Raw genomic sequence first — 57,671 nt, 5'->3', positions numbered from 1 at the left:
GCTTGTGCCTGCTTTTCGGACAAGCCGAGTTGCTGCCAGCTTTCCTGTCCGATTAAATTCGGGTCAAAATAAAACAAGGAAGGTTTTCTATAGGCTGAAACACGGGGATACTCCCTTTGATTTCCGGACCGACGCTCATTTCCATACCTGCTTTGGGGAGTTTTCGGCGCATTGGCCAGTTCCAGTTTAAGCATGGCCAGCTGCTCTTCGTCCGTTGGCAGCTGCAAAGGAACCAAAGCCCGGTAAACCGGAGGAAATACCGCAATCAAACAAATCAGTGTAATTAACACCAACAGTCCGTTAAACTGACTTTTAGAAAATTCAAAGTAGTTATTTCGCCATTTTCTGATCACCTGCACAAGGTAGGTACTGTTATTTAAAAATATAAATCTTATTTTTGAAATTGCTTTATTATTCACATACAAAATTAGATGAAGATCATAACCACCAAAGAGTTTGCAGAGGCCACAAAAATAGATAAGCTGGGCGTGCCTGGCCTGGCAGCCTTGCTTATGGAGATGATGAAACTGAATGACATCAACAAGGTTTTTTCCCAGAACAAACATTATAACGGATTAGAATTTGTTGACAAAATATTAGAGACCATCGGCGTTACGATAGACTTTGACGAAGACGACCTGAAAAGCATTCCTAAAACCGGAGGTTTTATTGCGATCGCCAATCATCCTTATGGTGGTATTGAAGGTTTAGCGCTTGTAAAACTCTTATGTACAGTCAGACCGGAAGCTAAAGTCATGGTCAACTTTATTCTTAAAAAGATCCCTAACCTGAGCGAGTTTTTTGTTGCCGTAAACCCATTCGAGAACGTACAACATACTTCCAGCATCAGCGGTCTTAAAGCCACCTTCGACTTATTGCAAAGTGGAACACCAATAGGGATTTTCCCTGCCGGTGAGGTATCCACCTTTAGTCTGGATAAGCAGGAAATTACCGATCGCCTATGGCACCCGGTAGTAGGTAAATTAATTGCCCGTGCAAAAGTACCCGTAGTGCCAATTTATTTCCATGGCAACAATGGCGTCCTGTTTAACATTTTAAGTTTCATTCACCCCACACTAAGAACTGCCAAACTTCCTTCAGAATTCCTGAATAAGCAAGGCCTAAAGATAAAAGTAAGAATAGGAAAGCCGATTCATATCGAAGACATCTCTTACAGAAACAATACCAATAAGCTTCTTGATTTCTTACGTGCCCGTACCTATGCTTTAGGAACAGGACTGGAACAAGAGAAAAAACTATTCAATCCGATCAATCTTTTCAAGATCAAAAAGAAACCGGAGCCTATAATCGAGGAAACTGAGCGTTCACTGATTGTATCCGAGATTGAGGAACTGGAAACCTTCAGGGTATGGCAGGAGAAAAACTACGAAGTTTACATCACGCCAACCTCCAGCATTCCAAACATCCTGAAAGAGATCGGACGCTTACGCGAGATTACTTTCAGAGAAGTTGGCGAAGGAACGAACAAAAAGATCGACCTGGACAATTACGATATCTATTACCACCACTTGTTTATCTGGGATAAAGAAAAGCAAAACATCGTGGGTGCTTACCGGATTGGTAAAGGCGATGAGATTTTGGATACCATGGGCAGAAGAGGTTTTTACCTTTCTGAACTTTTCAAAATTAAAGAGCCATTTTACCCCATCCTGAGAAAAGGAATAGAGCTTGGCCGTTCATGGATCCGCAAGGAATACCAGCTAAAACCATTACCCCTGTTCTTACTGTGGAAAGGGATTTTAAAATACCTGCTGGACAACCCGCAATACCGTTATATGTTTGGTCCGGTAAGCATCAGTAATAACTTCTCTAAGTTCTCCAAATCACTGATTGTGGATTACATCACGAAGAACCATTTTGATTACGAACTGGCGGCTTTCGTGAAGCCTAAGAACAAATTTAAAGCAGACTTATCTGCCATTGATAAAAACCTGCTGGTTGAAAGCAGTGAATCTTTAAAAGACCTGGATAGTCTGATCTCAGATATTGAGAATACCCACATTAAGATTCCGGTATTGTTAAGGCAATACATGAACCTGAATGCGAAGATTATCTGTTTCAATATTGATCCTAAATTCTCCGACTGCCTCGATGGATTCCTTCTGGTAGATATGCAGAACATTCCTGCAGAAATGCTGGAGAAGGTTGGCAAGAACTTCTAAATTTAAAGAGCCACGATATTCACCGTGGCTCTTTAAATTTAATTCAAAAGTATAAGAGATCAATTAATCTAAATAATGATGAAATACTTCGGAAAAACCATACTCTGATGGATTCTCGATAGAAGTTATTTTAAACTGATAGAAGGGACCCAATGGTACATTATTCGTTTTGGGTAGCATGAAATTTCCAGTATTAGGCGTTGAGCTAATCAAATTTCGATTAAAGGTTCCATCTTCATTATATAAATCTATAGAGACATTTGAAGCATTTATCCTGTCAACTAACCACTTCACCTTAAGCTCTCCGTAGCCAGACCCAGAACTATCTGGCCTAAATATCCAAAAAGCATGGGGGTAACTATTTGGCACGTCATCTGGCCAAAGGCCTGGATGTTCATTGACAAAACAAAACAATCCGCTCTTTCCATTCATCCCCTCTAAGGTCTCAATTACTACATAATAGCTAAAATGGTAATCAAAAGAAAGCTTGACCTTTAAAGCTTGTAATGCTGCTGCATCAAGCTTCAATGAGCCCGTATTAGGCACTTGCTGTTTAGAAATTATGATTGAAGAGGGATTACCCGGATAGGTCGTCTCAATTTCATAAATCGTAATATTAACAGTACTTGCTCCTCCTAATTCAGATTTTCTCCATTTTAATTCTATCTCTTCATTTGGCAACTTAACTCCTACTTCAAATTGATTAAGTGCAGGATAAGTAAAAAGATCTGATATAGGAGCTCTTGGGCCAGTATACTTAAGGGGTATGGATTCATTATTCCTTTCCTGAGTTAATAATTTTTGCTGGGGAGTATCAAAATAAGTAAACCGCAGATACAGCCCCCCATTAACTATACCAGCAGCTAACTCAGCATCCATTCCAATGGTAAGAAAACCTGTCCCATTAAAGTCAGCACTAGTTACATCTCTTGTTCCGAGTTCAGTTGTTCCATTATAACCAGCGTAAACGAGTGTAACCTTACAGGCACCGGATTCATACGCGCCGTTCGAAAACATGGATCTACTCAATGATACCGCAATTTTAAAAGGAGTTTTTGCATTTAGTTTCGGTACATTTAACCCTCCACCAGGAGCTAAATATGAAGGTTGAATCTTGAATGAATACACTCTTACATCTGCCTTTAACACAAAAACATTGGCCAAAAACACCAATAAAAGAAGGAAAATATTTTTATAATTTTTCATATCTCTATTTGCCGTATTCTTTATGGTAAATATTTGCATCCAGATAGATTTTTTCCATCTCTGTCTTATTGAACTTGTTCCCTCTTATGATGTATTCGTTATTAGATTTATCATAATTGATCTCCTCTATATCTACATCTAAACTAATAGACAAAAATTTCAATAAGGATGCTTCAGATACTGCATCAATCTTTTCTATAGCAATTTCTTTGGAATCCTTTTTAATAGATTCATCTTTTTCACAAGCACTTAAGGCTATTGTTGCCAATGCCATAAATGACGCTGTTTTTCCAAAAAACAGCAAATAATTTTTCATATTCATAATTAATTTTTCAACAATTAACACAATTAAAATTAACGGACTATAAACAAATGATTAATTAAAAAAATATCAAATAATTAACTTAAAAGATACGAAAAATCATATTACACATAGGTTTATAAGAGGTCAAATAGGATAGTTGTTGCCACCATAAGCTTTGCCGTTAGTGACCTGTGTTAGAAATACTAGACCCTGGGACTAAATGGGCATGATGGTTTATTTTAACCAATTTATTCCAATATCAAAAACCGCCTTATAAACTAGTTATAAGACGGTCTGTATGATTAAATTGTATTTTGTTGATTAGAATGTTGCGCCAGCGCTAGCTGATGATCCTGCTTTCAATAAGAAGTTAGGAGCAGTTAAACTAAATGGATTTTCCAATAAAGTAGCTGCAGCAGTTGCATCCGAAAAGGTATTTCCTTTTGAGGTCAGGTAAGTTTTAAACTCAGCAGCAGTTGCAAACGAAGCAGCACCAGCAGTAAAGCCTCCGGCTACAACTTCTCTATCAGCAGTAAAAGCTTGATAGATATTATTTTTAATTAATGAAGAACCATCAACTAAAGCATTACTTGTTTCAACATTTCTAACATCGATACCATATTTGAAGCCGATAAAAATAGAGTTTGCAAGTATCATTTTCGATCCTTTCCTCCATAGGTTAGCATATTCATGTTTTGCATCAGCTGTAACACCGGGACCTATAATTGTAACATTTGAAAGTACAGGTCTGGTTCGAGGATTCGAATCGAAAACTTTATCTGAGTTATCAGATTCAATGCCATTAGACTGACCAGCCTGATCGGCCAATTCCGGATTCCTTTGTGCTACCAAGTACTGTAGTCTACCAGAAAAACCGTTATCAAAATCAAACACATCATCAACGTTTGCAATAGAAACAAGGTGTTTTGCATTTACAGTACCACCAAACCATTCGAATGAATCATCACCGGAGTAAGAAACCTGAACGTAATCAACTACCGTTTTAGAACCTACAGAACCAAAAGTAATCCCGTTGATCTCATTGTTAGTTGTATAAGCAATACCAGGGAATTCAACACGTACATATTTAAGCACACCAGAATTATCATCAGGAATAGTACCACCGTGATTTCCTTCAGGAAGAGTTAAACCACCTTCGATCAAACCTTCACCACCAGGGATGTTGTTGGTCGATTTACCAAGGATGATAATCCCACCCCAATCACCAGGAGCTCTTGAGCCTGCTGCTTCGTTTGAAGTGAACACGATTGGTTTTGCGGCAGTTCCTTCCGCATTCACCTTACCGCCACGTGTAACTACTAAGGTACCTTTAGAAACTTTATCACCACGGATTACCGTTCCCGCAGGAATCGTTAAAGTAGCGCCACTTTTAACATATACAAATCCCTTTAACAAATAAACTACCGAAGCATCTAAGGTCATGTTAGCAGAAATATCACCTGATAAGGTCACTGTAGTTGCACCATAGACTGTTGTTTTTGGTGTGAAGTTGGTCCAGCTGGCGGTCCAGTCTGTAGTACCGAAAGCACCTCTGTAACTTACTTTATCAAAAAACGCATCCGCTAATGTTGCAGGAACAGCTGGGTCTACAATAGGATCAATAATTGAGTCACCACCACCTTTTTTACAACCGGTTATTGCTGTAGCTCCTGTAACTAATAATGCTAACAGGCTTAAGTTTAATCTATTTTTCATGTCTGTTTATTGTTTAGTCAAATCTACAGCGGCTACATTAATCCAATATTAATTATGGATTAAGAATAGCCGCTATAGGTGTTAAGTTATCGTTAAGACTATTTGATTTTATAAGAGAAGCCGATAGAGATCGAAGATCCAAAACGGTCTGCAATGTTAATATTATCTGTTCTCTTGTCGAAAGACGCATTTGGGTCAGAACCTTTTACTTTCTGGTAGTAATAACCTGTGTTATTCAAAATATCACTATAGTTCAGTTTTACTTCTGCTCTGGACTTCGCAAACTTTTTGGAAACCTGAAGATCCAGGATGTTTCTTGAATATTCATAAATATCAGGATCTTCTACGTTACCGATTGCCCAGATACGTGGACCTACCCTGTTGAACAATAAAGTCACGCCCAAAGTATTTGCAGAAGTACTGCTATAAGTAAGGCCTGCATTAACCAGGTATGGAGACTGTCCTTGCATTGGTCTTACGCCATTTGCGTTCACCAATTTTGAAACAACCACTTCCGACTTGATATAAGAAGCATTGGTATTGAAGGTAAAGTTGTTGAATTGCTCACCCAGGAATTTCAGTGATTTTCTGAATTCCAGTTCAATTCCATATACTGTTGCTGATTCAGAGTTCGCATAGCTCAATGACCTTCCTCCTCCAAGTTGTAAAGTCTGCTCTATTGGCGAATCGAAGTACTTATAGAAAGTAGACACCGAGAACGTTTCTCCTGAAGAAGGGTAAAAAGCATAACCTAAATCCAGGTTGGTTGTTTTTGATTGTTTCAACGCTGCATTACCCCTGATGTTCATGTTTTTATTGAAGTCATAAAAAGGGAAAGGTGCAAGCTCTCTGAATTCTGCACGTCCAACCGTTTGGGAGGCAGAAACACGGATATCCGCTTTATTTGTTAAGTTATAGATCAGGTTGGCAGATGGCAATAGGTTTGTTGCGGTTGAATCAATGTTCACGGGTTTACCATTGTCTACGCTATTTAATTTTAACTGGTAAGACTCTAATCTCGCACCAACACTAAATCTTATTCTATCGGTCAGGTAACCATCAAACATGGCGTAACCAGCATTAAGGAAGGCACTCGCATCATAATGGTCGCTACCGTTGGTAATCTCATCCAATACAAATCCATTCGGACGGATATTTTCCGAAGCAAAGATCTGATCCTGAGGTAAAGTCAATAAAGAATTATCAAAATCACCGTTTCTGATGAAACCTAAAATCCTTGCATTGAAATCACGCTTTCTGTACTGACCAAAATATCCGAACTTAATTTTATTCTTATCCTGGAACCAGGAAACCGGAATGGTAAAGTTTAAGGCGCCACCATAAGCATCCTCATTCAGCTTAGAGTTGAAATTACCAGCAAGTTTGGCATCAGCTGAAGCCGGTTGAATCGCAGCTATCCCATCTTTGGAATATTCCATACGCTTATAACCCGGCTCTTTTCTATCCGTATTCGCATAGTTCAGGTTCCAGTCCATTTTGATTTTACTGTCTTCGGTTAATAAATGCTCACCGGATAACTGGTTGCTCAATAAAGAACGTTGCAATAAATAATCACCGGTTCTGATAAATTCACCACCTGAATCGTCTTTACCTTCACGTAGGGTAAACTGGTTTTCAAGCACCCTGTTGTAGATGTTTTTAAAGGTGATTTTATTGGTACCCCAGGAGTAAGCGAAGTTGGCTAAAGCACCGATACTGGTGTTGAAATTATACTGGTTGTCATGAAACTGATCACCCAATGCCTGTCCGCTATAAGCCTTCTGATCTGAAGTTTTCAGTTTCTCATCATATCGGTAAGTTAATGACAATACGGTTCCGAATTTAGAATCGTCTTTAAACACTTTACTTGTACCATAATTCAATTGAAAGATCGGCCCCAGTTTAGCGGTTACTTTGTTATATCCCCAGTTGTTTTTGAATTGTCTGGAAAAATCAAACCTTTCTGCTGAATTTGGAGACAAGGCTCTATACACATCTGTAGATGGAAAACCTTTTGGAATATCTCTTCCTTTATCATAAATCCCTAAAGCTTCCAGACCACCTCTTGGTGCTACATAAAAGTCTTTAAAGGCCGATTGCATATTGATAGACGTACCTAAAGATAAATTTAGAAAAGGATTATCAGGAAAGTCTTTAGTCGTGATCTGTACCACACCACCCGAAAAATCGGCAGGAATATCTGCCGAAGCAGTTTTGTTAATTACAATGGCATCAATCAGGTTGGAAGGAAGAATGTCAAAAGAAAATGCTCTTTTATCTACTTCTGTATTTGGAAGCATTGAGTTGTTCAGCATGGCTGAGTTGTAGCGATCAGATAATCCACGAACAATCACAAACTTGTTGTCCTGTATACTGGCACCACTCACACGTTTCAGAACTTCCGAAGTATTTTTATCCGGGCTCTTCCTGATCAGCTCTGCGGAGATACCACTTGAAATACTGATGCTGGCTTTCTGATTGGCAAAAAGCGTATTCACCGATTCCTTACTTGCTGTGGCGGTGATCACCACCTCATTCAGTTTTTGTGAATTCGACTCTTCCATCACGATGTCAATCGGAGTAGCAGCACCCGCTTTCACCTGAACATCGGTGATCAGCTTAGTGGCATAACCAATATAAGAAGCTTCGATCGTATACTTCCCTGCTGCCATTGCGGCAATCACATAACGACCTTCCACATCAGTGGAGGTACCTTTAGTGGTACCCGCTATTTTAACAGTTACACCGATTAGTGTTTCCCCTGTCTTTTTATCAGATACTTTACCAGAAATTTTGCCGTTTTGAGCAAACACTGTGCTGCCAATAATTACGAATAAAACGGTAATTAATGCCTTTTTAAGATTTAGTTGTGATTTCAATTTTCCCTGTTATTTATTTCAGGCAAAGCTATTACCACAATGTTAGGTCTATATTAGCTGGAAATTACCATTTCTTTATCACAGTGTTAATTTCATGTTAAATGGGGTTTGGCTCAATATTTTAACCCTATTTTTTTGCATATAAAGTGCAATAACCAAATTGGGCCAATTAACAAAAACTTAACATCTTCTAAAAATGAAGGTTTCTTTCCTTCGATCTTATGGCCGATAAACTGGCCGATCCAGGCAGCTACAAAGATCACTGCACAAACCAGCCATACTGCCGGTCCGCCTGCTAGTTCCCACTTCTCCAGCATCACGATAAAGAACGACATCAGGCAGATGAATAACAGCATCAGGTAAGACATGATTGGGGAAAGCTTATAGTAATAATACACCGAGAAAGCGATCAGGAAGGATGCCCAGTTCACAAAACCATTGTACTTCCCGAGGAAGGCAAGGTGTGGAAAAGGAATCGCCCATACTAAACCCAACAAGCTAAAAACAATTAATGGTACACATATCCAATGGATCAATTCATTGGTATGATTTTGATGGCTTTCTGCGTATTTATCAAAAAGAACATCCACTTTGCTTTTCTCTACTGCTTTCGTCTTCATGTGATTCTTCATCTTTTGTGGCTATCCGATATTGGATTTTTTTAAAAATAAAGAAAGCGATGGATAATTCCACCGCTTTCGCTTTAAATATTCGTGTGCTTAATTACTTAAGCGCTGATTGTCAATTATTTCGCAAAAGAAACAGATCTGGTTTCCCTGATTACTGTGACTTTAATCTGACCCGGGTACGTCATTTCTGTTTGAATGCGGTTAGAGATATCGGCTGCTAACAATTCTGCCTGCTGATCCGTTACTCTTTCACTTTCTACAACTACCCTAAGTTCTCTACCTGCCTGGATGGCAAAAGTTTTCTCTACACCAGGGTAAGAAAGGGCTAGTTCTTCCAGTTCTTTCAGACGCTTGATATAGCTTTCTACTACCTCACGACGGGCACCAGGACGCGCACCAGAGATGGCATCACAGGCCTGAACGATTGGTGAAATCATAGAAGTCATCTCGATCTCGTCATGGTGAGCACCAATGGCATTACAAATTTCAGGATGTTCCTTATATTTTTCTGCCAGTTGCATACCTAAGATTGCGTGAGGCAATTCAGGGTTATCATCAGGTACTTTACCTATATCGTGTAATAATCCGGCACGTTTCGCCATTTTAGCGTTTAAGCCTAATTCAGCAGCCATCGTTGCACAGAAATTAGCTACTTCACGGGAGTGATGTAATAAATTCTGTCCATAAGAAGAACGGTAACGCATACGTCCCACCATTCTGATCAGCTCCGGGTGTAAACCATGAATCTGTAAGTCGATCACGGTACGTTCACCGATCTCCACGATCTCATCTTCAATTTGTTTCTTAGTTTTTGCTACGACCTCTTCGATACGTGCAGGGTGAATCCTGCCATCCGTTACCAAACGGTGTAGTGCCAAACGGGCAATCTCTCTTCTTACCGGGTCAAAACCAGATAAGATGATTGCTTCCGGTGTATCATCAACGATGATTTCAATTCCTGTAGCCGCTTCTAAAGCACGGATATTACGTCCTTCTCTACCAATTACACGACCTTTAATCTCATCACTTTCAATATGGAAGATAGAAACTGTGTTTTCAATCGCTGCTTCTACTGCGGTACGCTGAATCGTTTGAATCACCACCTTTTTCGCTTCTTTCGTTGCAGTTAGTTTGGCTTCATCAACAATATCCTTCACCTGAATCATCGCCTGTGTACGGGCTTCCTGCTTCATGTTTTCTACCAATTGGTTTTTCGCTTCTTCAGCGCTAAGACCAGCAATGGTTTCCAACTGTTTCACATGCTGATTTTTCAACACGTCTACTTCTTCCTGTTTTTTAAGCGCAACTTCTGTTTGCTTTTCCAGGTTCTTTTTATGGTTATCCAGCTCCTGTTCCTTACGGTTCATGTTTTCCAAACGCTGATTTACAGATTGTTCTTTCTGTTTCATCGCGTTTTCACGCTGATTAATCTGGTTGTTTTTTGTGTTTATTTCCTGATCATGCTCAGTTTTCAACTTTAAAAAATTCTCTTTTGTTTCCAGAGCTTTGTCTTTCCTTAGAATTTCAGCTTTAAGTTCTGCATCCTTAAGAATCTTTTTTACTTTGGTCTGTGCTGCTATCTCCTGGTTTTTAAGCAAGGTACGCAGCAGGTATCTACCCACTATTACACCAACAACTAAGCCGGCCAGTACATATCCAATTATTCCTGTTATTTCCATTTTAATTCATCTGTATTTATATATTTCCCTTGCCGCGAGGGCTGAACAGCTATTGGTGTTCCTTTCCCGTTACGGCAACGTAAATTTTGCCTGTAAAAAAAACCGCAACCAATTTTAAGAGTCCCACGTATTAAAAACCTCAACGAGTTATAATTAGAATTTAAGTCATTTTCAGGTACATAAATGCAGATGAAATACACCCTCTTAATTCTATAAATATTGAAGTGTTAAGTTTTTAAAATTGTGAAACTCAAAAATCTAGCTGCGGCTATATCGTTGTGCTAATCTTAACTCATATAAAGAACGATCCTATTTGGAGAAAAAATCATTTAATAAACTATCCAGTTCCTCTACCTTTTCGGCGACTACAGTATCCTGATCCTGAACTTTGTTTTCTACCCTCAGTACTGCTGTTGCATAATGCAGCACTGCCATAGAAAGCAAATCCTGTTTATCTCTAACCGCATAATTTTCCTGATAGTCTTTTATGCGCTCATTGATAATCTTTGCTGCCCGCCTCACAATTTCTTCCTCTTCCGTATTTACCTTTAAAGGATAGATACGATCGGAAATAGTTATTTTTATAGAGATTTCTCCCATTTCTTAGCTTTGTTTCACTTTTTCTGTTTTCCTTACTTCTTCAGTAAGACCACGCACTTATCTATTTCACGCACAAAATCGTTAATTTTTTGCTTTATATCAAGTGTCTTTTCACTTGTACCCTCAATACTCTTCGCCAACTTCAGTACCCGGAGCTTTTCTTCCAGGTCTGCACGTTGAATTTTGGAGCTATCGAGTGCTACTTTTACAGATTGATTTTCTTGCTTTAATAAATCGTTTTCTTCCTGTAAGGCATTACAGAGCTCTATTACACGAGCTGTTTTTTGCAATACGGAGTTTAATTGATCGGCAACCGAAGACATGTTATTAAAGTTTTTGTACTAATCTAAAAAATATATAAAAGCAATAAATTATTTTCTTATTTCCGCTTTTGCTGTTTGCGCTAAGTTAGAAATAATCTTTTGCATCACCGCATCAATTTGCTTGTCGGTTAGGGTCTGCTCCTCGTCTTGCAAAGTGAAGTTCAAGGCATAAGATTTCTTTCCTTCCGGCAAACGGTCTCCAACGTAAACGTCGAACACCTGTACGCTCTTAATCAGCTTCTTCTCTGTTTTAAAAGCAATAGTTTTCAATTGATCAAAGGTCACATCTAAGTCTACCAACATCGATAAATCTCTTCTTACCGCTGGGTATTTAGACACTTCCCTGTTCACAATTTTATTCTTTCTGATGATGTCAAGCATCAATGCCCAGTCGAAATCTGCGTAAAATACATCTTTCTCCACATCCGCAGTTTTTTGATCAGCCGCAGTCACCGCACCAAAAGTAACAATCGCTTTGTCGCCTCTGAAATACTTCAGCCCATAAGCGAAATTCTCATCATTAACTTCTTCAGACTGGTAATTGGTAATTCCCATACGTCCGATTATGGCATCTACAGCTGCTTTCAGGTGATAGAAAGTTACCGGTGATGGCTTATGATTCCATTGCTCCGATTGATTAGATCCAGACAATACAATCAGTAAACGCGGACGTTCTACGTATTTTTCATTGATCAAATGATAAGTCTTACCGAATTCATAAAACTTAATATCGGTTGTTTTCCTGTTCAGGTTATACGCTACACTTTCTAAAGCAGGCATTAACAAGCCCTGACGCATTACGTTCAGGTCTGAACTTAATGGATTCAGAATCTGAACTGCTTCTTCCGGTACTTTAGAATAAGCACCTTTAGTCAGCGAGTTACACCAGATCTCCAAATAACCGTTTGCAGTTAACATATCCGCAATCACGTGTTGTGTTTGCTCTTTATCCGGCTTGGTACCGTAAGATAAAGAGGCATTCACCTTACTTGGAATCTCAATATTATTGTAACCGTAAATTCTCAATACCTCTTCCGTAACATCACATTCGCGGGTTACATCTACTTTGTAAGTGGGTACTTTTAAAGAAAGACCTTCAGCAGTTTCCGCAACCACTTCCATGCTCAATGCCGTGATGATTGCTTTAATCTCTTCATGAGGGATCTCCACACCAATCAGTTTATTGATATTGTTGTAGTTTACTTCTACATCAAATGCCGCTACCGGAGTTGGATAAATATCAGAAACAGCAGAAGAGATTTCTCCACCAGCCAGCTTCTGAATTAATAAGGCTGCACGCTTCAAAGCGAAAACCGTCATATCCGGATCAGTACCACGCTCAAATCTGAAAGAAGCATCAGTCTTTAGGTTATGTCTTTTTGAAGTCTTACGCACCGATTTAGCATCGAAATAAGCACTTTCAAGGAAGATGCTAGTCGTAGTTTCGCTTACACCTGAGTTTTTACCCCCAAATACACCGGCAATACACATAGGCGCTTCTGCATTACAGATCATCAGATCTTCTGCTGAAAGCTTGCGTTCAATTCCCTCAAGCGTTACAAAAGGAGTACCTTCCGCACATTTCTTCACGATAACTTTTCCGCCTGTTAACTGGTCGGCATCGAAAGCGTGTAAAGGTTGTCCCAATTCATGCAATACATAATTGGTGATGTCTACGATATTATTGATCGGACGAATGCCGATAATTTTCAATTTATCCTGTAACCAGTCCGGAGAAGTTTTTACCGTTACACCCGAAATAGAAACACTGCTGTATCTTGGGCAGGCTTCTGTATCTTCAACGGTCACCGGAATCGTCAGACTTTCATTAGCTGTTTTAAAAGCAGCAACATCAGGCATCGTTAAGGGAGTACGTAAGTAAGCCGCTAAATCTCTTGCCACACCTAAATGGGAAGCCGCATCAGCCCTGTTAGGCGTCAATCCGATTTCATACAAATAATCGTCTTCCAGATTGAAATAGCTCTTAGCAGTGATGCCCAGCACTGTATCTGCCGGAAGCACCATAATCCCGTCATGAGAAACACCCAATCCGATTTCATCTTCTGCACAGATCATACCTTCTGAAACTTCGCCTCTGATCTTTGATTTGTTGATCTTGAAAGGCTCCCCGTCATTTGGGTAAACGGTAGTTCCTACGGTAGCCACAACCACCTTCTGCCCTTCAGCAACATTTGGCGCACCACAAACCACCTGGATATTTGTTCCGGTACCTACATCTACTGTAGTTACACGTAAACGATCCGCATTAGGATGTTGCACACAACTGATGACGTGTCCAATCACCAAACCTTCTAAACCACCTGCAATCGGTTGTACGGTTTCCAGACTTTCTACTTCCAGCCCGATATTAGTCAGGATTAAGGAAAGTTCTTCAGGAGTTTTATCAGTTGTCAGGAATTGTGTCAGCCACTTGTATGATATCTTCATGTTATATGTTCAGTATAAAATGCAAAGATATAAAATAATGCCGTCGGTGTAAACCTCTTAGAAAGATAAACGGGCAATAATTGGTAAGTGGTCTGATGGATACCTCAAATTTTTACTATCTGATAACACACCAAACTTTAACACCTTAAAACCTTTGTTCACAAAGATGTAATCAATCTTATGCTGCAAAGGGCTGTCAAACTTAAAGTTATTAAAAGTTCCCACCGGACCATAAGGAGGTTCAATGGAAGCAGTTTTGGTATCTGTAAGGAAAGAATTGATCGTCGCAATCGCTTCCGTTTCCGGAGTAACGTTTAAATCTCCGGTCAGCACCACTGGTAGGGCGGGTGCAATTTCCTGTATTTTCTTCTTGATCAGCTTCGCAGACTCAATGCGTGCCTGCACACCGATGTGATCATAATGGGTATTAAAGACCAGAAATTCCTTTTTATTAAGGCGGTCATACAACCTCACCCAGGAACAAATCCTGTTCAATGCAGCATCCCAGCCTTTAGAAGGCTGATCAGGCGTTTCCGATAACCAGAATGTACCACCGTCTTTTCTTGTAAACCTCGACTTATCGTAATAGATGGCAGAAAATTCCCCGGCACGTTTCCCGTCTTCACGACCTACGCCTTCCATCGCATAATTCGTATTTTCCAACAGCTGATCCACCTGCAAAGGCAAAGCTTCCTGTACACAAAGAATATCGGCATCATGAAACCTAACCAAAGCTTTAACCTCATCCTTGCGGTTTGGCCAGGCATTTACGCCATCAGAAGCTACATTTAAACGGATGTTATAAGACATCACATTAAACGGTTTTCCTTGTTGTGCGCTGGCCGTTATTACCATAAGCAGACAAGCGATGCTGAGTTGTATGATTTTCTTCATGGCTGGCTAAATTAAGCCATCATCATTGAAACTAAAGAAAGATTTGTTTGTAATAATTAAGTGATCAAGGATATGCAGGTCCAGTAACTTTCCTGCTGACACCAGGTTCCGGGTGAGTAAAAGGTCTTCGGGACTGGGCTTTAAATTTCCGGAGGGGTGGTTATGTGCCAGCACCACATAGGCGGCATTATGCTCCAGCGCAATCTTAAAGATCACTTTCGGATCTGCTACCGTTCCCGTTAACCCACCTTTACTGACCTGATGTTTTGTAATTACCTGATTGGCTCTGTTGAGCAGTAAGATCCAGAATTCTTCGTGTGGTAAATCGGTCAGTACCGGAGAAAGCTCCCGGTGGCAATCATGAGCGCTCAGGATCCTGACCATTTCTGTAGTCCCTGGTTTGCGCCTTCGGCCGAGCTCCAATGCGCCAACGATCGAGATCGCCCTTGCCTCGCCAATTCCACGGAACTTACATAAATCCTTAACCTCCAATCTCCCCAATGCATCCAGGTCATGATTGCAGGAAGCCAGAATACGCTTACTCAAATCTACAGCGCTTTCTTCCGTATTCCCTGAAACGATCAATATTGCAATCAGCTCCGCATCGGTCAGGTGCCGCCGCCCATGAAGCATTAGCTTCTCCCGGGGCCGGTCTGCTTCTGCCCATTGCTTAATTCCTATTCTCGGTTCATATATAGCCATAAACAAAAAAAACGGGATATGCCATAAGCACATCCCGTCTATAATATTGTAAAGCTATGCTTATTTTAAGCCATTAACAAATTTAGTCAATTTAGATTTGTTGTTAGCTGCTTTATTCTTGTGAATAACATTTTTCTTAGCCAAACGATCTAACATAGAGATTACTTTCGGTAATAACTCTTTTCCTGTTTTTTGATCTTCAGCAGCACGTAACCTTTTGATAAAGGTACGAGTAGTTTTTGCCTGATATCTGTTACGTAAACGTTTAGTTGCGTTTGCTCTAATTCTTTTTAACGAAGATTTATGATTTGCCATTTTTCAATATTATAATATTCCTTTTAAAGCTTTCAAGAATATTGGGCACAAACCCAACCGCTACCAGCCTTTTGTTTTTCCTTTTTTTCGGACTGCAAATATAGAATTAATGTTTTTAATATGCAAAATGAACTCGTAAATATTTTCAATAAATCTTAATTCTTGATTTATAATACTTTAGAAAGCTCAGAATGTTTAAAAATTTCAATTCCTGATAAAGCATCCGCTATCGAGAATGCGCAAAGCCCTACAGCTGTTTTGCATTCTGCGACAAAGGTAACAGAAAAATCGACATAAACCGAAAAAGTACGAAAAGCATGAAAAGCGCTCTGCTACTGTGCGGGAAGAGCCCCATTTTTACTTAGGGTTGGCTAATCTATCAGCATGGGTTCGGATAGCCAAACCTATACCAAGCTACCAGCAACCATTTCTCAACCTATACCGAACCCTATCCGAAGAGGCCGGTCTTCCCGACTACAACCCGACTACAATCAGCAGCCTCCCCCCGGTCCGGAAAGCCTAACCTTTCCTACCCCCGGCTACAAAAAGACAAAAAGCAACAAAAAGCTTTCAATGAAGCCTTAAAATACTATTTTTGAAAAATTATTACCGGCCTTTTTATACTACGGCAGAACCAGCTTGATTTCACTTAAATAAAATGCACCTATGAAAAAACGCATCGCAATATTCGCTTCAGGCTCGGGTTCTAATGCCCAGAAGCTAATGGAGCATTTCAAACATCACCCGGAAGCTGAAATCGCATTGGTACTGACCAACAACCCTGACGCCTATGTATTACAACGCGCAGATAATTTCGAAATCCCTTCTCACATCTTCGACAGGAATGAATTTTACCATACCGACAAGATCACTGATTTATTGAAAAATTTAGAAATCGATTTGATTGTACTGGCCGGGTTCCTGTGGCTGATTCCAAAAAACCTGATTCAGGAATACCCCGGACGTATTGTCAACATTCACCCTGCCATCCTTCCTAAATTTGGCGGAAAAGGCATGTATGGCGATCATGTGCACCATGCAGTAATGGAGGCAAATGAACCGGAAGGTGGTATTACCATTCATTATGTGGATGAAAACTACGATGAAGGGGAGTACATTTATCAGGCAAAATACCGGATTGAAAAAGACGACAACCTGGAAATGATCAAATTCAAAGGGCAGCAACTGGAGCATAACCATTATCCACGCATCGTAGAATCAATCATCAAAAAGATCAAAAAATAGCAGAAAAACCGGCTTGATTTCTTTCTAAAAACTGCGCAAAAAAGGGCGTTAGGTTTAGAAAGATAATCTTCCTTTAATATACTGCAAATAAGCATTTGACATTAAAAGAAAAATGGGTACTTTTGCGGCTCAAAATTTTTCTCTAATGAGTCAATCGATAAAGATCAAAAACGCTTTAATTTCAGTTTATTACAAGGATGGTTTAGAACCTTTAGTTCGCCTGTTAGCTAAACAGGGTGTGCAGTTATTCTCTACTGGTGGTACCGAACAATTTATTAAAGACCTAAATCTGCCGGTTACAGCAGTGGAAGACCTTACAGGTTATCCTTCTATTTTAGGAGGCAGGGTAAAGACATTACACCCTAAAGTTTTCGGTGGTATTCTAAACAGAAGAAGCCTGGCTTCAGATCAGGAGCAGATCAATGAATATGAGATCCCTGAAATCGACCTGGTTATTGTGGACTTATACCCATTCGAAGAAACTTTAAAAGCTGGTGGTTCTGAAGAAGAAATCATTGAGAAAATTGATATCGGTGGTATCTCTCTGATCAGAGCAGCTGCTAAAAACTTCAATGACGTGGTTATTCTTGCTTCAAAAGACGACTACGCAACCTTACAACACCAATTAGAAGAACAAGAAGGAGAAACTACCATCGCTCAGCGTAAAGCTTATGCGAAGAAAGCTTTCCATACTTCTTCTCACTACGATACTGCCATCTTCAACTATTTCAATACTGAAGAGCCCCTTAATGTATTCAAGCAAAGCATCAATGCTGCACAGGTATTAAGATATGGCGAAAACCCACACCAGCAAGGTGTATTTTACGGCGACTTAAATGCCATGTTCACTAAATTGAACGGTAAAGAGCTTTCTTACAACAACCTTGTTGATGTAGATGCTGCTGTAGCTTTAATCGATGAATTCGAAGAGCCTACATTTGCCATCTTAAAACATACCAATGCATGTGGTGTCGCTTCAAAAGCAACCATTAAAGAAGCATGGGACACTGCATTAGCCTGTGATCCGGTAAGTGCTTTTGGTGGCGTTTTAATCGCTAACCGCGAGATCGACTTAGCTACTGCTACAGAAATCAACAAATTATTCTTCGAAGTATTGATCGCCCCTGCTTATCAGCCGGAAGCTGTTGAGCTTTTCCGCGCGAAAAAGAACAGAGTGATCTTACAGAGAAATGAAGTAGAACTGAGCAAAAAACAATTCAAAACTTTATTGAATGGTGTGATTGAACAAGACAAAGATTTAATCATTGAAAATGCAGATCAAATGACTACAGTAACGGACAAAGCTCCTACTGCTGAAGAACTTAAAGATCTTTTCTTTGCCAATAAAATTGTAAAACATACCAAATCTAATACCATTGTATTTGTAAAAAACAACCAGTTGTTATCAAGTGGTGTTGGTCAGACGTCCAGAGTTGACGCCTTAAAACAAGCCATCGTGAAAGCAAATGCGTTCAACTTCCCGCTGGAAGGTTCGGTAATGGCATCTGATGCATTCTTCCCATTCCCTGATTGTGTAGAAATTGCAGCTGAAGCAGGTATTACTGCCGTTTTACAACCAGGTGGTTCTATTAAAGATGCTGACTCAATCCATATGGCAAATGAGAAAGGCATTGCAATGGTTACCACGGGTATTAGACATTTTAAACACTAATTTATTTAACTGCGAATACAATAAAAAGACGTAGTTTTACATTACTATAGTATACAGAATTTTTAATACTTAAATTATCACCTAATAAATGGGTTTATTTAATTGGTTTACACAAGAGGTAGCTATCGATTTAGGTACGGCTAACACTCTAATTATACATAATGACAAAGTAGTAGTGGATGAACCATCTATTGTTGCTTTCGACAGACAAACAAACAAAATCATCGCTATTGGCCGTCAGGCCATGCAAATGGAGGGGAAGACGCACGATAATATCCGTACGGTAAGACCACTGAAAGATGGTGTAATTGCCGATTTTAATGCCGCAGAAGCGATGATCAAAGGAATGATCCGCATGCTGAATGGTGGTAAAGGATGGATGTTCCCTTCGTTAAGAATGGTAATTTGTATCCCTTCCGGTATCACTGAGGTAGAGAAACGTGCAGTAAGAGATTCAGCAGAAATTGCAGGCGCTAAAGAAGTTTACCTGATTCACGAGCCAATGGCAGCTGCTGTAGGTATCGGAATTGACGTAGAAGAGCCGATGGGTAACATGATCATCGATATAGGTGGTGGCACTACGGAGATCGCAGTAATCGCGTTATCAGGTATCGTTTGCGACCAGTCGATCCGCGTTGCCGGTGATAACTTTGACTCTGACATCGTGAATTACATCCGTCGTCAGCATAACATCATGATTGGTGACCGTACTGCGGAGAAAATCAAGATTGAAGTAGGTGCGGCATTGCCGGAACTTACTGATCCACCAGCAGATTTCGCTGTTCAGGGAAGAGATCTAATGACCGGTGTACCGAAACAAATCACCGTTTCTTATACTGAAATCGCGCATTGTCTGGATAAATCTATTTCAAAAATTGAAGAAGCAATTCTTAAAGCATTAGAGATCACTCCTCCGGAGCTTTCTGCAGATATTTACCAGACTGGTATTTACCTGACAGGTGGTGGTGCCTTGTTACGTGGTTTAGATAAACGTGTAGCGGCAAAAACCAAACTTCCGGTACATGTTGCTGAAGATCCGCTTCGTGCAGTAGTACGTGGTACAGGCATCGCCCTGAAAAACATTGGTGGTTATAAATTCTTAATGCAATAAAAAGTAACCTGAGTTTAAGTTTTATGTATTTCCGGGCCTCAGCCTTCAAGGGAGCTTAAAACTTAAACTCAGTTTGCAAACTAAAACCCCGAATCGAAAAGTATGCGTAACCTTTGGATTTTTATAAACAGATACAACGCATTTTTCTTTTTTATCATTTTCTTTACTATTGGAATTTATCTGACAGTGAGTAACAACTCCTATCAGCGTAGCGTAGCCGTTAACTCCACAAATGAGGTAGTTGGTACCGCTTATAAAAACCTGAACGTATTAAAAAAATACCTCAATCTAGGGGATGTAAATGATAGCTTGGCAGCAGAAAATGCAAAGCTAAAAACAGAACTTCTTGCGCTCAACAGTATCGATAGTGCAAAAAATGTAGTCGTTAAAGACACGCTCAACAATACCCAATACACCTACCTCTCGGCAAGAGTGATCAAGAATTCGATCACACTCAGAAATAACATCATCACGATTAACCGTGGTACTGCCGACGGCATTGCCAGTGGTATGGCGGTGATTTCTCCGGGAACCGGCGTAGTGGGCTATATCAGAGATGTTTCGGAACACCTCGCCACCATTGAATCTTTATTACATAAAGACACTAAGGTGAGTGTAACCCTAAAGAAAAACAATGCCCTGGGTACCTTAGTATGGGGCGCCAAGAATTTTGACTACAGAAAGGCCTACATCAAAGATGTGCCTAACCACTTCAAAATTGCCCTGAAAGATACGGTAGTGACCTCCGGTTTCTCCCGCTTCCCTCCAGGTATACCTGTTGGTAGGGTAAGTAACACAGGCATCGCCACAGGGGACAATTTCATGACGATCGAAATCGATCTTTTCAATGATTTTAGTACCTTACAATATGTCTATGTCATTAAAGACAAATTAGCAGAAGAACAGAAAGCTTTAGAATCAAAATTGCCGAATGAACAGTAAAATAATATTGGTAAACATCTTCAGATGGTTCTTACTACTTTTTATTCAGATCTTATTACTCAGAAACCTGAGCTTCTACAGCCTGGCCACTCCCTTTGTATACATTCTGTTTTTACTTTTACTACCCTTTAAAACACCAAACCTCCTGTTGTACCTGATTGCTTTTGCAACCGGATTAACATTGGATGCGTTTTATGATACATTGGGCGTACATACAGCAGCCTGCGTGACGCTCGCATTTGTCAGGATCTCCTTTATTGCGGTCACCGTAAACAAGGATAATTTTGACGAGCCGGAACCTACCCTTGGAAATATGGGATTCAAATGGTTTAGCATTTATGCGATCCTTTGTACCTTTGCCCATCATCTGGTGCTGTTTTTTTTGGAAACATTCCGTCTGACAGAATTTTCTTACACCTTGTTAAGGGGGCTATTGAGCGCTATCTTTACCTTATTTTTAATCATACTCATAGAATTTATATTCTATAACAGAAAGGCACGCTAATGGATAATCTGTTTAACCGTAAGTACATTATTCAGGGTTTATTTATCGTGGTTGCCTTAATCTTGTTAGGGACGCTTTTTTATATCCAGGTGGCCAGCGACAAGTACTTCCTTTCTGCGGAAAGTAATGTATTGCGGAAGATTTATACCTTCCCTGCCAGAGGAGTAATTCTGGATAGAAATGAAAAAGTATTGGTTCAGAATGAGCCGGTATATGACCTGATGGTGATCCCGAATCAGGTGAAAGAATTTGATACGCTGGCACTGATTAACATTATCGGTATTGATATGAAACGCTTTAAGAAGAGTTTCAATAAAGCGACCGTCCAATCCAGGTATCAGCCCAGTATTTTTGAAAAACAACTTTCCGTACAGATTTATGCTGCTTTATCCGAGCAACTTTCCCGTTTTCCGGGCTTTTTTGTGCAAAGCAGAACGGTTAGATATTACCCGGATAGTGCCGCAGGCCATTTCTTTGGCTATGTAAAAGAGGTATCCAAAAAAGATATTGAATTAAGCAACGGCTATTACCGTCCTGGTGATTATATCGGGAAAGCGGGTGTAGAAAAACAATATAATGATGTTCTCCGCGGTGAAAAAGGGATCATCAACATGTTGTATGATGCCAGAAATGTACCGAAAGGAAGTTATGCCGAAGGGAAATTTGATACCCTCGCTAAATCCGGAGAGAGAGTCGTTTCTTCCCTGGATTTTCGTATTCAGAAGCTTGGTGAAGAACTGTTGAAAAATAAGGTGGGTAGTATTGTCGCCATTGAACCTGCTACAGGAGAAATTCTGGCCTTTGTAAGTAGTCCTGGTTACGACCCTAACCTCATGGTAGGCCGTCAGCAGGGTAACAATTACATGGACCTGATTAATCTGGATAAAAATCCAAACCGTGTATTTACTGTACGTCCGATTCAGGGTTATTATTCACCCGGATCTTCATTTAAGCCATTAGATGCCTTGATCGGTTTACAGGAAGGGGTAATTGATCCCAATACAACCTTTAACTGCCCTGGCTATTTTATGGCCGGAAATCACAGGGTAAAATGCGAACACGTAGACGGTAATATCAGCTTGCGCAAAGGCCTGGCAAGATCTTGTAATGTTTATGCGCTGTATGTATTCCAGAAATTACTGAAACAGAAGAAATTTAAAAATGAACGGATTGCCTACGACGCATGGCAGCAGCGGGTAAGTAAATTTGGCCTTGGTCAGAAACTAGGGGTAGATCTTCCTGCGGAACGTCCCGGAAACCTATACACCTCAGATCATTACAACAAAAAATACGGCAACCGCTGGGGAAATACTACCGTGATTTCCTTAGGTATTGGTCAGGGAGAGATGGATGCCACGCCATTACAGATGGCAAATATCATGGCCATCATCGCCAACAGAGGTTATTATGTAAAACCCCACCTGATTAAAGCCATCGGTGAAAAAAAAGTGATCAAAAAGGAATATGCCATCAAAAATTATGTGGGTGTTGATTCCAGACATTTTGAGCCCGTAATCGACGGCATGCAGGATGCGGTAAATGCACCATGGGGTACAGCCAGACAATCCGCGATTGATAATATCCTGATGTGTGGTAAAACAGGTACCGTTCAAAATCCACGTGGAAAAAACCACTCCGTGTTTATCGGTTTTGCACCACGTGACAATCCAAAGATTGCCATCGCCGTAATTGTAGAAAATGCAGGTTATGGAAGTACATATGCTGCGCCAATTGCCAGTTATATCGCAGAAAAATACTTAAAAGACAGCATTGCGGTCAACAAAAGAGCCAGTGTAGAATGGATGAAAAAACAAGTCATTCTGCCTGTTCCGAAAAAACCAAAGCCAAAACTGAAACCAATACAGGTAGATTCTTTGAAAAAAGATTCGGCACACAAAGCATTGACACCGCCGGTTAAGCTATTACCATCACCAGCGCATGTACCTGCCCCTGCACCGGTAAAAACAGGAATCAATACCGTTAAACCTATCACACCCACAAAATAAATGACTACACAGCAAGGCAACCGTTTCTTTTTTAATGTAGACTGGATCACCATCCTGCTCTATGTGGCCTTGTGTACCATTGGGTTTGTGAATATTTATGCCTCCATTTTCAATGGAACTGAAGCCAATGAGTTCAGCTTTGCGGCCAAATATGGTAAACAACTGATCTATATCATTACAGGGCTGGTTCTGGGCTTTTCCATCTTACTGCTGGATGCCAAATTTTTCAGTGTCTTCTCCCCCATTGTTTATGGGATCACGATGTTACTGCTCATTGCCGTACTTCTTGTGGGAAGAAAAGTAGCCGGAAACCAGGCATGGATCCCCCTGGGTAGCTTCAGGCTCCAACCTTCCGAGCTGGCAAAATTCGGTACGGCCTTACTGCTTGCGCGTTATGTGAGTACGTTTAATCCCAAATTCAGGGATGTAAAATCTATATTTTTCGCCGCAGTAATTGTCGGAATTCCGCTGTTTTTGATTATGTTACAACCAGATACAGGATCTGCACTGGTCTTTTTATCTTTCATGTTCCCGCTCTACAGGGAAGGTCTTTCGGGATATTTCCTCCTGATCTTTTTAGGAATGATCGTCTTGTTTATTGCCGATTTCCTGATTCCTGCACAAATATTAATCCCGCTCATCCTCGCCATAGGCGGTCTGTTCATCTATCAGAACAGAAGAAAACACAAGGTGATGATCTCCTCTATCATCGTTACCGTAATCGCAGTTGGTTACCTGTTTTTGGTAAAGGTTGCTTATGATAAGATTTTAGAGCCTCACCAACGCACGAGAATTGAAATCCTGCTAGGCCTTAAAACAGACCCCAAAGGGGCCGGATACAATGTGATTCAGTCTAAGATCGCGATTGGATCAGGACAACTTACCGGAAGAGGATTTTTAGAAGGTACACAAACTAAATATGGTTATGTACCGGAGCAAAGTACTGACTTTATTTTCTCCACCATAGGGGAAGAATGGGGCTTTGCAGGCTGTTTTACCGTGATCGCATTGTACATCTTTATGCTCCTGCGGATCATCAATCTTGCCGAACGACAGCGCTCTACCTTTTCCAGGGTATACGGCTATTGTGTAGCCAGTATTCTATTTTTTCACGTGTTCATTAACATAGGAATGACCATCGGGATTATTCCCGTGATCGGAATTCCTTTGCCTTTTATAAGTTATGGTGGTTCCTCATTATGGAGTTTTACCGTATTACTGTTTATCTTTTTGAAGCTGGACTCTAACCGGATGGGCTTTATTTAGCCGGGAAACGTTGGTGTAACAATTCATAAAACTTAGCTACCGTTGCAGATTTCCCTGCCCAGTTGTTCTTTTCTGCGTAATTGTTTTGCAGGAAGGAATCAGCAGTTTTAAAATCAGACATCTTATTCAACAGGTCAATTACTTCAGCATAAGCGAGGTTATAACCGTTAAACAGCTCTTTTATATAAAGCATTTTATCGTTTAGATTGATCCCGTGCTTTAAGTCCGTCAGCGTGCTTCTTTGTGGGTCTGAATTGGTATTTTTGAGATTTGTACCCAGCTGAGAAGCCAGACGTTCGTTTAAAGACAATGGTTTGGCTGATTCAGCAGCAGGGCTTTCTGCTATTGGCGCTGTAAAGTCTTTTCCCGAAGCAAGGTGTTCAGTAGCAACATTTTCCACAGGAATCCTTTCTTCAATTATCTTTTCGGCAATTGGATCTGGCTGCAAGTCCGTACGCGCTGGAGGAACAACATCTTCCTCTTTAGCCACTAATGCCTCTTTAGCCACTAAAAATGGCTCCGGACCAAGTTCATCATCGTCTTCAGTTTCCCTTCCGACTTTCGTTTCCTCCACCTGATGCTGTGCTTCCTGTTCCCGTAGCTTTTGTTTTTGCGCTATAATATGTTCTTCTTCCTCAGTCAAAGGGCGGTCGAAAATAACGTCTACAGTTTTCTCTTCAAAGTCGAATTTATCAGTACTCCCTGAATCGTTAAGGATAAACTCAAAGGTTGAAGGCTCTTTATCCAACCTGAAAGATTCCTTTTCAGTGGCAGGTACGGTAAACAATTCATTGGGGTGTGCAGGTGTTTCTGCTATTACAGGAGTTTGAAACGTTGGTTTTTCCTCTGGTACAGATTCCAGGACCGGACTTTCTTCGATTGAGAATTCCTGTACCTGGCGTTCTTCTGTTGGTTTTTTTTCTGGTATTGTTATTTCTTCTGATGTCGACAGGTCTGGCTGGCTTACCGGCGCTTGAGTTTCCAACACTTCTGAGGGAACATTTGCACTGTTGGCATAGCTCAGATTCTGCTGTGCTGATGATGGTTTTTCCCAACTCAACTCGTTCGCAGCTGCTGAAACTTCAGCAACAAGATCCGGAGTAGTAGGTGCGGGAATTTCCTTTAAAATTTTTGCAGAATTTAACTTCCTGACAATCTGAACATGATCCGATAAAAAGTTGGCATTTGCCATGAAAAGTTCCAGCTCTAACTCATTTAACTGTTGCTGGTTTCTTGCCAGATAGGCATATTGATCTTGAAGCTCTTCTAAAATCAGCCCTATCTTTCTAAAAATATCTTCTTGGTTCATCATAGGTTAATAACGTCAGATTTGATGTTTTATGTTGGTAACTTGCTACTCAAAAGTACTACAAAATTTCGATATTAGTGGGCTATAAAGATCACAATCATAGATGTTATTCAGCGAACAAAATTACAGAAGAGGAGAGTTTTGCGGGAGTATAGAGGTAATTTGCGGCTCTATGTTTTCAGGTAAAACGGAAGAATTATTAAGAAGATTAAAGCGTGCAACCATTGCTAAACTAAAAGTAGAAATCTTCAAACCTGCCACTGACACCCGATATGATGATCGTGATATTGTTTCCCACGACAGGAATTCTATCCCCTCTACTCCGGTAGACAACTCCGCTGCCATCCTTTTATTAGATACCGATGTACAGGTGGTTGGGATTGATGAAGCTCAGTTTTTTGATGAAGGTCTTCCTGAGGTATGTAATATTCTGGCGCAACGTGGTATCCGTGTCATCGTTGCCGGTTTGGACATGGATTTCAGCGGTAAGCCTTTCGGACCGATGCCAAATTTGATGGCCATTGCAGAACTGGTGACCAAAGTAAATGCGATATGCGTACGTTGCGGCAGTCCGGCAGCCTATTCTTACCGCACCGTAGCCGATCAATCAAAAGTCCTTCTGGGAGAGAAAGATAGCTACGAGCCCAGATGTCGCCCCTGCTTCCATGCCAGAGACTAATCTGCCTTAAATTGGCTTATCATCATATAATTCCCGACCTTTGCAGGTGGAAAGGAAAAAGATGAATATAGCCATTGACAAAAAACACATTAAAGAAGTTTATGAGACTTCAATAGTTCAGCAAACCGCATTCTGGTCGGAAGTAAAAACCCAACAAGGCCTCCAATCTAAAGCATTCAATTTTAAAGTCAACAATGAAGACATTTATCATAATGCTTTAACGAATACCTATACCCATGCTGATTTTTTAGTATTACTCCAGCCCTTAGATAGCGAACATAGCATTGCCTATGTCCCTTACGGCCCGGAAATTGAACCCAACGAAGAATACCAGGGAAAATTCCTGGAAGAGTTGTCGGAAAACCTCCGCTCCCACCTTCCTGAAAAATGTATCCTGATCAGGTATGACCTCGCCTGGGAATCCCATTGGGCAAAAGAAAACGACAGTTTTGATGAATCCGGTATCTGGAATGGTCCCCCTGAAAAAAAATATCAGGAGTTTCGTTTTAACTTTAACACGACCAACTGGAACCTGAAAAAGACAAATTCAGATATCCTGCCTTCAAATACCATTTTCCTTGATCTGCAAAAGGATGAAACAACTTTGCTGAATTCCATGAAACCGAAAACCAGGTATAACATCAACCTTTCTCATAGAAAGGGGGTAAATGTGACCAGAGTAGGCATGGAAAATCTCCACGTATGGTACGCGCTGTATCAGGAAACGGCCATCAGAAACCGCATACACATCAACGATATTGAGTATTTCAGAACGGTTCTCGCTGCCCGTGCAGAAGATACTGCTTCGCCTGCAGAGGTAGAACTTTTACTGGCAGATAGCGAAGGTCAACCGCTTGCTGCGATGTTCCTTGTGATCTCCGGACAAAGAGGAACGTACCTTTACGGTGCTTCTTCGTCCGGCAACAGGAATTATATGGCCACCTATGCCCTGCAATGGGAAGCGATGAAAATTGCTAAAAACAAAGGATGCCTGGAATATGACTTTTTTGGAGTCGCACCGCAGCCGGATCCTGCCCATCCATTATATGGCCTTTATAAGTTTAAAACCGGTTTCGGTGGGGAGCTATACCATAGAATGGGATGCTGGGATTATCCGCTGAATATGGAACAGTACCATCGTTTTATTGCAGCAGAAATGCAAAGTCAGGGGTATCACTTATAATACAGGCTAAAACTGTAGGATCAACTATAAAATTTTGTATATTCAGGTAATCATCAATCAACGAACCATTTACCTGAACGATATCAATTATGAGTACGCTAAAACTGATCCTGATTGCTTTTAACATCATACTCCTGACGGTGATTTCCTTTTCTTTCATCAATAAAGGAGATCAGCCAGTCGCTGTGATAAATTACGTCTCATGTGCAGCTGCATCGCACTTAATTTTATTGTGCTCATGATCTCCAGAAAATCGAAAGCATAAAAAAGACCGGTTGGCTTTTATGAGTATTTCATAAAAGCCAACCGGTCTTATCTAATTTCAGGGATTACAGCCTGTTTCGGTTACCGAAGCAATTCTTTACCGAAATAATTCGGTTATTGAAGTTCCCAGGTACAGGTATCTTCCAGAATTCCCGCCGCTGTTTTCGCTTTTACAAGTACCTCATTTTTCCCTTTATTCAGCTTTACCTTATCCCACAGAATCGTATTCATCGCATTCTTTTTTCTTTTGCCCATACTTTTTCCGTTGATAAATAACTCTGCTTCCGGCAAATTGCTAAACACCTTCACCGTTGTTACCGGCTTGCTGCGTTGGGTATTTCTTCGCTCTGCGAGATAAACCATCGGTTCAGGATTCCAGTTTGCCTTATAAAAATAGAAAGCGTCTTTCTTAATTTTGCGGTCGTAGGTAACCAGGCCTTTATCATTGATTCCATTGTTATCGCCTTCTGTTCTGATGGCAGAGCCGAAATCAGCCAGCACCCAGATGAATTTACCCCATACAAAAGGGCGTTTCTTTAGTTCCTCCCAATGTTTTTCATGGAATGCCGTTTGCCATTCTTCCGGATGGAAACGTCCTTTTGGCTCCGGAGCAGTCAGCTCTTCTGTATGTTTAAACGGACTTGCACCAGCACCATACTCAGAGATAGAAATCGGTCTGCCAGGTAAGGTTTTGTGCGTCTGATCTGCCCATTTGGCCACCTCATCAAACCTTCCGCCATACCAACCGAAATACTGGTTCCAGCCCATCAAATCACTCAGATCGGTAAAGTTGGTACTGCCTAGATTGGAGGCCAGTGTAGTTAACCTTCCCGGATCTTCGGTTTTTGCCAGGTTATTCAGCTCCTTAATAAAAGGCTGTGGATCGTCGTAATTAAGTTTCAGCTCATTGAATAAGCCCCAGAAGCATACGGAAGGATGGTTGTAATTCTGACGAATCAACTCTTTCAACATCTTCTTCGTATTTTCTTCCAGCTGCGCATCTTTCACATAACCGGTACCGGTATATCCGCCAGGACCAACAAATGGGATTTCTGACCATAACACCAGGCCATTCTGATCACATAAATCGTAGAAATGCTTGCTGTGCGGATAATGGGTTAACCTTGCTGCTGTAGCGCCAAGCTCCTTCATCAGCGCCATATCCTGATCATGGTCTGCGTCGGTTAACGCAGAGCCCTTGCCCGACCAGTCTTCATGCCTTCCTGCGCCATACAAATCAAGGTACTTCCCATTCAGGAAAAACCCTTTATCTGCGTCTACGCGATAGTAGCGGAAGCCCAGTGGTTGCGAAACCTGATCAATTACCTTCCCATCCTGAAAAAGGCTGACACGGACACTGTACAAATAAGGATCGGCTTTACCATTCCATAAATGTGGTTTTTCAATGCGCATGTTAGTTCTGACATCCGAAGCCAATCCAGAATTCACAGGAGTGCTGATCGAAATTTTCTCCTTCCCATCCTGATCAATAAGCGTAGTGACCAGGGTTAAATTTTTAGCATCAGACAAAGATAATTTTGTCAGTATTTCCAATTCTGCTGAGTTTTCAGAAACCGCTTTCTGGCTCAGGTACACACCTGAAGAACCATAATCCAGCGGACTGATACAGCTTTTTTCTGTGACGATCAAAGAAACCGGACGGTGCAGACCACCATAAACATTAAAATCGCCATGCAATGGAATCACATCCAAACGGTAAGCATTGCTCACCTGTACCGCAATTGAATTGTCGCCCGGCTTTACATAGTCTGTAATTTCTACCGCAAAGCCGGTATAACCGCCTTTATGTTCGCCCACCGATTTATTGTTCACAAACACAGTAGCCACACTATTGGCCCCTTCGAAATAAAGGAACAGCCTTTTGGCAGCCCATGCCTGCGGAACATTCAACTTGTTCTCATAAATCGCAGAAGTTCGTTTGTACTCTGCCACTCCTTCCAATACCTCATTGGCATTCCAGGTATGCGGCAGATTTACCGTTTCTTTCTTTATACCTGTTTCGAAATTATAAGCATAATAAAATTGCCAGTTGGCATTAAACGGAATCGTTTCTCTTCCATTTACGACGTTAGAAACGGGTTTTGCTGTGGTCACAGCCAGTTGAAACAGAAAGAAAAGGATCGTGGCAATAAATTTTTGTCGATGCATTATGTTAATTTTTGTAAAGGCCTATCTCGGCGAATTGTGCAAATTGTTCTCCATCCCAACTGGACTTAGCCAGGATTTTAAAATATCTGAATGTTAATGGCCCCTGGAAAGCGAAGGCTTGAATAGAACCCAGCTTAGGGATTTGTAAATTAGTAGCAAGACTAAAGTTGATGCCATCGATACTCGTTAAAATGTCTACGTTTTTAACCGCACGCCTGTCGCCGTTTAAGATGGTGAAGCCATCCAAAATTTTCTGAGCACCTATATCTACGGTAATAAAATGAGGGTAACTCGCTACCGGCGCAACAGACCACTGACTGTGCCATCCGGTAGACAGGTCATTATCGATCACACGTGTCGCCGCAGCAGCACTTTCCTGAGAACTGAAGGCCGCAATAGTCCAACCCGCTTTACTGATTTCCGCTTTCGTGCTGAAGTCTAAAACCGGCAAAGCATTCACAAACTGATAAGCATAGCTGTTCTCGCTAACGGTACCATTTTCATGTACCAATTTCAAGCGTAATTCATAAGGACTACCGTCTTTATATTTAAAATCGGCAATGGGCATCTCCACGTAGAAACTGTCTGTGCCAATTGCTTTGGACTCCCAGGTTACCGCATTATAATCCTTGTTTACTCCTACCCCTTCGTTGTTTACATTCGGATCATTGTAATAAACTACACTGTTTACCTTCGTATTACTGGTAAATCTACCAGAGAGTACAATTGCTGCTTTTGATGCAGAGTAATCTGCATGAATTTTGGTTACCCTTGCATTAACAGCGCCATAGTAAGCTTTACTATCACTATTGAAAATCTGGTTGACGTTTAGAATCGCGCAATCCGCAGCGGTCAGGAAAGTTTTCGATTTACCCAAAGTTCCGTTCCCGGCCCACATTAAAGCCATTCCAAGCGTGCTGTTCTCAGAAACTTTCTGACAATTGTGGGGAAGATTCAATCCATGGCCAAGCTCATGTACCAAACCACCAAACCACACGCTGAACCGGTTTCCTTCTATGTCAGACTTCCCAAGGTTCTTGATGTCCATTCCCTCATAATCTAAGGCAAAACACCATTTCCCTAAGCCATAAAAAGGACCACCACTGGGGGTGCCATCTGGCTTAAATTCATATCTCGGCAGGATGACCAAAGTATGCTCGCTTGTTTTCTCTGTGGGATTAGCGGTAAAGTAAGCGTTAATTTCCGCCTGAACATTTCCGGCACCACCAGAATAAGCATAACCGCTCTTAGGTTTTGTACCTCTGATCGTAATGATCTTTACGCGGTTAATGGCCAGATCGGCGAACATTCCAAAGGTCTTGTTCGGATAACCGTTGCGGAGCATTTCCTCCTTCATGTAATTTTGTGTCCATAACATGAGCTCACTTAAACGCCTCTCGTACGCAGGAAGCGTATCCAGGTCATTCGGAACAAAATAAATCAGGTTTAAATTACGGGATTGCGGACTCGTGTATACCGTATCTACCGGCAATTCTGAAGTACTTGTATCTGTTGCAACTTCAGATTTTTTACACGCAACAATACTGGTTGCCAGTACGAGGCAAAGGGCTAAGAATTTGGTTCTCATAAATTTGGTTTAGGGATGATTGTGGATGAATATATATTTACATATAGTTTAAATATAATAATTTATAACACTTTTTCGATTTTTAACACCTTTATGAAATTCCATGGGAATTCTTTCAAATTCTTTTTCCTTACAGGAGTAGCTTCTTTAACATTCAATAGCTTTTCCTTTCCTGTAATGTTTCCTTTAAACACGTTTCCAGTCCAGTTTAAAGCCGCATATTGCTTTGGAGATTTATTAAAAATCCCTTGTGCTAATCCCTGATAATTAAAAATATTATCTTCAAAAACCACGTTTTTAGGCACACCATGCTCGATGTCTACCAATTCCATTTTCACAGAATCCAGACCGCTGTTGTAAAAAACATTTCCGCTGATCACCGTATTTTCGGTTGCTAAAGCGAAATTGAACAGGCGCTTGCGTTTATTGCCATCATTGATGCTCAGGTTGTTTCTGATGATGCTATTGGTCGTGATCTTGCTTCTCGCACTGATCTCATCAGAAATCACCAGCATAAAGCCACCGTCATTGTCATGACTATAATTGTTCTGGATGATGGTATTGTTGCAATTTCCGTCGATATCAAATGATTGTCCGTCGTTAGACCAGTCAAGGTTTTTAGTATACGCTACCTCATTAAATTGAATCAGGGTATTGTCGCTGCTATGTGGCCAGATGCCCACTGCATTGTCTTTAGCGCGGTTTCTAATGCGAAACAATTTGTTATGCTCCACTAAAGAGCCATCAAAAGCTTTGATCACGATACCATCTCCGCCAATATCTTCCAGCGTACAACCGCGGATGATTAAATTCTTATTGGGAAACCAGTTGGTCCGAAATCCAAAAGTCCCGTTTCCACGAATCCCGTTGCGGTCTACTTTAACCACCTTACAGTTCTCAATCAGCAGGTTTTCAATATTACTTGGTTTAGGCCCCTGAGTATCCCAAAAAATCCCGTTTCCTTCATTACTTCCTTTTTTATTGTCTCCGTTAACATCATGTACATATAAATTATTAAGGCGGATATCAGTGATTGTACCGATGTTTTCAGATAGAATCCGAACTCCTGTAGGGCCAGTTTTCTGAACTTTAACGGTAGAATCCAGATTAGAAATATCCAGATTTTCCAGTGTGATGTAACTGATATTTTTCAGCAATACTGCATCTTTAAACTGACCATTAGCCGCAATTGCCGGTAAATCTCCCTTACCATAAGCAGTAATCACAACAGGCTTGCCTTTGCTTCCTGAGCCTTTTGGCAACAGCTGACCGTCCCATTTACCGCCTCTTTTGAAAAACACCTGATCCCCTGGTACCAGGGTCTGCGCATTGACTTTGGCCAGCGATTTCCAGGCTAGTTTCTGCGACTTACCATTATGGTCGTCATTTCCATTGTGGCTGTCCACATAATACTTACTCTTTCTGATCAATTCCTGAGCTTTCGCAACGGAGATTCCTCCAACACACAAAAACACCATCATCAAACTGCAAAACAGGGATTTACTTCTCATCTTCTACTGGATATAACAGATCAAATGATCTGTTTATTTATAATTAAATTTATTGCTGTTAAAATACTAAAAAGAGAGAGGGGCTGGCCCCTCTCTTCCAATTTATTCTACACATAAAAGCGAATTAAAATAACCTCCTTAAACTTACCAGCCGGGATTCTGGACAAGCTTAGGCGACTTCGCAATTTCCGACTCCGGAATTGGGAACAGATAAAATGCTACTCTGAAAAAATGTGGTTTCAGGTCGATCACTTCATAACTGAAATTATTTCCTGTTTTAGTGATTTTCATGCCTTTTAGCATCACATTATCGGTTACCTCAGCAATTTTCCATCTTCTCACATCCCAAAGGCGGTGTTCTTCCAATGCCAGTTCCACACGACGCTCATTCTGAATCACCAAACGCATATCCGCTTTGCTGATGTTAGATTTCAGGCCGTAATTGCCATCTGCACCTGCTAAAATACCTGCGCGTTTTCTGATCTGGATTAAAGTGCTGTACACCTCAGGAACTGCGCCCTGGTATTCATTTAAGGCTTCCGCATAGTTCAGCAGGATTTCTCCATACCTGATTAAAGGATAGGCACGTTCTGTATTTCCAGCACCATCTTCCATCATCATTTTTCTCCAGTAATAACCAGGAATAGTGATTGGTCCTGTAGCTATCGGCCCATCAGGAGTAGATCCCAGGAAGGTGTTTACCGCCACCATTGCATTGCTGCTACCCAGGAAAAATTTTGAACCATTATAAATGATACTGTTTCCAAAACGTGGATCACGTTTCACATAAGGATCATTTGGGTTATACCCTGAAGCAGGATCGGTAATTGGCAAGCCGTTTTCCATCCCAAAAGCGTCCACCAATTGTTGTGTTGGTGCGCTGGATTTACCAGAGCCTGTTCTGGAAGTTGGCAATAAATTGTTTTCATATTCACGGTTAGGCGCATTCATCCTGCCAAACAGATACTCTCTATTAAAACGTGTTAAAAACACCGAGTAAAAACCGTAGCCCATGCGGGTCACATTGTCTTCCTTTAAGGCATAAGTGCCCGTATTGATGATGTCTTTAGCGGCATCAGCAGCTTTCTTCCAACGCTCGGCATCTGCATTCGCATAACCTGTCATATTTTTCAGCGTTGCGTCTGTCGCAATCCCACCGCCATTAAACAGTGGACTGGCAGCATACAGCAGCATTCTCGACTTTAAGCCCATACAAGCGCCTTTGGTTACACGCCCATAATCCTCTTGTCGTTGCGTATCGTAATCCGGTAACTCTGCCGCAGCAGCGTCACATTCCTTTACGATATAGTCTACACAATCGCTGTAATTAGCGCGTGGCAGGTCAATATTATCTGAATTTCCAAAAGTTGCATCGCCAATCAAAGGCACACCACCATATACTTTGATCAGCTGAAAGTAATACCAGGCACGCAAAAATCGGGTTTCAGCTTTCAATCTTGTCTTTAAACCAGCACTTAGGGGGCTCTTTTCTACATTTAACAGGAACACATTTGCCCTGCGGATATTCTCCCATGGCGTTTTCCAGTTGTTAAGCACCTGCGCTTGCTTGGAAACATTGGTACTGGAGGCAGAAAGCGCTCCACTCGCCATTAGAATCGCATCATTCTGCGGTCCTGTGAAGCGCACTGGCACTGCTTCATCCGATAATACCGGATGGCCGCCGCCTTCCCACCTGTTGGCGTCAAAGTTAAATCCAACCTCAGTATAAAGTCTGGTTAAAAAAGCAATCGTGCGCACACTATCGGTAAAAGTAGTGGTCTCATTCAGGTCGCTGGCAATTTTTGCATCAAGGAAACCTCCCTTTTTACAAGCTCCTGCGGATAGCAGGACCACAGCCATCACCAGGTGTATAAATTTTATCTTCATGGTCTTGAGATTTTAATCGTTATAAGGAAAAAGTAACACCGAAATTATAGATGCGTTGATTTGGATAAGCGCTAATCGCACCTGTGGTATTGATTGAACCGGAAGTATTGGTTGATTCCGGATCTGCCTGATAAAACTTATCAACGTTAGTCCAGGTGAGCAGGTTATACCCATTCGTGTATACCCTGATACCTTTAAAGCCAATAGGTTTTACCCATGACATTGGCAGCTGGTAACCGATTTCCATTGATTTTAAACGCAGGTAATGCGCATCTACTAACCAGAAATCCGAAAGAGAAACGTTGGCACGGCTAATCGTACTGTTAGTACCCAACAATGGGAACTTCGCATTATTACCCAATTCCGGTGTCCATGACTGTAAGTGAATCGGCTGGAAATTAGCCGATAATGGCTCTATCGCTTCCGAAGCAAAATACATACTGTAATCATAAGCACCTTGAAGCAACATACTAAAACTGATGTTTTTATAGCTAAAACCTAAGGTCAGTCCCAGAACGGTACTTGGTAAATTCGGACTACCGATAGCGCGCTGATCCAGTGCATCAATGATCCCATCGCCATTAAGGTCTCTATATTTTAAATCACCTGGTTTAACCGGGGTAGTTGGAATCGCACTGTTGCTAATGTCGGCCGCACTTTGGTAATAACCATCAAATACATAACCGAATCCTTGTCCGATAGACTGTCCGGTTCTCGCTAACCAAGGGTAACGTGGATTCGCCTCATCTCTGAAAACAATCTTGTTTTTTGCATAGGAAAAAGTACCTCTGGCATAGTACTGCAGGTCTTTATAGTTGTTTTTGTAGTTGATCTCACCATCCCATCCTCTGTTGTTTACCTTACCTATATTCATTGGAGGCAGAGCAACACCCATGATTAGTGGAACACTGGCTCTGGCGGTTAAAATATCATACCTGTTATTGTTAAAATAATCAACGGTAAAAGACAGCTTTCCTTCGAACATAGAAACATCTAAACCGATATCAGTTTTGTTCTCCTTTTCCCAGGTGATGTTGTCATTTCCTAATGCACCTTCCTTAATCCCGGCATAACTATTATGTTGCTGACCGAAAGAATAAGAACCGTCATTGGTATAAATCTGATCATAAACGAACTTTGAGTCACCAATATTATCCGAGCCCACCAATCCATAAGAACCACGGATTTTGAACAGGTTAATAAAAGGAATACTTTTTTTGAAGAAAGACTCTTCGGCAATGTTCCAACCCGCTGATAAGGCAGGGAACCAGCCGTAACGTTTCTTACCTACAAATTTATCCGTTCCGTTATAGGCGGCATTGAACTCGAAAAGGTATTTCTGTTTATAATCATAACCGGTTCTCATAGTCATCCCTCTAAAATTTGCCGGAATGCTGGAATCAGTTACTCCATTGTCATTCTGGATATAACTGTTCTGGTTATACAATCCCAAAGCATAAACCCTATGGTCGCCAAAATTACGGTCATAGTTTAAAGAAACCTGAACATTCGTTGTTCTGGAAGCCCCACCTGCGGAACGCGATAAGTTATATGGGGCAAGGCGGTATACTGTGGCATCTTTTGGTGTATATACACCGGTTTCCTGATTGTAGTAATACATCGGAAAATTGGTGTTCGACCTGAACAATGATCTTCTGTTAACCTGTGCACTCGCATAAGAGATCAGGGCTTTTGCCGATAATCCAGAGGTCAGCATGTCCAGTTTCTGGGTACCACCAAAAGTGATATTCAAATCGTTATCAAATGCTCTGGTATAACCTTGTGTGGTTAGCCGGCCAACAATATTTACCCCTCCCAGATTTGAGCCGGTACCAAAACTTCCATCCGGATTATAAGGCGCATAGGCAAATGGCGGTAAAAAGTTGTAACTGTAAATCTCTCCGATCAGACCATTTCCATTCGGACTAATGGTAATCGGATCATTGGTTTCCCCAAAACGACCAGTCATATCTAACCTGAAATTTAAGGTTTTTGTGGCCTGTACATCCAGGTTGGAGCGGAAATTATAACGCTTATAATAATGTTTGCTGTTCACATCGCTTTTCGAGCTGAAATCTTTTAGCGCACCATTTTGCCACAGATAGCCCATAGACACGAAATACTTCACACTTTCGGTACCACCGGAAATATCCAGGTTATTCCTGGAAATCAAAGAGGAACGGTCCATCAGCGTATTGTACCAGTTGATGTCAGGGTGCCCGTAAGGATCGGTACCGTCTTTAAAAAGCTGGATATCTTTATCCGTAAAACGTAAGCTCTGGTCAGAGTTCTTTAAAGCCTGGTTGGTCAGTATTGCTGCATCATAAGCCCCTAAGAATACCGGGTCAAATGTTTTTTGCTGTAAGCCAAGTTCGGTTTTAAAATTGATGACCGGTGGCCCCACTATCCCTCTTCGGGTAGTGATCACCAATACGCCATTCGCCCCTTTTACCCCATAAATGGCTGTAGTAGCCGCATCTTTCAGGATAGAGATACTCTCAATTTCATTCTGATCCAGTTGCGCAACATCCGAATAACTGTACTCGATGTCATCCACAATAATCAATGGACGCTGATTGGGCGTATAACTGCTCATCCCACGAATGAAAAAATCTGCCCCGTCTTTTCCCGGTTGTCCGGATCTTTGCTGTGAAAAGAAACCCGGTAAACGACCAGCAAGCGTATTCTGCACACTGGCAGAAGGGTTTTGCCTGATCTCTGAACCGCTGATGGAACTGACCGCACCTGTATTGGTAATCTTCTTTTGTTTACCAAAACCAACCACAATTACTTCCTCTAATCCTTTCGCATCTACTACAAGGTTTACTGTTACCTGATCTTTATTGGCCACATTTACTTCCTGGCTGAGGTAGCCGATACTCTTCACCACAAGGGTATGGCCCTTACCTCTTAAAGTCAGCTGAAAACGACCGTCAGTCCCGGTTTGAGTGCCATTTCCGGCAACTCCTTTCTCTGTAATGGTTGCTCCCGGAAGCGGTCCGCCGCTATCCTTTACCAAGCCTTTAATCACCTTGCCTTGTGCAAAAATGAGCCCTGGCAGGAAAAAAACCATTGCAAGTGTTATATATATAATTCTTTGCATAACCTGAGTTTTGTCTATTTTAAATGAACCGGAAGGGCTTACCAACCCGGGTTTTGTGTTAAGTTTAAGTTCTTGGTGATCTCCGCATATGGAATCGGATAACTGTACATCTTTGCTTTATCGAAAGTCACCGTTGACGCTTCAAAAGGAGCGTAAGTAAATACCCCCGGCGTAGTTTGCAGGATCTTGATGCCATGCAATTTTCCATTTAACACCTGTTCTGCGATTTTCCACCTTCTGATGTCCCAGAAACGTTGCTCTTCAAAAGCCATTTCTACCCTTCTCTCGTTTCTGATCACTTCGCGTAACTGGTCTTTGGTAAGACCTGCTGGTAAAGCAAAAGGAACAAGGCCGGCACGTTGTCTGATGTCTTCCACTGCTTTTCTGATTTCCGTAGAAGGACCACTATATTCATTCTGCGCTTCTGCAAAGTTCAACAGGATTTCCGCATAACGGAAGATCACAGGGTTATGTGTCTGGTTGCTGTAAGTGGTTGCCGTAGAAAAATCGGCCATAAACTTGCGCATGTAATAACCGGTACGTGTTTGAGTAACAATACCTCCTGGTTTATCCATTCCACCCTCAAAAGTTTGTACCGCACGTTTCACCCACATCATGCCATTATGAAAAATGGTATTGTAAAAGCGTGGATCACGATTTACATAAGGATTGGCTGCGTTATAACCAGAACCTGCATCGGTAATTGCTTTTCCGTTTTTCATGCCAAAAGCATCCACCAGTTCCTGGGTCGGACTGGTTAATCCCTTACTTGCTACCGCATCCGTATAACCAATCGGAGCATTGTCTACTTCTACACTGGTACCTACATTCTTTTGAAAAGCAAGGATCACCTCTTTATTCTTACGGTTCAGAAACAGGTTCAGAAAACTACTTTCCAGACCAAGTGTCCCCGTTAAGTTCATCAGGTCTTTTGCGGCATTTGCTGCAGCAAGCCATTTTGCCGGATCATTACCCGGATTGTACAATGGGCTGGCCAGGTACAGTAGCAAACGTGATTTTAAAGCCAGTGCCGCTGCTTTTGAAGCCCTGCCAATATCTGAATCCTGGATTGGATTAGGTCTCAGCTGATCTTTAACGGCTTCTAATTCCGACAAGATGTACTGTGCCACCTCATCTCTGGTATTTCTTTTTAAGGAAAGATCATCCTGTAGGGTCAAAATTCTATCGCCCAATAAAGGCACACCACCGTAGCGTTTTAAAAGTTCAAAATAGAACATCGCTCTCAAAAAGCGATTTTCGGCATACCAGTAGTTCTTCTCTATCAACATAGATTGCTTGAAAGGAACCTTATAGATATTCGCCAGATAGGTATTTACCCTTCTGATACCGGCATAGTTCCTTGCCCAGGCATCATCAACCGTATTAAAACTACTGATTCTTCCATTGGTAAAAGATTCCACATTGCTCGCATTCCTCGATGAAATCGCATCATCACTGGCGGCATCTAAAACATCACTGGCAGAGATACTGCCAAAAGTGGTTCCTATGCGGTTAATGCCATTAGGCAATTGCACATAAGTGTCATTCAGAAAGTTTTTAGCATAATTACCCAGAGAATCCGTTGGATCAAAAATGACATCATCGGTCCATTTCTCCAATGGAGTTTGTTCAATATTATTTTTCTTACACGCGGTTAAACACAGTAATCCGCCGAATATGATGTATATAAAATGTTTCATAAGATTATAGTTTGATATTGATACCAGCATTTATCACTCTTAGCGCAGGATAGCCTGTACCGTAAACTTCCGGATCAATACCCTTGTTATCAGAAATGGTAAACAGGTTCATTCCATTGGCAAAAAATCTGATCGAAGCCAGTTTAATCCTTGCGGCCAATCTCTGTGGAATCGTATAACCTACCTCCATGTTTTTTAACCTCATGTAATTGCCGGAACGCAACCAGAAAGAAGAAGTCGCCTGATTGTTCGGGTTACTACCGATCGCAAGACGTGGATAAGTAGCCGTGCCGGCAGTTTCAGGAGTCCATCTGCCCAGGTGATGCTCAAATGCCTGTCCTTTTCCTTCATTTTGGAATTCCCATTGTGTAACACCCGATAAATAGATCATGCGGTTTTCTGCGCCTTGTAATAAAGCACTGAAATCAAAGCCTTTGTAATCAAAGCCAAAAGACAATCCGTAGTAAACAATCGGTTTATTGTTTTTTAAAGCCTCCTGATCGAACTGGTTGATGATGCCATCACCGTTCAGGTCTTTATATTTCAAATCACCGGGAACAGGAATATAACCTTCCGTTTTAGGACTATTGGCGATGTCTGTGGCATTCTGGTAAAAACCATCCGCCTGGTAACCAAAAGTCTGGTCTGTACGCTGTCCGGTACGTTTCATCCAGTCGTACTGACGAAACACCTCATCCTGATATTTAATGATTTTATTGTTTGCTGTGAAATTTCCCGAAACAAAGTAGTTGAAATTGTTCAGGTGATTGCGGTAGCTGGCCGTAAAATCCAGACCGCTATAATTGGTCGTTCCAATATTCTCCAAAGGAAAAGTGTTACCTATAATGGAACTGTTTTTACCCCTGATCTGCAACAAGTCAAAGTATTTATTGTGGTAGTATTCGGTCGTTAAGGTCAGCTTATCATTAAACAAGCCCAGGTCCAAACCCAGATTAAACTTATCCGCTTTCTCCCAGGTGATGTTCGCATTGGCTAAAGTCTGTTCACTTACAGAATACACGAAAGTACCGGAACCTCCGCCGAAATAATAACCGTCGCCATCCGCAAAATACTGGTTGTATACAAAGTATCCTGCATTCGCATTACCCGTACGACCATAAGAAGCACGAAGTTTCAGGGTATTTAACCATTTCACATGGTCAGCAATAAAGCTTTCTTTAGCAATATTCCATCCCAGACCTGCTACAGGAAAGAAGCCGAATCTTTTGTTATCCGCATAGCGATTTAAACCACTATAGCTCATCACTACCTCTGCAAGGTACTTTTCCTTATAGTCGTAAGCCACCGAACCAGCCAAAGTCTTGTAATTTAAAGGCAAATCGCTGGATATATAAATACTCTGAATATTCGCATTAGCCAAAGCTTTCACATGGTGATTGCCAAAGGTTCTGTCGTAGCCCGCAGAAAGTTCTGAATAGAAGTTTTTATATTGATAAGTGTTCAAACTGGTACCCGCCACAATTGTTCCGTCTGTACCAAAACGCTGGTATTTGATACCTGTTGGCGTATTTTGCCCCTGGTATACCGCAAATGATTTACCCCTGGAAGTCACCTCAGATAAATTGGTATTGAAAGATACCAGGCCTTTCAGCCATAACCCTTTGGTTACATCATCCAATGTCCGCTTAAAGGAAACATCCGCAGACATCTCTCTACCATAGCTTAAAGTGTATCCCGACTGTGTACTCTGTCCAAAAATATTGTTTGTAAAATCCTTGTTCCCTCCTAAAGATCCATCAGGATTTCTTAGCGGATAAGCACCATTTGGCGTAGTAGCCAATGAATTGAAAATACTGTTCACCCTCAGATTCACCTCGCGACCATTCAAAGAGCCTATACTGGCGGAACCCGGTGAATTTCCATTTTCAATACGTCCAAACAGGTTTAAATTCACCATCAGATTTTTTGACAAATCCACATCAATATTGGTACGCACGATATATCTTTTGAAATCCGAATTGGTGTTATAACTATTCTTATCGGACCCTTTTAACAAACCTTGCTGATCCAGATAATCCACCGCAAGGAAGTACCTGGCGTTATTTCCACCACCAGAAGTGTTTAGATTATAACGCGTAAATGGCGCATTGTCCTTTAAGATCTCTTTATACCAGTCTACATTAGGATGTCCCATCGGATCGGATCCTGTTCTAAAAGCTTCCAGATCGGCTGAGGTATATACCGGTGCTTTGCCATCGTTCAATAAGGCCTCATTATAAAGACTGGCATAATTAAAAGCATCTAATGGTTTAGGTAAGTTAACCGGAGTCTGTAAGCCGGTTTGTGCGGTAAAGGAGATCTTCTGTTTCCCTGCCTCGCCCTTTTTAGTGGTAATCAGAATGGCTCCACCTGCACTGCGCATGCCCAGCATTCCGGTGGCCAAAGCGTCTTTAAGCACAGTTACCGATTCTATTTCATCAAAATCAATAGAAATCAGGTCTCTTGGGATTCCGTTCACGATAATGGTTGGATCTTGTCCTCTCAGCGCGTATCCCGCAGCATCTAATCCGGGTATACCAGTAGATTGTAAGGTAGACAAGCCAGAAAGCCTTCCCGAAAGCGCATTGTTTAAAGCCGTTACCGGCGAACTCAACAGGTCTTTGGTATACACACTTTCGCTGGAAAGAATGCTGTTCACCTTTTTCTGGGTATCGTAAAGTCGTTGAACAACGGTCTGTTGTTTTTCAGATTCTGCCAATACCACATTCAATTTGCTGCCAGTTACCACAAGTTCCTGACTCAGGTATCCTTTTAAAGTGAAAATTGCAACTTCTCCTGAATCAATCAAAAGAGAATAATTACCATTCTTATCTGAGGATACCGCGATACCGGTCGTCTTATCCTTTATAGATACACCGTACAGGGGTTCTCCATAAATAGTAGTGATTTGTCCCTTGACCTGGCCAGGGATTTCAGCAACGTTCTTGCTTTCCTGACCACCCTTTTGGTTCTGGGCTGATAAAGAGAGCGGGAAAAACAAGAGTATCATCAGTCCCTTAAAAAGAGACTTCCCATACACTTGCATTCCCTGTACTTTTAAGTAAGGTTTCTTCATATTTGGTTTTTTGGTTGATGTGTTGTCCGATGACAACCGCCTATTTGGTTTATCGTAAAGTTGTAGGCAATCCAAAAAACATGGGGGTGAAAAATGATTGTATATGGGGGGAAAATCCCGTTAACCCGTATATTACGGGCAATAAACCATTTATTGATAAGATCTTCACCACCACGAGACCTAACCAGATTTATTATAGGGGTATGATAAAGCAAACTATTTTCAGCATTTCCCTGCTACTGATGCAATTATGCAGCAACGCACAGGAACTAAATTTTAACCACCTGAAGACGGAAAACGGGCTGTCTCAGAATTCCATATTTGCCATTACACAGGATAGTCGTGGCTTTATGTGGTTTGGATCCAGATTTGGACTCAACCGTTACGATGGCAATAAATTTCAATTGTATAAAAGCAAGGCGAATGATTCAAGCAGCCTGTCCGATGATTACATCACCGCTTTACATAGTGACCGTAAAAAAGTGCTCTGGGTAGGTACCGCCAACGGCTTAAACCGCTTCAATCCCAAAAAGAATACTTTTGAAAGAATCTATTTAGACGGCAATAAGCACAATAAGCAGTATGCACCTGTTAATGCGATCTATGAGGACCGGAAGGGGAACTTATGGGTTGCCGGAAGAACAGGCCTCTATCTGCTCAGAGACCGGAATACAAACACCTTTACGCCCACTTATAAACTGGGCCTTAAAAGCGGCATTGCCAATTCGGAAGTCCTCAGTATTTTTGAAGATCATCAGGGCTATTTATGGATAGGGACCAATTCCGGACTCAGCAAGCTGAGCTTTAACGGCCGCTTGCAAGAACTGGCCCGCTTTAGCCATGATCCTGGTAAAGCAAACAGCCTGAGCGACAATTCCGTTACCGCCATTACCGAAGACCGGCAAAGGAATTTATGGGTAGCCACAGAAAGTTCGGGAATCAACCTTTTCCACCCGGGCACAAATACCTTCAGCAGGTATGCGCATGAAGAAGGCAATAAAAACTCGTTGATCCACAATTCCGTGCGCCGGATGTCCAGAAACAAAGCCGGAAACCTTTGTATTGGCACGCAGGAAGGACTGAGCATTTTAGATCCGCTAAGCAAGAAATTCAAAAGCTACCAGCATTTGAAGTCTGTAAGCCGGAGCCTGAACCAAAATTCCATTTACAGCATTTACGAAGATCCCAATGGCTCCCTTTGGATTGGCACCTATTATGGTGGGGTAAACGTCACCTATGCGCATGATACCAATTTTAAAACCATGCAGTACAATGAAAAGCTGGCTGGTATCAGTCACAATGTAGTCAGCTCTATTATTGCCGACAAAGATGACAACTTATGGATAGGAACAGAAGGTGGCGGACTCAACCATTTAAACCGTCAGACACAGCAGTTCAGCAGCTACAAATTAAAGGCCTCCGACCCCGGAAGTCTGGGTTCAGATTTAGTGAAAGTTATTTACAAGGATAAAGGAGGCGACATTTGGGTAGGCACACATGGCGGAGGGTTGAACCTTTTTGATCCCCGGACCCGCAGCTTCAAACGCTTCTTCATCAACGGAGACAATACCAAGGTGACGCGTTCTGAGCTTGTTGCCCTGATGGAAGATGATAAAGGGGCATTCTGGACCGGCAGTCAGACCGGCATCCGCATCTTCAGCAAAAAAGCCGGCTTGTTAATACCTTACCCTGAGCTCCCTGTTTTACGCAGTATCCGCAACTATAACATCAAAGTATTATTTCAGGATTCAAAGCAAAACATCTGGATTGCCAGTACCAAAGGCCTGTTCCTGCTATCCGCAGACCGTCAGCAACTGCAATCCTTCAAACTGCCAAAAGGAAGTAACAGCGTCAACAATAACGCAAATTACATCAACTGTATTCAGGAAGATCCGAAAGGAAACATTTGGGTGGGACTCTATTATGGTGGACTCAGCAAATATGACGGCAGCCGGAAGAAATTTGTCAAGACCTATACCACAGCAGACGGTCTCCCAAATGACAATGTAGTGGGTATCCTGGAAGATGATAACCAGATGCTTTGGGTCAGTACTTCTAATGGTTTAGCCAGATTTAACCCGAAGTCTGAGGTCTTTCTTACCTATACCACCAGCGATGGCCTTGCCGGTGATGAGTTCAATTACAATTCCTCTTATAAAGCTAAAAACGGAGACCTTTACTTTGGTGGCTATAATGGCCTCAGCTATTTTGCGCCGGAAGAGATAGAAAAAAACAGTTACCATGCCCCCCTGGTATTTACAGGGCTCAAACTTTTCAATGAACCGGTACAAATCAATGCGGAGAATGGCTTGTTGAAACAGGACGTTAGCTTTACCGATCACCTGACTTTCCCCTACCAGCAAAACATATTTACTATTGAATTTGCCTTGCTGAATTATATCAAGTCCAACAAAAACAAATATGCTTACCGGCTGGAAGGTGTAAATGGCGACTGGGTGGAAAGTGAGATCCCCACAGCAACTTATACAAATCTGGCTTCCGGAAATTACATTTTATGGGTAAAAGGAGCCAATAATGATGGGATATGGAGCGAACCGGTCAGCATGAAAATCAAAATCTTACCGCCATTCTGGAAAAGCTGGTGGGCATACGGGATTTATCTGGCCATCTTCGGCATGATGCTGTTCTTTATCACCCGCTTTTTCTACCTCCGTGGCTTATTACTCAAAGACGAAGAGCTGCACCAGATCAAGCTGAATTTTTTTACCAATATCTCCCATGAAATCCGGACACACCTGACACTAATCATGGCGCCTATTGAAAACCTCCTGGAAGGGCAGCAAGGGGATAGTCCGGTGAAGCAGCAATTGAATAAGGTAAAAAACAATGCAGACCGCCTGTTAAAACTGGTCAATGAACTGATGGATTTCCGTAAAGCGGAAACGAAGAATTTAAAGCTAAAACTGACTGAACATGACTTCATCCCTTTTATACAGGAGATTTACAACAGTTTTGAGGAATTGTCGGCTAAAAAGAACATAGACTTCTCGCTGCAATATGATCAGTCGCCAATCTTGCTTTATTTTGATAAGGAGCAGTTAGAGAAGGTGTTTTTTAATCTGCTTTCCAATGCGTTTAAATTTACGCCGGAAGGTGGTCGGATTGCAATCGATATCAAAACCAGCCCGAAAGCCTTAAAAGTGAGCATCTGTGATACCGGCAGAGGAATAGCGCCTGAACATCTGGAACAATTGTTCGAGAATTACTTCCAGGTAGAAGAACACCATATCCAGAATACCGGCTATGGTATCGGACTCGCACTATCGAAACATATTGTAGAATTGCACAAAGGGAATATTGAAGTGAGTAGTTTACCCGGAGCAGAAAACAAACCGGGATTTACCTGCTTTGAACTGTCCCTTCTACCAGGCAAGGCGCATTTATCCGGGCAACAACAACAACAACAACAACAACATTCAGGGCAGCCGCCGCTGCAATCAGCGCAACAGTCAGTAAAGTCACAACCGCAGCTTAACCCGACGCTTATCCCTGGCTCCGTGCAGGACTCAGCAACAACAGAAACAGTTAATGCTGCTACATCCGACCATCAAAAGAAACCAACCGTTCTTATCGTAGAAGACCATGCTGAACTCCGCAACCTCATCAAAGAATCTCTGGAGGCAAACTATCAGGTGCTTTTAGCAGAAAATGGCAGATCAGGATGGGAAAAAGCGACCGAAGAAATCCCTGACCTCATCATCAGTGATGTTATGATGCCCGAAATGGACGGTTTTACGCTGTGTAGTCAATTGAAAACTGATGAGCGGACTAATCACATCCCTGTGTTCCTGCTTACTGCCAAAAGCAGCCAAACGGATCAGATCAGCGGACTGAGTCAGGGTGCAGACCTCTACCTCAGCAAACCATTCAGCACTAAAATCCTGCAACTGCAGGTACGCAACTTTTTAGCCGCAAGAGCGCAGATGCGCAAAAAATACAGTAAGGAATTGATTCTGGAGTCGAATCAGCAAATGGCTGACCCTAAAGATGAGTTGTTTTTATCCCGGTTGACCGGGATTATAGAGGCCCATATGGAGCAGGAAGATTTCGGGGTAGACCTGATGGCCGAAAAGATAGGCATGAGTCAATCCGTGCTATACAAGAAGCTAAAAGCTTTGACAGATTTATCAGTCAATGATTTTGCCAAGTCCATCCGGTTGAAAAAAGCGGCACAACTGCTCTTACAAAACAGGTATACGGTATATGAAGTGGGTTATATGGTCGGATTTTCCGACCGTAAGTATTTCAGCAGGGAGTTTAAAAAGCAATTTGCTAAAACTCCTTCTGAATATATCGGCGCAAATAGCGGGGCTGCCAATGGTGACACCTCCCCTTCCGAAAACAAATAATCTAGCCATTAGGACAGTTTTTGCAGCGGTTCCCTTTCAGGTATTTCTCGCAGCATTCCTTTTTCTTCTTGTCTTTTTTATCGTGTTTGTCGTGCTTGTCTTTTTTATCGCCCTTTTTTTTGTTTTTTCCCTTCTTAGACATCCCCCAGGTTTTAAATGATAACAAAAAAAGCACATACGATGTTTTGACATCCGTATGTGCTTTATAAATTTATTTTGAAGCTAATCAGCTAATGATTATCCTTCTGAGTAAACGATCTGACCAACGTGTTTGTCAATCTGCCATCTTCCTGTTCCTTCTTCGCCAATTACGTCGAACAATTCTACAGCACGTCTTGCTTTATATTCTTCTTCACGTTGTTCTTTGAAGAACCAGTTTAAGAACTCTAAAGTCACATAATCATGTTCTTTATGGCAACGGGCAGCGATGTTTTTAATGGACTGAGTTACGCTGATTTCCTGCTCTAATGCTTCTTCAAACACTTCACGGAAAGAGTTATATTCTAACTTGATATTGGTTACTTCAGGCGAAATTGCCATTCCGCCCATATCAAGAACGTATTTGTAAAATTTTAACTGGTGCATTCTTTCTTCTTCAGCTTGTTTAAAGAAATAATCCGCTGAATTGTCGTATCCGTTACGGTCACACCATGATGCCATAGAAAGATAGATCGAAGAGGAAAGGGCTTCTTTTTTAATCTGTTGGTTTAAAAGTGTCTCTAAATCTGTAGAGATTGAACTTTTTACGCGCATGATATCTTTCATAATATTGTAGATTTAATTCCTATTGTTGATAACAAATTTAAGGCTAAAAATGTACAATACTGCATTTAAAGGCAATATGGAAAGATTCTAATTCTAATTAGATCAGGCTGCTAGCCTAAAAAGGCGGTCCTGAATGATGTGGTTAAGGTCCAGCATTACAAAAGCTCCCTGCAATAATTCCTTTAAAGCGATGATTTCGATTAAAGACAATACATAACAATGGTCGCAGGCACAAATAAAGATAATTTCTACGTCAGCAGACTTGTCGCTCGTTAACAAGATATTTTCAATGTCAATCCCGTAAACTGCTTTTTGTAATTTCAAAAGATTGCGGTAATCAAAACGGGCAAGTTTTCCGGCAAAATCTACATACCAGCAGTATTCACTGTCTGATTGATAAATGGAACCTTTCGTTGTACTAAATACTTCTTCAAAATGGATTGGAGATGCGATAGCTGTCTTTTGCATGTATTGAACCTTGTTGATATACAAAGGTTGTTATTATTTAGATTTAATCCAAATGAATAGGTAAAAAAAATAATGAAATTTCCGAGCTTATTTAAAAAGTTTATGCAATTGTCAAAAAGATCAGCGTTTTTGTCAAAACCTTCGTTTCTAAGCAATAAGACCACATTGCTCGTTTTAGCACCACTTTTAGCGCTATGTAGCTAGTCTTCAAATTGTAATCTCAATTCAATAATTTAATTTCTGCTTTCCGAAGATTGAAATTATTTCTACATTTGTCCTTGAGAGCGTTAATTTAAACGGGGGTGAGTCGGAGGACTTGCTCCCGTTTTCCTTTTTTAAAGGCTTTTCTAAATGGAAGCGCTTTCTTACACAGGATCTTCAAACAAAAAATTCCCCGCCGAAGCAGGGAATGATTTATTTATTTAAGAGCGCGTTATAGGTTTACTTATTGCTTATCCCACCACACTCTTGAAGTCATTACATCTCCTCCAGGAATCGAAGCTACCGCAGCATTATAGTTAGCCGTGTTAAATCCTGCCTCATCAATAGGATAAGGAAAGCGTCTGGGAATGGTACCATTCGTAGAATTTCCAGGGTAAACAACCGGTATTAATACAGGGAAACCTGTTCTTCTCCAATTAGACCATGACTCATAAAAGTCCAGTTTTGAATTGGTCAGCACCCAATATTGCGTATTGATCATGTTTAAACCATTCGCTGCATTGTAAGGATTTGCATCTACATAAGCGTTTGCCACACCTTCTGCAACACCTGCTACAGGATCGTACTGCGATAAGTACGTCATGGCAGCTACTACTCCTTTGCGGTAATGATCGGCAGCACTTCCAGCAATTCCGAAACGCTGTGCTGCATCAGCAAGCAACAATTCAGATTCAGCATAAGTCAACACGAAGGTTGGCCCGCTTTTCTTAATCAGCGCCGGACTTGGTGAAGAGTAATCATTGAAAGTCGTAAAGCCTGGATCAAAAGAAATCCCCAGGTTAGCTACCAGACTTAAATCTTTTCCATTTGGCATTCCTTTTTGCACTGCTGGATTTGCATTTGCCGCTGGATTTTGGTCTTTAGTGACATCATTAATGTACAAGTTGGTAACTGCAATTTTCCCCAGACGTGGATCATTCGTACTTTTCAAATAATCAATAAATGTTTTTGACCATCTGGTGTAATAGTTCTCCTGTCCACCGCCACCTGTTAAAATCTGACTGTTTCTATTGATCGTAATCCGATCCCCTTTTTCGTCTCCCATCAGGAAAGCATTGTCATCATTGCTGGTCATAGTATTACCAACCACCTTTTGAACCCAGGTTTGTGCCGTTGCCGGATCAACTTTACTCAAACGCATCGCAATTCTTAACAATAAGGTATTTCCAAAGCGTTTCCATTTGTTAATATCACCATTATAGTAAACATCACCACCTGGTCTGTCTTTAGCAGGATCCAAAGCCGCAGTCGCTTCACTTACTTCTTTCAAAAGGTCCGCATAAATCGCCTGTTGTTTGTCATATACAGGGAAATACGTTTTATCGTAATAACCAATCCCTGCCTGAGAATAAGGAACATCACCATATAAATCGGTGATACGTTGAAACACTAAAGCCCTCATAATACGAGCAATCTGGTGCAAATTAGCATATTGAGGTTTGTCTTTCGTAGATTTAACAACGTCAACGATTGGTCTCACCTGCTCTGCATAAGCGCCATCGCCACCAGTTGGATTTTCTCCTTTAAAGCCCCAGTAAGCAGCAGTATAACCTGCATTCAGGATGTACTTATCCCCCGCCCAATAACCAATTACAGAAGACAGGCCCTGCGTCATGGTAGAACAATAAATTAAATTTGCACGCCAGGTATCGTAGCTAAAATCTATACTTCCCGAATACCCAAGCTGGGCACTGGTCAATACAAAGTTAGGGTCAAAGTTCCCCGGGTTATAAGTAGAAGGATCTGTATTGATCACATCGAAATTCTTTCTGCAACCTACTGAAGTAAGCAAACAAACAGCAGCGATTATAGTCAGTTTAAATATCTTTTTCATATCAAATATATTTGATTTCATAATTAAAATTTCACACTTAGGTTTAGTCCGTAAGTACGGGTTGGTGGCACACCACCTAACTCCATTCCTTTAGCATTGATGCTATAATCAGACTCAGGATCGATATTGTCTGTATGTTTCTTAAAGAAAAACAGGTTACGTCCTACTAAGCTTAATGTTGCTCCTTTGATCACGTTGTTAAACATTTTACCCGGGAAGGTATAGCCTAACATTAACTGACGAAGCTTAATGAAATCTGCATTCTGTACAAATTTCCTTGATATATTATTGGCTACACCAGTGTAATAGGTTGCAGCATTCGCTCCAAGTGCTTCACGATTTTCCAGGGTTTCTTTGTGTAAACCAAGTATATAACCATAATAATCTGTTGCAGAGAAGATTTTACCACCAAACTTGCTGTCAATCAGGAAAGACAGGTTTAGGCCTTTATAAGAAAACTCATTGTTCCAACCCGCTACATATTTCGCATAAGCGGATCCGAAAGGCTTCAATTCGCTACTTTGAGGAATACCAGCGCTATTCAGCACCACATTTCCATTCGCGTCATATTTATAATCAAAAGCCACGATCTGCCCGAAAGGAAGTCCAACAATATTCTGTGTAAAACCATTACCTGAACGTGATGTTGATCCAGGTAAGATGGTTTGACCATCTGCAAGGGAAAGAACTTTGTTATTGTTAAGGGAACCATTGAATGAGGTCGTCCATCGGAAATCCCCGGTTTGAATAGGGATACCAGAAAGCAACAACTCCACCCCTTTATTCTGTAATTCACCAATATTCAATATCGCGCCGGAATAACCGGACGTAATTGATGCCGGAGCCCTTACAATCTCATCTTTAGATTTCTTGTTGTACCAGGTCAGGTCGATAGTCAGGCGGTTTTTAAAGAAACGTGCTTCTGCACCAATTTCAAACTCAGAAGCAATAGAAGCCACTAAATCTGTATTCGGAATATAGAAGTTGGAAATCAGTCCCAATGGTTTTCCATTCAGAGAAGCCGTATTAAAATTATAGGCCAATTGTGTTTGATATGGATCTGTAGCCTGTCCTACCTGTGCAAAACCTGCACGGATTTTACCGAAGCTCAACCAATCGTTTTTAACCAGTTCAGAAAACACAAATGAACCGTTTACTGAAGGATACAATGCATTTAAAGCGTTTGTTCTACCAGGAGTAGCCAGTGTAGAATACCAGTCGTTACGAAGTGATCCGTTTAAATAAAGGTAGTTTTTATAGCTCACATCTAAAGTACCGTAGATGGCCATAACTTCGCTTTCTGAAGGTTTGTATACTGGTGTCGACTGCAATTTCGCATTGGTAATTACATACACATAAGGAACAGCAAATTCATTACCTGTCATGGTAAAACTTTCCGATTTCGTTCTTCTGTAACTTCCACCTATATTGGGTGTAATCGTGAAATCATCTATTGTGAATGTCTTCCCTGTTAACACATCGGCATTGATATCCGAGAAATTAGTACTGGTTTCAGAAATGGTTCCTTTTGGACGATAAGCAGTTCCCGTTGGTACTACCGCTGTATAGCGGTCATTATAGGCATCACGACCTACACGTCCCTGAAGAAATGCACCATTGTCGAAATTATAACGTAGGCTTACCGAAGAAATCAATCGCTGTCTTTTGGTATTGTTAATGAATTTATTAGCAGCAAACCATGGATTTGTAGCAAATGTATTTGCAGAATAAGCATATTCTGACCCATCATCATTTATTGTTTTTTTCAATGTTCTTACGTCTACACTGGTTGGCAATAACGTCACATTGTAATTGGAGTTACCAGCACCATCACTTAGGAAAGGTCTGTTTTTCGCTTGCTCCAAAATATAGTTTGCACGTGCATCTACTGTTAAATTTTTACTGATGTTATAATTTGCACTCAGGTTAAACGATTGTCTGTTTAATCCGGATCCCGGAGTGATCGCTCTGTTCGATAAATCACTTGCCGAAAAACGAATAGAACCTCCATCAAAACCACGGTTAAAAGCAATCGTATTTGTAGCGGTTCCTCCGGTACGGTAAAAATTCTCAAGGTTATCCTTTTGTGCTACATAAGGGCGTAAAACACCATCAAACTGTATCACCTCAGCGCCATCCAGCCTTGCTCCCCAACTAGACTGCCCGGTTTGAAAGGCACCTGCCTGCGTAGCAGGCTTTAATCCGTTTGCACCATTTCCATATACATATTGCCAATTTGTCGGATCAACTACTTTTTCAATTACATAATTGGAATTAAATTCAATAGAATTTCCTTTTCCACTTTTTGTGGTGATCAAAATTACGCCTGCTTTACCACGTGAACCATATAGCGCAGAAGCCGCAGCTCCTTTTAGCACAGAAATGGTTTCAATATCATCAGGGTTAAGGTTACCAATAGCATCTCCAAGATCCGGAGCATTGTCGTATTGTTGGCCAGCTGCACCATTTGGTCTGTTTTCCATTGGAATACCATTCACCACATACAATGGCTGATTAGTTTGCGAAATACTGGAAACCCCACGAATGGTTACGTTAGTAGAGGCACCTACCCCACCTGCAATCGAACTGACATTCAAGCCGGCAACTTTACCCACCAATGAGTTCATCAGGTTATTCTCTCTCGCCTGAGTCAGCTCATCACCCTTTACTTCCGTAACTGAATATCCTAAAGCTTTTCTTTCTTTTTTAATACCTAAGGCTGTGACTACAACTTCACTCAGGAGCTTAGAATTTTCATCTAATAAAATATTCAATGCCCCGGGTGTAGTAATGGTTACTTGTTTAGTGATATAACCTAAATAGCTCAACACCAACACATCACCAATATTTGCATCAATCACAAACTGACCGCTTGAGTTAGAGCTGGTACCCACCTGAGTACCTTTAACCTGTATGCTCACGCCAACCAAAGGTTGACCGCTGGCATCTCTTACCACCCCTGTAATCTTAAGGCGGTTGCTGTTGGCTACCCCGGAAAGACTAAGATTAGGCATACTGGCCACATTTTCTGCAACGCCAATATAATTTCCCATTAACCTAAATTCCAGACTTGTCTTTTCACGAAGTTTATTGAGCACATCCTGGAGTGGTTCATTCTTAAAATCCAGGGTCAGATTAGACAGACTGCCAATCACTTCTTCATCATAAACGAAGGTGACATTCGCCTGTTGCTCAATTTTCTTGAAGACTTGCTTGACGCTGGCTTTTACCACTTTAAAACTCATTTCCTGAGCTTTAGTGTTGTTCGCCATCAGTAGTGTGCTAAAACACACCTGTATGCCAATAATAATTGTAGAAATGCGCATGCATTTTCGGAATATAGGCAAGATTTTGCCGTAAAAATTCATCATATTTGTTTTGGTTTAATTTTTAAACTGAAGCCTACTGTCTATGGGTCTCAAGCATGTACACAGTGGCTAATCTAATTCCGGGGGCATCTTTGTCCCCGGTTTCCTTACTTAGCTGCTAAGGAGGAGGTACTCTTAATCGTTATACTGTCATCGGCGATTTTGTATTTAAAATGTTTTGTAAATCCTAAAATATCCATGATCACTGATAAATGCTGATCTCCAAGTGTTATCGAGATCTTTTCATCCAACAATGATTTATCTTCTGTAATGATTTTAATGTTATATTTCTTTTCCAGAACAGAAAAGACATTCCCTAAAGTCTCCTGCTCAAATACCAGTTTACTTCTGCACCAGGCATTTACCGCAATTTCAGGTGCTGTTGCCTTAATCAGGTTATTTTTAATCTCACTCAATACCACTTGTTGCTTTGGCAACAACATGATGGCCGGCTTTTTAACTGCTCCCGTCATAGTGACACCAACTTTACCCGTCACTACACTTACTTTTGTACTACCTTCTTTTTTGTAAGCGCGAACATCAAATGAAGTACCGAGCACAACTACATTCAGGTTGCTGGTTTTCACAACAAAGGGCTGACCGTTTTTATGTTTTACCTCAAAGAAAGCGCGTCCATCAACCAGCTCTACCATGCGGTTTTCTTTATTAAACTTTTTCGGGTATTTGAATACAGAACCGGAACTGAGCCATACTTTAGACCCATCAGGTAAAAGGATCTCCATGATTTTATTTCCCGGAACATTCACCATTTTCTTGTCTACCTGACCGAGCTGCTCTGTACCCAACTGCCAGCCAAAAAACACCAGTGCCAATACCGCAGCAGCTGTGGTTACTCTAAATATTAGGGTACGGAGTATAAAATGCTTTTTAACCGGAGTTTCCAGGGACTCCTTGTTCAGGAAACCTTTACTTTTCAGATTTTCAAAAAGTCTTTCTTTAACCTCGTCTTCGCTTTCCGGTGTTTTAGTCTCGACTTTTTCTAACCATCCCTGATCAGCAGCATCATCATACCATTGATTAAGCAGTGCTTTTTCTTCAGCACTAGCTTCTCCGGCGAGATATTTTTGTGCCAATCGTTTCAGTTCGTTCTTATTCATCTGAATTTAATAATCCTAATTTCTCTTATAGAGTCTGATGGGAATAAAAGACCCTTAGTCTAAAAAAAATATATTTTAAAACAGTATTAGATTTTGTGTATTTTTTTTTGCAAAAAGGTGGGGAATTAAGGAAAAATCAAAAGACCCGAAATCAAGTTGATTGGAAAAATCAGGGCCGGATGGAAAGAAAATGATGAATTAAAAATTGGAGGAGGTTAACGGAATATGGTCATCGTATACAAAACGATTAGAAAATTAAGGACGTCGCCAACGTTGGACCTGATGATGCGAAGCGCCTTAGTCAGGTGAGCTTCTGCGGTTTTTTGAGACATGTTAAGTTGGGCAGCAACCTCCGCAAGAGACTGATCCTGCAATTTATTGTACTGAAATACCAGGCGGCATTTTTCTGGTAACTTATTGGACAACTCGGTAATAATCTCTAAAAGTATTTTGTGGTCGATGTCAATTTCTGAGGTGGCATTGGCCGTTAAGAGGCCCACAATATTTTCCTGTTGTTTCGAGCGTTTCTCTTTGGAGAGGTAACGGAACACCGCATAACGGGTCATCGCTGCAAGATAAGACGGGATACAATCCATATTCAGGTCTTCTCTTTTTTTCCAGATCATCAGGAAAACATCCTGAACAATTCCTTCTGCTGCTTCCTGATCTTTCAAAAGCTTATGCGCAATGTAATAGAGTTTATCCCAGTAGCGATTGTAAATTTCTGTAAAAGCCAGCTCATCGCCTTGCCTAAGGCGCAGCATAAGTCCATCGTCCGAAGTTGAATGGTTAGCGTTCACAGTCTGGTTAGAAATTTGGTTAGTTGTTGAAAAACGAATCTAACATAAAAAAAACAAAAAGTGTAGTTAAGGAATAAGTATTTTGTGCTATGTATAATAAATTGTAAAGTATGTGCAACTAATTTTAGACGGGATCAATTAAATCGCGGGTTTCCCCGCGATTTAAAGAAATATTTAAACAACTGTTTATGGCTTTTCGGCTTCTTTCAGTTCTTCGCTACCCTTCTTAAAGATCTGGTCATTGACATTTAAGTCGCCAAAAACTTCCATCAATGCACCTTTACGCGTTCCAATCATAACCGGAACTCTTTTAATCAGCTGGTCTTCCAGTTTCACCACAAACACGCCTGATTGTGCCTGCACTACTGCAGTAGCCGGTAACCAGAAAGTAGCTTCCGGTCTGCGCATGTCCAGGTTTACCTGTGCATACTCTCCGCCACCCAATTGTCCGTCTTTGTTAGCCACATCAAATTCAGCCGTCACCGACCTCAGCTTTTGCTGTAAAAAAGCCGCGTTTCTGGACAAAGAAGCATGGAACACCTTGCCCGGCAAAGCGCTCACTGTAAAGGAAGCTTTTGTGTCTTTTGAGATCGCGCGGCTGTGTTTCTCAGGGATCGCAACTGTTAACCTGAGGCGGTCATTCTGAACAATCGAAAACAAAGGAGTTGTACTGTTCTCTCCAACCAATGCACCCACAGATACATTTTTATCCATCACCGTACCATCAAATGGGGCTCTGAGGTTTAAGTATTGCTGCAACTGATCAGATATGCGGGTGTTAGATTTGATCGCCGCATAGGCTGCGCTGTCACTTCTTAGCTTACTGAAGGCCTTATCCAACTCAATGGCTGCCACCGCACCCGATTTACCTGCCGCTTTCTTTAAACGGTCATAACTCTGGCGACTGTACAAATAATCTTCATAAGATTTTCGCTCATCAGACTTAGCCGACTGGTAACGCTGGGCGATTTCAGGAGCTTCCAGCACCGCCAGCAACTGCCCTTTTTTCACCTTTGTCCCACGGTCTACGAAGATTTTCTTCACAAACCCTTTTACTTTTGGATACACCAACACCTCTTCGTAAGGTTTTAGTTCTCCCGGCAACGAAAGCTGGTACACCGGTTGTTCTAACAGCGGTTTAACAAAGCCCGTTTCAGCCCCATTAGCATCTTTTCCTGTCCCATCACCTTTTACTCCGCCAGCACCATCGGCTTTCCCGGCAGCATCGCTTCCGGATTTATCAGCGACTGACTTTTCAGTACCGACCTTCCCCTCAGTGTTCTCCTTTGATTGTCCGGTAGAACATGCTGTTAATGCCATAGGGATGCATAACAACAGGGTATATTTATAGCTTTTTAAAGAAATACTTTTCATTGGAATACGTTTATTTATCAGTGGTTATGAAGCTATCACCAGCATATTCATTGCTATTTGTAAGCGGTATGCTGATGACAGTTTCGTGATTGAGAATTATAAAGCAGAAGTTAATACGTTTTTATTCATCGGATCATCAGGATCAAGGCTGAGGCTATCTGTACTTTTATTTTTCATTACGAGCACAAAAAGCTGCGGTAAAACCAGCAAGGCAGTACAGGTAGATAAGATTAAGCCACCGATTACTGCTTGTCCCAA

41 protein-coding genes (2 of these 41 cut by a window edge) are annotated in these 57,671 nt (G+C 41.3%); 11 read left to right on the top strand and 30 right to left on the bottom strand.

Translation table 11 applies throughout. From position 1 onward, the window contains the following. Positions 1-419, bottom strand: the beginning of a protein-coding gene (locus OQX61_RS06355; protein ID WP_265840813.1) for a helix-hairpin-helix domain-containing protein. It extends 577 nt beyond the left edge of the window; 419 of the gene's 996 nt are visible here — the first part of the coding sequence; its start codon is at positions 417-419; its stop codon lies beyond the left edge, outside the window. A gap of 12 nt (positions 420-431) precedes the next feature. Between OQX61_RS06355 and OQX61_RS06350 the strand changes: the two genes are divergently transcribed. Next, positions 432-2,183 carry a GNAT family N-acyltransferase gene (locus tag OQX61_RS06350; RefSeq protein WP_265840812.1) on the top strand — a complete coding sequence of 584 codons (1,752 nt, stop codon included), beginning with the start codon at positions 432-434 and terminating at the stop codon, positions 2,181-2,183. Between the two features lie 63 nt (positions 2,184-2,246). Here OQX61_RS06350 and OQX61_RS06345 read toward each other — a convergent pair whose 3' ends face one another. The 12 genes from OQX61_RS06345 to rpsT form a co-directional block, all read right to left on the bottom strand. Further along, on the bottom strand, positions 2,247-3,389 hold the full coding sequence (locus OQX61_RS06345) for a hypothetical protein (protein WP_265840811.1): 1,143 nt from the start codon (positions 3,387-3,389) through the stop codon (positions 2,247-2,249). A 4-nt stretch (positions 3,390-3,393) separates the two neighbouring features. After that, positions 3,394-3,663, bottom strand: a complete 270-nt coding sequence (locus tag OQX61_RS06340; protein WP_265840810.1) for a hypothetical protein — start codon at positions 3,661-3,663, stop codon at positions 3,394-3,396. A gap of 351 nt (positions 3,664-4,014) precedes the next feature. Then, on the bottom strand, positions 4,015-5,409 hold the full coding sequence (locus OQX61_RS06335) for a hypothetical protein (RefSeq protein ID WP_265840809.1): 1,395 nt from the start codon (positions 5,407-5,409) through the stop codon (positions 4,015-4,017). Between the two features lie 98 nt (positions 5,410-5,507). Beyond that, positions 5,508-8,288, bottom strand: a complete 2,781-nt coding sequence (locus OQX61_RS06330) for a TonB-dependent receptor (protein WP_265840808.1) — start codon at positions 8,286-8,288, stop codon at positions 5,508-5,510. A gap of 113 nt (positions 8,289-8,401) precedes the next feature. After that, on the bottom strand, positions 8,402-8,908 hold the full coding sequence (locus tag OQX61_RS06325; RefSeq protein ID WP_265840807.1) for an Mpo1-like protein: 507 nt from the start codon (positions 8,906-8,908) through the stop codon (positions 8,402-8,404). 125 nt (positions 8,909-9,033) lie between these two features. Continuing rightward, the gene (gene rny, locus OQX61_RS06320; protein ID WP_265840806.1) at positions 9,034-10,596 is read right to left on the bottom strand and encodes a ribonuclease Y; all 1,563 of its coding nucleotides are present in this window, start codon (positions 10,594-10,596) and stop codon (positions 9,034-9,036) included. A 309-nt stretch (positions 10,597-10,905) separates the two neighbouring features. Further along, on the bottom strand, positions 10,906-11,196 hold the full coding sequence (locus tag OQX61_RS06315) for a cell division protein ZapA (RefSeq protein ID WP_062550307.1): 291 nt from the start codon (positions 11,194-11,196) through the stop codon (positions 10,906-10,908). Positions 11,197-11,228: 32 nt separating this feature from the next. After that, entirely contained in the window at positions 11,229-11,519 is a 291-nt protein-coding gene (locus OQX61_RS06310) for a hypothetical protein (protein ID WP_265840805.1), read from the bottom strand. 48 nt (positions 11,520-11,567) lie between these two features. Next, positions 11,568-13,967: a phenylalanine--tRNA ligase subunit beta gene (gene pheT / locus OQX61_RS06305; protein WP_265840804.1), complete on the bottom strand. Its 2,400-nt coding sequence runs from the start codon at positions 13,965-13,967 to the stop codon at positions 11,568-11,570. A 57-nt stretch (positions 13,968-14,024) separates the two neighbouring features. Beyond that, positions 14,025-14,861, bottom strand: a complete 837-nt coding sequence (locus OQX61_RS06300) for an endonuclease/exonuclease/phosphatase family protein (RefSeq protein ID WP_265840803.1) — start codon at positions 14,859-14,861, stop codon at positions 14,025-14,027. A 6-nt stretch (positions 14,862-14,867) separates the two neighbouring features. Next, a complete protein-coding gene (gene radC, locus OQX61_RS06295) occupies positions 14,868-15,563 on the bottom strand; it encodes a DNA repair protein RadC (RefSeq protein WP_265840802.1) in 696 nt (231 codons plus the stop codon). Positions 15,564-15,623: 60 nt separating this feature from the next. After that, positions 15,624-15,878, bottom strand: a complete 255-nt coding sequence (gene rpsT, locus OQX61_RS06290; RefSeq protein ID WP_062550312.1) for a 30S ribosomal protein S20 — start codon at positions 15,876-15,878, stop codon at positions 15,624-15,626. 666 nt (positions 15,879-16,544) lie between these two features. Between rpsT and purN the strand changes: the two genes are divergently transcribed. The 7 genes from purN to rodA all read left to right on the top strand — a co-directional run bounded on the left by purN (position 16,545) and on the right by rodA (position 24,625). Beyond that, entirely contained in the window at positions 16,545-17,123 is a 579-nt protein-coding gene (purN, locus tag OQX61_RS06285) for a phosphoribosylglycinamide formyltransferase (RefSeq protein ID WP_265840801.1), read from the top strand. 145 nt (positions 17,124-17,268) lie between these two features. Continuing rightward, a complete protein-coding gene (gene purH / locus OQX61_RS06280; RefSeq protein ID WP_265840800.1) occupies positions 17,269-18,795 on the top strand; it encodes a bifunctional phosphoribosylaminoimidazolecarboxamide formyltransferase/IMP cyclohydrolase in 1,527 nt (508 codons plus the stop codon). Between the two features lie 88 nt (positions 18,796-18,883). Next, positions 18,884-19,906: a rod shape-determining protein gene (locus tag OQX61_RS06275; RefSeq protein ID WP_008246482.1), complete on the top strand. Its 1,023-nt coding sequence runs from the start codon at positions 18,884-18,886 to the stop codon at positions 19,904-19,906. A gap of 102 nt (positions 19,907-20,008) precedes the next feature. After that, positions 20,009-20,848 carry a rod shape-determining protein MreC gene (gene mreC / locus OQX61_RS06270; protein WP_265840799.1) on the top strand — a complete coding sequence of 280 codons (840 nt, stop codon included), beginning with the start codon at positions 20,009-20,011 and terminating at the stop codon, positions 20,846-20,848. Beyond that, entirely contained in the window at positions 20,838-21,353 is a 516-nt protein-coding gene (locus OQX61_RS06265; protein ID WP_265840798.1) for a rod shape-determining protein MreD, read from the top strand. The genes mreC and OQX61_RS06265 overlap by 11 nt, the downstream gene beginning before the upstream one ends. After that, positions 21,353-23,359 (top strand): penicillin-binding protein 2, encoded by a 2,007-nt coding sequence (gene mrdA, locus OQX61_RS06260; RefSeq protein WP_265840797.1) that lies wholly within the window; start codon positions 21,353-21,355, stop codon positions 23,357-23,359. Before OQX61_RS06265 ends, mrdA begins: the two co-directional genes overlap by 1 nt. Continuing rightward, positions 23,360-24,625, top strand: coding sequence for a rod shape-determining protein RodA (gene rodA / locus OQX61_RS06255; RefSeq protein WP_265840796.1), 1,266 nt, complete (start codon positions 23,360-23,362; stop codon positions 24,623-24,625). Here rodA and OQX61_RS06250 read toward each other — a convergent pair. Then, entirely contained in the window at positions 24,618-25,937 is a 1,320-nt protein-coding gene (locus OQX61_RS06250; protein WP_265840795.1) for a hypothetical protein, read from the bottom strand. The two genes, rodA and OQX61_RS06250, sit on opposite strands and share 8 nt — an antisense overlap. A gap of 100 nt (positions 25,938-26,037) precedes the next feature. Here OQX61_RS06250 and OQX61_RS06245 point away from each other — a divergent pair, with 100 nt between their 5' ends. Together OQX61_RS06245 and OQX61_RS06240 are read left to right on the top strand one after the other, a co-directional pair. Beyond that, positions 26,038-26,613, top strand: coding sequence for a thymidine kinase (locus OQX61_RS06245; protein ID WP_265840794.1), 576 nt, complete (start codon positions 26,038-26,040; stop codon positions 26,611-26,613). Between the two features lie 61 nt (positions 26,614-26,674). Beyond that, entirely contained in the window at positions 26,675-27,796 is a 1,122-nt protein-coding gene (locus OQX61_RS06240; RefSeq protein WP_265840793.1) for a peptidoglycan bridge formation glycyltransferase FemA/FemB family protein, read from the top strand. 378 nt (positions 27,797-28,174) lie between these two features. Here OQX61_RS06240 and OQX61_RS06235 read toward each other — a convergent pair whose 3' ends face one another. From OQX61_RS06235 to OQX61_RS06205, 7 genes are all read right to left on the bottom strand, one after another. Next, a complete protein-coding gene (locus OQX61_RS06235) occupies positions 28,175-30,229 on the bottom strand; it encodes a glycoside hydrolase family 2 TIM barrel-domain containing protein (protein WP_265840792.1) in 2,055 nt (684 codons plus the stop codon). A gap of 4 nt (positions 30,230-30,233) precedes the next feature. Then, positions 30,234-31,817, bottom strand: a complete 1,584-nt coding sequence (locus tag OQX61_RS06230) for a discoidin domain-containing protein (RefSeq protein ID WP_265840791.1) — start codon at positions 31,815-31,817, stop codon at positions 30,234-30,236. A 62-nt stretch (positions 31,818-31,879) separates the two neighbouring features. Continuing rightward, a complete protein-coding gene (locus OQX61_RS06225) occupies positions 31,880-33,328 on the bottom strand; it encodes a right-handed parallel beta-helix repeat-containing protein (RefSeq protein WP_265840790.1) in 1,449 nt (482 codons plus the stop codon). Positions 33,329-33,472: 144 nt separating this feature from the next. Continuing rightward, positions 33,473-35,215 (bottom strand): RagB/SusD family nutrient uptake outer membrane protein, encoded by a 1,743-nt coding sequence (locus OQX61_RS06220; protein ID WP_265840789.1) that lies wholly within the window; start codon positions 35,213-35,215, stop codon positions 33,473-33,475. 19 nt (positions 35,216-35,234) lie between these two features. After that, complete coding sequence (locus tag OQX61_RS06215; protein WP_265840788.1) at positions 35,235-38,318, bottom strand: TonB-dependent receptor; 3,084 nt, start codon at positions 38,316-38,318, stop codon at positions 35,235-35,237. 38 nt (positions 38,319-38,356) lie between these two features. Further along, positions 38,357-40,018: a RagB/SusD family nutrient uptake outer membrane protein gene (locus OQX61_RS06210; protein ID WP_265840787.1), complete on the bottom strand. Its 1,662-nt coding sequence runs from the start codon at positions 40,016-40,018 to the stop codon at positions 38,357-38,359. 4 nt (positions 40,019-40,022) lie between these two features. Continuing rightward, positions 40,023-43,094: a TonB-dependent receptor gene (locus OQX61_RS06205; RefSeq protein ID WP_265840786.1), complete on the bottom strand. Its 3,072-nt coding sequence runs from the start codon at positions 43,092-43,094 to the stop codon at positions 40,023-40,025. 203 nt (positions 43,095-43,297) lie between these two features. On the opposite strand from OQX61_RS06205, the gene OQX61_RS06200 reads away from it, so the two are divergent. Further along, positions 43,298-47,464 (top strand): two-component regulator propeller domain-containing protein, encoded by a 4,167-nt coding sequence (locus OQX61_RS06200; protein ID WP_265840785.1) that lies wholly within the window; start codon positions 43,298-43,300, stop codon positions 47,462-47,464. Between the two features lies 1 nt (position 47,465). Here the strand turns inward: OQX61_RS06200 and OQX61_RS06195 are convergent, their stop codons facing one another. The 9 genes from OQX61_RS06195 to OQX61_RS06155 form a co-directional block, all read right to left on the bottom strand. After that, complete coding sequence (locus tag OQX61_RS06195) at positions 47,466-47,606, bottom strand: hypothetical protein (RefSeq protein WP_265840784.1); 141 nt, start codon at positions 47,604-47,606, stop codon at positions 47,466-47,468. Positions 47,607-47,701: 95 nt separating this feature from the next. Beyond that, complete coding sequence (locus tag OQX61_RS06190) at positions 47,702-48,229, bottom strand: ferritin (RefSeq protein ID WP_265840783.1); 528 nt, start codon at positions 48,227-48,229, stop codon at positions 47,702-47,704. A 102-nt stretch (positions 48,230-48,331) separates the two neighbouring features. Next, positions 48,332-48,697: a hypothetical protein gene (locus OQX61_RS06185; protein WP_265840782.1), complete on the bottom strand. Its 366-nt coding sequence runs from the start codon at positions 48,695-48,697 to the stop codon at positions 48,332-48,334. Positions 48,698-49,142: 445 nt separating this feature from the next. Further along, a complete protein-coding gene (locus tag OQX61_RS06180; protein WP_265840781.1) occupies positions 49,143-50,753 on the bottom strand; it encodes a SusD/RagB family nutrient-binding outer membrane lipoprotein in 1,611 nt (536 codons plus the stop codon). Positions 50,754-50,776: 23 nt separating this feature from the next. Next, the gene (locus OQX61_RS06175; RefSeq protein WP_265840780.1) at positions 50,777-54,124 is read right to left on the bottom strand and encodes a SusC/RagA family TonB-linked outer membrane protein; all 3,348 of its coding nucleotides are present in this window, start codon (positions 54,122-54,124) and stop codon (positions 50,777-50,779) included. A gap of 104 nt (positions 54,125-54,228) precedes the next feature. Continuing rightward, on the bottom strand, positions 54,229-55,239 hold the full coding sequence (locus OQX61_RS06170) for a FecR domain-containing protein (RefSeq protein ID WP_265840779.1): 1,011 nt from the start codon (positions 55,237-55,239) through the stop codon (positions 54,229-54,231). A gap of 215 nt (positions 55,240-55,454) precedes the next feature. Continuing rightward, positions 55,455-56,039: a sigma-70 family RNA polymerase sigma factor gene (locus tag OQX61_RS06165; protein ID WP_265840778.1), complete on the bottom strand. Its 585-nt coding sequence runs from the start codon at positions 56,037-56,039 to the stop codon at positions 55,455-55,457. 186 nt (positions 56,040-56,225) lie between these two features. Continuing rightward, a complete protein-coding gene (locus tag OQX61_RS06160) occupies positions 56,226-57,413 on the bottom strand; it encodes an efflux RND transporter periplasmic adaptor subunit (RefSeq protein WP_265840777.1) in 1,188 nt (395 codons plus the stop codon). Between the two features lie 96 nt (positions 57,414-57,509). Further along, a protein-coding gene (locus OQX61_RS06155; RefSeq protein WP_265840776.1) for an efflux RND transporter permease subunit crosses the window boundary here: on the bottom strand, positions 57,510-57,671 show its 3' portion. Its footprint extends 3,015 nt past the window's final position; the window shows 162 of its 3,177 coding nt (coding positions 3,016-3,177); its start codon lies off the right edge, out of view; its stop codon occupies positions 57,510-57,512.

Source organism: Pedobacter sp. PLR (assembly GCF_026239675.1).
Classification (GTDB): Bacteria; Bacteroidota; Bacteroidia; order Sphingobacteriales; family Sphingobacteriaceae; genus Pedobacter.
Note: the sequence above shows the minus strand (reverse complement) of the source record. Positions and strands in the feature narration are given on the sequence as shown.

What these genes read in the sequence shown, in the direction of transcription:
- OQX61_RS06350 (WP_265840812.1), top strand. Translation starts at nt 432, where the DNA reads ATGAAGATCATAACCACCAAAGAGTTTGCAGAGGCCACAAAAATAGAT.
- OQX61_RS06345 (WP_265840811.1), bottom strand. Translation starts at nt 3,389, where the DNA reads ATGAAAAATTATAAAAATATTTTCCTTCTTTTATTGGTGTTTTTGGCC.
- OQX61_RS06340 (WP_265840810.1), bottom strand. Translation starts at nt 3,663, where the DNA reads ATGGCATTGGCAACAATAGCCTTAAGTGCTTGTGAAAAAGATGAATCT.
- OQX61_RS06335 (WP_265840809.1), bottom strand. Translation starts at nt 5,409, where the DNA reads ATGAAAAATAGATTAAACTTAAGCCTGTTAGCATTATTAGTTACAGGA.
- OQX61_RS06325 (WP_265840807.1), bottom strand. Translation starts at nt 8,908, where the DNA reads ATGAAGACGAAAGCAGTAGAGAAAAGCAAAGTGGATGTTCTTTTTGAT.
- rny (WP_265840806.1), bottom strand. Translation starts at nt 10,596, where the DNA reads ATGGAAATAACAGGAATAATTGGATATGTACTGGCCGGCTTAGTTGTT.
- OQX61_RS06315 (WP_062550307.1), bottom strand. Translation starts at nt 11,196, where the DNA reads ATGGGAGAAATCTCTATAAAAATAACTATTTCCGATCGTATCTATCCT.
- OQX61_RS06310 (WP_265840805.1), bottom strand. Translation starts at nt 11,519, where the DNA reads ATGTCTTCGGTTGCCGATCAATTAAACTCCGTATTGCAAAAAACAGCT.
- pheT (WP_265840804.1), bottom strand. Translation starts at nt 13,967, where the DNA reads ATGAAGATATCATACAAGTGGCTGACACAATTCCTGACAACTGATAAA.
- OQX61_RS06300 (WP_265840803.1), bottom strand. Translation starts at nt 14,861, where the DNA reads ATGAAGAAAATCATACAACTCAGCATCGCTTGTCTGCTTATGGTAATA.
- radC (WP_265840802.1), bottom strand. Translation starts at nt 15,563, where the DNA reads ATGGCTATATATGAACCGAGAATAGGAATTAAGCAATGGGCAGAAGCA.
- rpsT (WP_062550312.1), bottom strand. Translation starts at nt 15,878, where the DNA reads ATGGCAAATCATAAATCTTCGTTAAAAAGAATTAGAGCAAACGCAACT.
- purN (WP_265840801.1), top strand. Translation starts at nt 16,545, where the DNA reads ATGAAAAAACGCATCGCAATATTCGCTTCAGGCTCGGGTTCTAATGCC.
- purH (WP_265840800.1), top strand. Translation starts at nt 17,269, where the DNA reads ATGAGTCAATCGATAAAGATCAAAAACGCTTTAATTTCAGTTTATTAC.
- OQX61_RS06275 (WP_008246482.1), top strand. Translation starts at nt 18,884, where the DNA reads ATGGGTTTATTTAATTGGTTTACACAAGAGGTAGCTATCGATTTAGGT.
- mreC (WP_265840799.1), top strand. Translation starts at nt 20,009, where the DNA reads ATGCGTAACCTTTGGATTTTTATAAACAGATACAACGCATTTTTCTTT.
- OQX61_RS06265 (WP_265840798.1), top strand. Translation starts at nt 20,838, where the DNA reads ATGAACAGTAAAATAATATTGGTAAACATCTTCAGATGGTTCTTACTA.
- mrdA (WP_265840797.1), top strand. Translation starts at nt 21,353, where the DNA reads ATGGATAATCTGTTTAACCGTAAGTACATTATTCAGGGTTTATTTATC.
- rodA (WP_265840796.1), top strand. Translation starts at nt 23,360, where the DNA reads ATGACTACACAGCAAGGCAACCGTTTCTTTTTTAATGTAGACTGGATC.
- OQX61_RS06250 (WP_265840795.1), bottom strand. Translation starts at nt 25,937, where the DNA reads ATGATGAACCAAGAAGATATTTTTAGAAAGATAGGGCTGATTTTAGAA.
- OQX61_RS06245 (WP_265840794.1), top strand. Translation starts at nt 26,038, where the DNA reads ATGTTATTCAGCGAACAAAATTACAGAAGAGGAGAGTTTTGCGGGAGT.
- OQX61_RS06240 (WP_265840793.1), top strand. Translation starts at nt 26,675, where the DNA reads ATGAATATAGCCATTGACAAAAAACACATTAAAGAAGTTTATGAGACT.
- OQX61_RS06235 (WP_265840792.1), bottom strand. Translation starts at nt 30,229, where the DNA reads ATGCATCGACAAAAATTTATTGCCACGATCCTTTTCTTTCTGTTTCAA.
- OQX61_RS06230 (WP_265840791.1), bottom strand. Translation starts at nt 31,817, where the DNA reads ATGAGAACCAAATTCTTAGCCCTTTGCCTCGTACTGGCAACCAGTATT.
- OQX61_RS06225 (WP_265840790.1), bottom strand. Translation starts at nt 33,328, where the DNA reads ATGAGAAGTAAATCCCTGTTTTGCAGTTTGATGATGGTGTTTTTGTGT.
- OQX61_RS06220 (WP_265840789.1), bottom strand. Translation starts at nt 35,215, where the DNA reads ATGAAGATAAAATTTATACACCTGGTGATGGCTGTGGTCCTGCTATCC.
- OQX61_RS06215 (WP_265840788.1), bottom strand. Translation starts at nt 38,318, where the DNA reads ATGCAAAGAATTATATATATAACACTTGCAATGGTTTTTTTCCTGCCA.
- OQX61_RS06210 (WP_265840787.1), bottom strand. Translation starts at nt 40,018, where the DNA reads ATGAAACATTTTATATACATCATATTCGGCGGATTACTGTGTTTAACC.
- OQX61_RS06205 (WP_265840786.1), bottom strand. Translation starts at nt 43,094, where the DNA reads ATGAAGAAACCTTACTTAAAAGTACAGGGAATGCAAGTGTATGGGAAG.
- OQX61_RS06200 (WP_265840785.1), top strand. Translation starts at nt 43,298, where the DNA reads ATGATAAAGCAAACTATTTTCAGCATTTCCCTGCTACTGATGCAATTA.
- OQX61_RS06195 (WP_265840784.1), bottom strand. Translation starts at nt 47,606, where the DNA reads ATGTCTAAGAAGGGAAAAAACAAAAAAAAGGGCGATAAAAAAGACAAG.
- OQX61_RS06190 (WP_265840783.1), bottom strand. Translation starts at nt 48,229, where the DNA reads ATGAAAGATATCATGCGCGTAAAAAGTTCAATCTCTACAGATTTAGAG.
- OQX61_RS06185 (WP_265840782.1), bottom strand. Translation starts at nt 48,697, where the DNA reads ATGCAAAAGACAGCTATCGCATCTCCAATCCATTTTGAAGAAGTATTT.
- OQX61_RS06180 (WP_265840781.1), bottom strand. Translation starts at nt 50,753, where the DNA reads ATGAAAAAGATATTTAAACTGACTATAATCGCTGCTGTTTGTTTGCTT.
- OQX61_RS06175 (WP_265840780.1), bottom strand. Translation starts at nt 54,124, where the DNA reads ATGATGAATTTTTACGGCAAAATCTTGCCTATATTCCGAAAATGCATG.
- OQX61_RS06170 (WP_265840779.1), bottom strand. Translation starts at nt 55,239, where the DNA reads ATGAATAAGAACGAACTGAAACGATTGGCACAAAAATATCTCGCCGGA.
- OQX61_RS06160 (WP_265840777.1), bottom strand. Translation starts at nt 57,413, where the DNA reads ATGAAAAGTATTTCTTTAAAAAGCTATAAATATACCCTGTTGTTATGC.